Consider the following 41,410-nt stretch of genomic DNA (forward strand, 5'->3'; position numbering starts at 1 on the left):
TGTTAACCTTAAGTTTTGTGCTTTTAGAATATTTATAATTCTCCAAAGTATTTGTATCAAAATTACTTTTAGAGACAAATACATTTTTTTCTTTATCCCAAAGGCTATTAACAATAATGGAGGTGTCTATTTCTTTTTTAGATTTTATGGTCAGGAAAGCATGGAAATTTTCCTTATCCCAAATATTAAGCTTTTCAGAATTATTAAAAATATCCTGACTTAATTTTTTAATATCAGAAGAACTTAATTTTTTTCTTAAACCTGCATATTTTTTTCTGAGATCAGACTTCTTCATTATTTACCAATGTTAAGCGATTGTTAGGAGTTTAAAGATATGTTTAAATATTTAAAAATCACGATGATAAATATCTTTTAGCTGTAACTTTGTCTATATCCAAAAATAATGGCTTTATGTTGTTTAATGGTAATTTATAGAAAATAGGCTTATTAGCTAATAACACTTTGCGCTCTTTGCATGTTTTTTCTTTGCGCCTTTGCGTGAAATATTTAAAACTAACTCAATATGAAGGTGAAATTAAAACTATTAGACCGTTATTTAACTCTTTGGATATTCTTCGCCATGGCTATTGGTATTGCTTTGGGAGTAATATTCCCAAATATTTCTAAGATAAGTGAATCTATGTCTATAGGAACAACAAATATACCATTAGCTATAGGACTTATTTTGATGATGTATCCGCCATTAGCGAAAGTAAATTACTCTTTACTGCCAACTGTTTTCAAGGACAAAAAGGCAATGTCGCTTTCTCTTTTAATGAATTGGATTGTCGGGCCATTATTAATGTTTTTTCTGGCTATTATATTTCTAAGAGATGAACCGGGCTATATGATTGGTGTTATACTGATAGGTTTAGCACGATGCATAGCTATGGTTTTGGTATGGAACGACCTTGGCGGAGGGAGCAAGGAATACGGTGCTGCTTTGGTTGCCCTGAACAGTATTTTCCAGATATTCACCTACAGCTTCCTGGCATGGTTATTTATCACGGTTCTGCCAAAATATTTCGGCTTAGAATCGTATGAAATTGATATTTCGATAGCCGATATTGCCAAAAGTGTATTAATATATTTAGGTATCCCATTTTTAGCAGGTTTTTTAAGCAGAATTATTCTGGTAAGATCTAAAGGCGAAAAATGGTATACACAAAAATTTATTCCAAAAATATCACCAATAACTTTGATCGCCCTGTTAGCAACAATTATTTTGATGTTTAGCCTCAAAGGTGAACTGATAGTTGAAATTCCTTTCGATGTATTAAAAGTTGCTACGCCACTGATAATTTATTTTGTATTAATGTTTTTTATAAGTTTTTTTGCAGCGCAAAAATTAGGTATAGATTATAAGCGTAATGCATCAATAGCATTTACTGCTACAGGAAACAATTTTGAGCTTGCAATAGCTGTTTCTATTGCAGTATTCGGAATAAGTTCGCAGCAGGCTTTTGCAGGGGTAATAGGCCCTTTGGTTGAAGTTCCTGTACTTATAGGACTTGTTAATGTGGCTCTTTGGTTGAAGAAGAAATATTATAATATAGTATAAATAATGATTATGAAGATACTGGTATTATGTACAGGTAATTCCTGTAGAAGTCAGATGGGAGAAGGATTTTTTAAATCTTTCGATGAAAAGTTGGAAGTTGTATCTGCGGGAACAGAGCCAAGTGGTGAAGTACATCCTTTGGCTGTGAAGGTAATGCAGGAAGTTGGTTTAGATATAACAGAAGGATATCCAAAAAATGTAGATGTATTCCTCAAAGAAGAATTCGATTATGTAATTACTGTTTGTAGTGGAGCTCAGGAAGCCTGCCCGACGTTTACAGGTAAAGTTAAACAAACTGTTCACATAGGTTTCGATGATCCGGCTGAAGCCACCGGAAGTGATGAATTTGTATTATCTGAATTCAGAAGAATCAGAGATGAGATAAAAAGAGACTTTTATAAATTCTATTCAGGTCTTGATATGTAAAAAAAAATGAGGTTGACTTAACAGTCAACCTCATTTTTTTTATTCCACCGTTACCGATTTAGCCAAATTACGTGGCTGGTCAACGTTGCAACCCCGCATTATTGCAATGTGATATGACAATAATTGCAGAGGTATTGTAGACATTATAGTTGAAAATTCCTCAGCAGATTCCGGAATTTCAATAACATAATCGGCAATACTTTTAATAACCTCATCGCCTTCGGTAACAATAGCGATAATTTTTCCCTTACGGGATTTTATTTCCTGAATATTGGAAACAATTTTTTCGTAATGACCTTTTTTCGTAGCAATTACTACTACCGGCATTTGCTCATCGATCAATGCGATAGGTCCGTGTTTCATCTCTGCTGCTGGATAACCCTCAGCATGGATATAGGATATCTCTTTAAGTTTTAAAGCACCTTCAAGGGCCGAAGGGAAGTTGTATCCCCTTCCTAAGTACAAGAAGTTTGGCGAATCTTTGTAAACCCCGGCAATTTGTCGAATCTGAGCATCACTTTTTAAAGAATCTTCAACTTTAGCGGGTATCATTTCCAACTCCTGAAGTAAATTATGATATCTGCTTTCTGAAATAGATCCGTTTTCCTTACCCAGCTTCATTGCCATCATAGCCAACACAGCTACCTGAGTAGTAAATGCCTTGGTAGATGCTACTCCTATTTCGGGTCCTGCGTGTGTATATGTACCTGCATCAGATTCTCTGGCAATTGTAGAACCAACAACATTACAAATTCCGTAAACAAAAGCTCCTTTCGACTTAGCCATTTTAATAGCAGCTAAAGTGTCGGCTGTTTCTCCTGATTGGGAAACTGCTATAACTATATCTTTTTCGGTGATTATTGGATTGCGATATCTGAATTCTGATCCGTATTCTACTTCTACCGGTATTCTGGCCAAGTCTTCAAATAAGTACTCTCCAACCAAACCTGCATGCCACGAAGTTCCGCAACCAACCATAATGATACGGTTTGCATTTTGAAATTTCTCCAAATTATCACTTATCCCTGAAAGGTAAATATTTCCTTCTTCAGCAAGTAAATGTCCTCTGAGAGTATCGGTAATTGCATTAGGTTGTTCGTAAATCTCTTTGATCATAAAATGATCGAACCCTCCTTTTTCGATCTGCTCGATATCTAACTGCAATTCCTGAATATAATGATCAACTAAGGAATCATCTTTTATACTTCTAACTTTTATATCGCGACCTCTTCTGATTACTGCCATTTCATCATCTTCGAGGTAAACAGCGTTCTTTGTAAATTCTATAAAAGGTGATGCATCGGAGGCAATAAAAAATTCAGAATTATCTTTTCCTATTCCAATAGCCAACGGACTTCCAAGCTTGGCAACTACGATTTCCTCAGGTCTGTTTTTGTCAAAAACTGCAATTGCATAAGCACCCACTACCTGTGTTAAAGCCTTACTTACAGCTTTCCCTAAGGATACGTTTTCTACTTTCTTTACATTTTCAATAAGATTTACAAGTACTTCGGTATCAGTATCACTGTGAAATACAAAACCCCTATCGATCAATGCTTTTTTTATTGAAGCATAATTTTCAATAATTCCGTTGTGAATTAAAACTAAATCACCTGAATTTGAGGTATGAGGATGAGAATTTACATCGTTAGGTTCTCCGTGAGTCGCCCATCTGGTATGACCTAAACCAATAACACCATTTGTGTTAAAGTCTTTAGCTTTTTCTTCCAGATCAACTACTTTTCCCTGTTTTTTTACAAGAGTAATCTCCTCATTGTTATATAGAGTTACTCCTGCACTGTCGTATCCACGATATTCCAATCGCTTCAATCCTTTAATTATAATAGGATAAGCCTGGCGTTCGCCAATATATCCAACAATTCCACACATATAATAATTGTTTTGGGTTCGCTTTAAATAAAATCACAGGGTCTGCACTCCCTATGATTTTAGCGAATTGTTACTATGATTACTCTTCTATTTCACTGTTCTTTTTGCTATACTTAATTTCTAATCTCAAATTTTTCACATCAGGATTATTACCGTCTACTATATTAGAATTTAATTTAACACGAGAAGTACTTTCTGTTCCTGAAACAGATATAAGTCTGATCGGGTAATTATACGGATACACCTGACTATCAACACCTTCAACAGTTTGTTCTGTTTTTCCATTCAATAATTCGTGAATAAGACCCGTTATTCTAAACTTGTAGTATCTGTTATCTCCACCAAACATATATGGATCTTCTCTCATCGATCCGCCAAATGCAAGCTGATCTCTGTACTCGTCAATTATTCTCCAATCTCCTCCGTCAATTGAATCTCTGTTAAATATATACAGTTTATAAGGTACTGAAACTGCAGACTCCTTATTTTCTGTAACTCTAAAAGTTAAAGATGCTTCATTAATAACCCAATTAGAGTCTCTTAAAGCCTGTAATTGTTCTTCGTCCGAGAAAAGCTTTATATTTCCTTCAAGCCCCGACATTCCCTGTAAATATATTGCATCTGACCCTTCTAAGGTATCTCCGGCCAACTGTGCCAATAGAGTAGATCCCGGATCGGTGATTGTTGACCTGTCAAATTCATATTTATTTACTCTTGCATAGTTACTTCCAAAATACAAACTGAATCGTTGCTGAGGTAGAGCTTCCCCTTCATCATCAAGATCTTCATTAGTATAGAATATTTCTATCGAAGTACCACTGAGCAAATTGAATGAAAATATTGCGCCATCAGTACTTGTAGTATTAAAAACCAAACCATTCATATAACTGATAAAGTTTGAATTATTATCTAGTACCGAACTCCCCTGCATATCTATAATCTTAGATTGGAAGTAATCCTTATCCAAATGAGCTCTAAAAGCTGCAGGTAAGGTTGTTACTATAGTAGAATCAACATTTCCTTCATCGTCATACAAATACGATAATAAAGATATTTCATTAAAATTAGCTATAAAATTTTGATCCTCATATAATGGTGAACCTACAGTCGGTAAATCAACATTCGAGTAATAAGTAGTATCGGGATGCATAAATTTATTCATCTCTGAAATCTGAATATGCATAGGCATCAATGCATCACCGTAAACTGAATCTGTAACGTAATTTATAAAGCTTACTATAGAATCATTTCCATCAGAATCTTTTACTGTTTTTGTATCTTCCTTGCCAAGATAAGGCATAGTCAAAATTACAGAATCGATTTTAGGATTTGTTCCAAAATCAGGATTCGTACTACCTAAACCAAGCTGTGCTCCAAAAGAAGATATTGTGGTTCCAAAGACGTTATCCTTATAAGCTCCCAATAAATTAAGAGATGACCTGCTGCTAACTACTTTTTCATTTTGAGAAGTAAAAGCTAACAATTTTGTTCCTCGAAAAATACCGGTTTCAAACTTTTCTCCTTCCAGAAAATCAGATCCGATATCGTTTACATCCTTCTTACATGCAATTGTAATTACAAACAAAATTGAAAAAATAGCCAGTCCTTTGGCTATTTTTATTATTGATTTTTGACTCATTCGCGTATTAAAAAATTATCATAGCAGTTTACTATCTTAATTATTATCGATAATAAACTACATAAGCTATATGGTTAGAACCTATTTAGTTTTCTTCTAAAACTTCGTTATGATAGAAATTATTGTAAGGTTCTGCAAAAACATCTACATCATGGAAAGGTAACACCGGTAAATCAGACTTTTCCATAAAGTCATTTATATCTTCCGATAATACATCGCCTGCTCTAACAATACCATCAGAAAAACTCATAGCCAGTTTAGTAAGATTGTCTAAACTTGGAGTTTCTATTAAGTTTAATCTATCATCAGATATACCGTCAAACTTAATTTTATCTATCAGTTTGCTGTTCAACTCAGCGCTAAAACCATAATTGAAAGCCGATGTAACTATTTTACTGTCTGCAAAAGTAGGATCATCGGAATAAATAGTTTTTACGTACATAGGAAGTAAACTTGCCATCCATCCGCTAACATGAATTACATCGGGTGACCAGTTCAATTTTTTAACAGTCTCCAATACTCCTTTTGCAAAAAATATTGCTCTCTCATCATTATCCTCAAACAATTTACCTTTTTCATCGGCAACAATTGCTTTCCTTTTAAAATATTCTTCGTTATCAATAAAATATACCTGAAGACGCTCTTTTGGAATAGAGGCAACTTTTATTATCAATGGTTGATCCATATCGTTAACCACCAAATTCATCCCTGATAAACGAATAACTTCATGTAATTGATGCCTACGCTCGTTGATAGCTCCATAACGAGGCATGAATATTCTAACTTCATTATTCAATTCATTCATCTTCTTTGGCGCTTCCAAAGACATTGTAGATATTTGATTTTCAGGAAGATAAGGTGTTACTTCTGACGATACGTATAGTATTCTTCTTTTTTTCATATATGAAAAATGAAATTAATTCGTATAATTTAGCACGCAAAAGTACAAAAAGTATCCTATTTATAATAGTATTAGTATTAGCTTTGCCAAATTAAACCAACGTAATATGCATATTTTCAATTCAAAAACAGATATAAATAATTATCTGTTAACCCAAAAAACAAATAAATCATCTATTGGTTTTGTTCCAACCATGGGAGCGTTACATAAGGGTCATATTTCGTTGGTTGAAAATTCAAAAAAAGATAACGACATTACTGTTGTTAGCATTTTTGTAAACCCTACCCAGTTTAACAATCCTGAAGATTTAAAAAAATATCCTGTCAATACCGGTGAGGATCTAAAATTACTGGAAGATTTTAGTGTTGAAGTGGTTTTTCTTCCTAGTGTAGAAGAAATTTACGGAAATGATATATCATCTGAGAAATATGACTTTGGCACCTTAGACAAGGTAATGGAAGGCGAACACAGAAAAGGACATTTTGATGGTGTTGCAACAATAGTTAAATTACTTTTTGATACTGTAATTCCTGATAATGCATACTTTGGAGAAAAAGATTTTCAGCAATTACAGATTATCAGGAAAATGGTAGAAATAAAAAATCTTCCCGTAAATATTGTAGCTTGTCCTATTGTAAGAGAAGATGACGGTTTGGCAATGAGTTCAAGAAATGTACGACTTACTCCTGAACACCGAAAGGATGCTCCTTTCATTTATAAATCATTAAAAAAGGCATCTGATCTTTCAAAAAATAAATCAGTAGATGAAATTTATGAATTTATAAATGAATCATTCGCCAATAATGATTTATTTGATTTGGAATATTTTGAAATAAGAAATGAAAAAACACTCGGTAAAACGTCTGATTTCCAGTTACATAACAATTTCAGAGCGTTCATTGCCGTTTTTGCGCAGAATATCAGATTAATTGATAATATAAAACTATTTTAATTACTTTTGCTCCGACAAAAATACCTTTTTGGTATGATGTAAAGTAAATAAAAGACTTTTAAACGTTTTTTAATTACACCTAAAATAAAACATAACTAAATTTATCTATCTGAAATGAACGTTGAGGTTGTAAAATCTAAAATTCATAGAGTTACTGTTACCGGGGCTGACCTTAATTATATAGGAAGTATCACGATCGATGAAGATTTAATGGATGCTGCTAATATTATTGAAGGTGAGAAAGTTCATATTGTTAATATTAACAATGGTGAAAGACTTGTTACTTACACAATTAGAGGTGAAAGAGGAAGTGGTGAAATAAACCTGAATGGTCCTGCTGCACGTAAAGTTGCAAAAGGCGACATCATTATTATCATATCTTATGCAGGTATGGATTTTGAAGAAGCTAAGAATTTTAAACCATGGTTAGTTTTCCCTAACGAAGAGGACAATAGCCTATAACTTTAGATATTAAATTGTTTCTATTTTAGAAAAACAGTTTAATACAGATATTTTATAAAGAATATTACGAACAGGAATTTATCTCAATTTTTATTGATAATTCCTGTTTGTCTGTATAATACAGATTATATTCGCAAAAACGTTACATCAACCCGATATATAAAAAATACTTTGGATGAATAAGAAACTAATAAGTACAATAAAGTATTCTCTTTTCTTCCTGATTGGGATAGCACTGATTTATCTTGTATTCAAAGATGCGGATCCCAAACAAATGCTCACCGACTTACAAGAAGCAGATTACAAATGGATTATACTTTCATTTGTAATGGGTTATGCAGCTTATATTTCACGCGGATACAGATGGCTTCAGCTAATTGAGGCTATGGGTTACAAGGCCAAAGCAATTAATGCTATTAATTCAGTTTCTATTACATATTTTACAAACCTGGCTTTACCAAGAGCAGGAGAAGTAGCCAGAGCAACTTCTTTAAATCAGTCGGAAGGAATTCCTGTAGACAAACTTTTAGGAACCATTGTTATAGAAAGAATAATTGACATGATTTTATTGTTGTCTTTAATTTTTTTAACAGTAATAGTAAGATATGAAGATCTTATAAATTTTTTCAATACAGCTATAAGTCAAAAAAGTGGTAGTTCAGGCGAAGATTCTTCATTTTTATTATACTTTGCCATTACAATAGTTATACTAATTGTAGTAGCTGTTGTACTTAGAAACAGTATAAAAAAAACAACTTTATACGATAAAATCAGATCTTTCTTATTAGGTATTAAAGAGGGAATAGGAACCATAAAACATATGAAAAATAAAGGTATGTTTATTGCTCATACATTATTTATATGGTTTATGTATTATATGATGGTATATGTTGTATTTTTTGCAATGCCCGAAACGAGTAATCTTACTATATCCGATGGATTATTTATTATGGCAGTTGGTGCCTTAGGTATGGTAGCTCCTGTTCCCGGAGGTTTAGGGGCTTATCACGGTGCGGTAATGATAGGATTAAGCTTATTGGGTATATCAACAGATACCGGTAGAAGTTTTGCAATAATTGTGCATTCAACTCAAACTATGGTTGCTTTAATTTCGGGACCAATAGCTATTATTATGACTTCAATTGTAAAACAAAAAAGATTAAATCAAAATAATTTAATTAAAAATTAGTGAAATTATTTTATTTGAAATTGTTGCAATTATGTAATTTTAATAAAAATATAAAAACCAAATATAACCTTATAATATATAAACAATGGATTTTATTTCAAATCACTCTAATTGGGCTTTAATTACTTTAATACTGCTTCTAATTACTATTATTAATGCAGTAATAGGTATTCTTATGAAAAGGGATTTTGGTTTTATAGATAAAAAATTATCGCTTTATTCACTTATTGCAGTATATATACAAATAATCTTAGGATTAGTATCTTATATGATTTCTAAAATTACTCAAAGTGCGATGCAGGATTTTGGTTCTGCTATGAAAGATACAACACTTAGATTATTTGCTGTGGAACATCCTTTGATGATGATAATTGGTTCTTTATTAATTACAATAGGATTTATTAAAGCGAAAAAAGCTACGGCAGATACAACTAAATTTAATAAAATACTTGTCTTTTATATTTTAGGATTTATCTTGATATTATCAAGAATTCCATGGAGCGAATGGGCACAACATTAATGTTGAATACTTCTACTTAGCTCAGGACAAGTTGGTGAATTGTGAATGTTGAATTAATAATTTTTGATTATTAAAGGTGATTGAATTAAACGAAATAGTATACGAAAAGGCTGTGTTGATTGGAATTATCACTAATCAGCAAAACGATGAGCGTTCGAAAGAATATCTCGATGAACTTGAATTTCTTGCGACTACTGCGGGTGCAAAAGTTTATGGTAGAATAACACAAAAACTTCAGGTACCAAATCCAAAAACCTTTTTGGGATCCGGAAAAATGGACGAACTAAAAAAGTTTATTGAAGAAAACGAAATTGATATTGCAATTTTCGATGATGAGTTATCTCCGGCACAATTGCGAAATATTGAGAAAATAATTGAAGTAAAAATTCTGGACAGAACTAATCTTATTTTGGATATTTTTGCTCAGAGAGCTCAAACATCTTACGCCAGAACACAGGTAGAACTTGCACAATATCAATATTTATTACCCCGATTAACAAAGATGTGGACCCACCTTTCGAAACAAAAAGGGGGAATTGGTATGAAAGGACCGGGTGAAACCGAAATAGAAACCGACCGTCGTATTGTTCGAGACCGTATTACACTGCTAAAAAAGAAGTTGAAAACTATCGACAAACAAATGGAAGTGCAACGAAAAAACCGTGGTAAAATGGTTAGAGTTGCTCTGGTAGGGTATACAAATGTTGGTAAATCAACTGTGATGAACATGTTGAGTAAATCTGATGTTTTTGCAGAAAATAAACTGTTTGCCACTTTAGATACTACTGTTCGTAAAGTTGTAATAGAAAATTTACCATTTTTACTAACCGATACTGTTGGATTTATCCGCAAACTGCCAACTCAACTGGTTGAATCTTTTAAATCGACTCTTGATGAGGTTAGAGAAGCAGATATGCTCATGCACATAGTTGATATATCGCACAAAAACTTCGAAGAACATATAGAGTCGGTTAATAAAACTTTAGCTGAAATAAAAAGTAATGATAAACCAACAATACTTATTTTCAACAAAATTGATAACTACACATACGTTGAAAAAAAGGAAGATGATTTAACAGAGCATACAAAAGAAAATTACACTCTGGAAGAGTGGAAAAAAACCTGGATGGCCAAAATGGGCAATAAGGTTATTTTTATTTCTGCTACCGAAAAAGAGAATGTTGATAATCTTAAAAAACTGATGTACAACGAAATTAGAAAAGTACATATTACACGTTTTCCGTATAACGACTTTTTGTATCAAAATTACGAGGTAGAAGACGAATAGCCTTTTACTGTTAAATATTTATTAGCCACAGATTAATTTAATCCTCTAATCTGTGGCTTTATCAAATTCTATAAAAACTGTTTCTTCAATTCTACAGTCCAATTCTTTACCCTTTCATCTGTCAAATCACTTTGATTATCTTCATCAATAGCCATTCCAATAAATTTACCGTCAATCACAGCTTCTGAATCTTCAAATTCATATCCTTCACACGAAGTTTTACCGATTACATCTGCATTTTTTTCAACTAATTTATTATAAAGCTCGGCAAGGCCATTCAAAAAAGTATCACCGTGTGAATCCTGATCCCCAAGACCAAATAAAGCAACTTTCTTTCTGCTGAAATCTATATTATCAAACTCTTCAACAAAAGTCTCAAAATCATCCTGCATTTCACCGGATCCCCAGGTAGAAGTTCCTAAAATAATATTTGAAAAATCTTTAAGATCATCTAGATTAACATCAGTTACGTTAAAAACCTTTGCTATTTCGGCTCCAAATTCACCTTGTATTTTTGTCGCTACTTCTTCTGTATTTCCGGTGGTTGATCCGTATAATATAACTATGTTTTCCATTATTCTATATTTATTAATAAAAGAGAAGTTAAAGACTAATCAGACTATGCAGAGATTAAAACTAAACTCCTCTTTAAAAAAATTAGATCTTTTTCTTCATCAGATAAAAGTCAACTTTATCTTCGTAGGCTTCATTGCTAATTCTCTCATTCATTTCATCCAAATTTGCAGGAGGAGGAACTATTACCTTATCACCTTTTTTCCAGTTTAAAGGAAGCGCTACTTTATGCTCATCAGAAAGTTGTAAACCTTCAAGAACTCTAAGAATTTCATCCATATTTCTTCCAACATTAAGAGGGTAGTACATTATTAATCTGATTTTCTTTGACGGATCAATAAAGAAAACAGCTCTTACTGCTGCCGTTTCATGTTCATTTGGCTGAAGCATTCCATATTTTTTGGAAACTTTCATATCCAGATCGGCAATAATCGGAAAATCGAAATACACTCCTGTTTTCTCTTTTACATTATTAACCCAGGCCAAATGAGAATGTATACTGTCAATACTCAATCCGATAAGTTCGGTATTTAGTGCATCAAATTCACTCTTACGCTGAGCAAAACCAGTCATTTCAGTAGTACAAACAGGTGTAAAATCAGCCGGATGCGAAAACATTACAACCCATTTATCAGTTGCGTAATCATGAAATTCAATATCTCCCTTTGTTGTTTTTGCTTTAAAATTCGGAGCTTTATCTCCAATCCGAGGCATGCTATATTTTTTTCCCATAATAATAAATTTTATATGTTTATCGATTTTGTTGATACAAATTTACTTAGACAATCGTTATGTATTATCGATTTACTATATTTACTATATATTGTATTATAATTAAAATTTATTTAGTTAAAAAATACAATAGATAAAAACTAACTATACTTTCTAATATGTCAACTCTGAAAAAAAAGTTATTCGAAGTGGTATTTGAAGCAGATACAAAATCGGGTAAGGTTTTTGATATTGTTTTACTGATAGCCATTATATTAAGCTTAGTACTGATTATGTTATCCAGTGTTAAGGAAATAGAATATAATTATCACGAAATTCTGCTTTACTCTGAATGGATATTAACAATAATATTTACTGTAGAATATATTTTAAGATTATTAATTTCGCCTAAACCTATAAGTTATGCCAAAAGTTTTTTTGGTGTAATAGATTTATTATCAATAATGCCTACTTATATTGGAATATTTTTATCAGGAGGACACGCATTTATGGTATTAAGATCACTGCGGCTTCTGCGAATGTTCAGGATATTCAAACTGAGCAGATATATTCACGGAGGATCAATAATTATAAAAGCTCTGAGAGCTTCACTGCCAAAAATTAGCGTATTCCTTTTTGGTGTAATAATGATAGTTATTATAGTCGGATCGTTTATGTATATGATAGAAGGTGAAGAAAATGGCTTTACATCTATTCCACGTGGTATTTACTGGGCTATTGTAACGCTTACAACAGTAGGATACGGCGATATATCACCCCAAACAGATTTAGGACAGTTTATATCGAGTATGGTAATGATAATTGGTTATTCAATAATAGCGGTACCAACAGGAATTATTACCAGCGAGATTTCAACACACAAAAAAGATGATCATTATTCTACACAGGTTTGTCCGTCATGTATGAGTGAAGATCACGATTCTAACGCTATTTATTGTAAAAAATGCGGAAATAAACTGTAATTAACAACTGACGCAACAGTTTAAAAACAACTATTAACACCATTGTTAATAACTATGCTAATTAACTGAAAATAAACACCCCATTTTTTAACATAAAAAAATGAGAGTATGTTAAAAACTTGTAAAGAGATTGTGAAAATTAAATTTGCATTTTTCAAACAAAAAATTGCTTGTAATTATATTTCAGAAATCCAATTTGAAAACTCACTTTTTTATAATAAACAATCTACAAGTTATCAACAGTAATTAACAATTACGATTAATACTTTTTATTAATTAATAACTATTAAAACCGATATTAACAGCTCTGTTAATAAGTATAAAAAACTATTGATTTTCTGCTCTTTAAATTTAACAATAGCTTATTTTAGTGTTAATAGTATTTAATAATTGAAAAATACAAACTACTTTTATAAAAGTTTTACTCGGTATCAACAGCACATTATAATCATTATATTTATTTAATTAATAAAAGAATAATATATATATAATATGAAGTATTCCTTTTTGCTACTCTTCAATTTCCTATTTGTTTCTTCTATATTTTCACAGGTAGATTCTATCACTAAATTTTATTACAAAGACGGTACTCTTTCCAGTGAAGGTTATTTACGTAACGGTAAACCCGACGGATATTGGAAAACTTATTACCAAAACGGAAAATTGAAGTCAGAAGGTAACAGAAACTTTTACCAGTTAGACGGGTTGTGGAAATTTTATGATACAAAAGGATTTATTTCTCAGGAGATAAATTATAAAGACGGAATACGCGAAGGTGAAGAAAAATTTTATAAACAGGGAGTTTTATTTGAAAGTGTAGACTTTGTAAAAAATATTAAAGAAGGTAAATCGTATAGGTATTATCCCGATGGAAAGATTAACTATGAAGTGAATTATGTGAATAACGAAATTTTCGGAAAAGGATATGAATTCGATACCATCGGTAATATTATTACAATTGAATCGTATAGCAGCGGAGTATTGAGCAGAACACAGAGGATAAACAGAAGTGACGTTAAAAACGATAAACACGGCCTCTGGGTTTGGTTTGATGACGATAGGAGGGTAACACTCCAGGGAACATATAAACACGGCTTAAAACACGGTTATTTCAAAACGTATGATAAAAAGGGAAATCTTGTAAAAACTACAAAATATATCAATGGTGAAATTCAGGAAGATGCTATTGAAACCGCAAAATTAGAAGTGAAAAGAACTTATTATTCCGATAAAAAGTTAAAAAGCTATAAAAGTTACAGAAATGGTGTTCCGGATGGTGTTCATCAGGAATTTGACGCTAGTGGTAAAACGAATTCAACAGTTTTATACAAACTGGGAATAGTTGTAGCCAAAGGCGGTTTACTCGATGAAAAAGGTAAACGTCAGGGGGTTTGGACAGAGTTCTTTATGAGTGGTGAAAAGAAGTCTGAAGGAAAATTTGTAGACGGAAAAAAGGATGGGATTTGGAAGTTTTTCTTCGAAGACGGTGAAGTTGAACAGCTTGGCAGTTATAAAAGCGGAAAAGCAATAGGAGAGTGGACCTGGTATTATGATGATGGAAATATATTGCGACTTGAAGGATTTATTAACGGAAAAGAAGAAGGAGAATCAGTAGAGTACGACAGGTCTGGAAATATTGTGGCTAAAGGTGAATATATAGAAGGGCAAAAAGAAGGTGAGTGGTTTTATATAACTGATAAATACAGGCATGAAGGAGGATATGAAGAGGGGATGAAAACAGGTAACTGGAAACAAATTCATATTACCAATGATAAAATAGTATCTGAAACATATTTTTATGAAGGACTTAGAGACGGAGATGTAAAATATTACTACGATAACGGTATCATAAAAGTGGAAGGTAACTTTGAATCGGGATTAAAACAGGGAGATTGGAATTATTATAACGAGCAGGGTGCAAAAACTTTAACAGTTAAATATTCTGCAGGAGTGGATGTTAAGTATGATAATATTGAGACTGTTGAGTTGTAAGTGTAGATAAATATGCTCGTTGTGTATTTACTAATGTTACTGGTTGCTCGTTGCTGGTTAAAAACTAAATTAAGAATAAACCTGTAACAAGTAATATTAATTATTTGTGCAACTATTATTATTTCAATTAGTTATTAATTTAATATGTACAACCAGTACAAATATATAAACTTATATAGGTGAATTTTCTCATAAAATTTTTTTAGGTCATAAAATCATATAGGTATAAATTTGTCGACTGTTATAAAAAACAAACAAACCGGTTAATTTTTATTATCATTTTATGGAAATTTTAAAAGAACTTATCACTACAGACTATTTCGTACTTTTTTTAATAATCGGTCTGGGGATAACAATTGGTAAGATTAAATATAAAGGAATATATTTTGATCTGTCAGCTGTTATTTTTGTTGCAATATTTTTTGGGTTTTTGTACAATAGTTATGGTATAGAATTTAATTTACCTCCAATTATTCAAAGCATTGGATTAGTATTGTTTATTTATACAATAGGTATGCAGGCAGGACCTTCGTTTTTCAACGCTTTTCGCGAACAGGGAATTAAATTGATTGCTCTTGCCGGAATTACTGTAATAAGCGGAGCACTTGTGGCTATATCAATTTCATTCATCTATGATATTGATATGGCAATGATGACCGGTTTATTAACCGGAGCACTTACTTCAACACCGGGTTTAGCAGCGGCGATAGAAGCTTCACATTCGTCGTTAGCATCAATTGGTTATGGTATAGCATATCCTTTTGGAGTACTTGGAGTAATACTGTTTATGAAACTCAGTCCTAAAATATTTAAGATTGATATATCTGCAGAAGAAGAAAGTTTTAAGAAAAGTTCAGAATCTAATACACCTCCTATTTCAAATAGAAATTTCATTGTTTCAAACGAAAATGTAAACGGAAAAACTATACGGGAACTCAATATCAGATTTATGACTAAGGCTAATATTTCAAGAATAATGAAGCCTGATGAAGAATCTGTAAATCCAACTCCTGAAACAGTATTACAAACTGGCGATATGATTAAAGCTGTAGGTACTGAAGATGCTTTAAAAAGGGTAGAGGTATTAATTGGACACAGAACCGAAAATAAAATTCCGCGTAGTGGTTTGTACGAAATAAAATGGTACGTAGTCAGTAATAAAGATGTTGTTAATAAATCAATATCTGTATTAAATCTTCTTGAAAACTACAATGCAACAATAACCAGAATAAGAAGGTCTAGTATTGATTTATCGCCACGTCCGAGTACTAAAATACGTTATGGTGATAAAATTCTAATTTCGAGTACTAAAGGAAATGTTTCTGCTATTACTGATTTGATGGGTGATAGTTTGAAGAGAGTAGGGGAAACAAGTTTTTTACCTGTTGCTTTTGGTATTGTTTTGGGAGTTTTTATTGGTGGAATAACTTTTCCTTTAGGGGGATTACATTTTAAATTAGGTTTGACCGGAGGAGTTTTACTAACTTCTCTTTTACTGAGCTGGAAAGGAAAAACCGGTCCTATAATTTGGAATTTATCCGGTCCGGCAAATCAAATATTACGTCAATTTGGATTATTGATGTTCTTAACACCTGTAGGTTTAAAAGCTGGAGAAAACCTTATTTCGGCTATAGACCAAAATGGTATGATATTATTTGTTTACGGTGCACTTATTACTATTATTCCTATGATAATTTCAATTATTTTTGGCAAATATTTACTAAAATTGAATTTTCTATCTATTTTAGGAGCTTTATCGGGCGGAATGACCTCAACACCCGGATTAAGTGCTACAGACTCTTTAACAGAATCTGATGCACCTCAAATTGCCTATGCAGCAGTATATCCTTTTGCGTTGGTGTTGATAATTGTGGTTGCCGAAATAATGGGAATATTGTAAAAGTATTATCATTAGTTTTATACTGAGAAATGATTAAAAGAGAATAAGATTCTAAAGATTATAAAATGTCAATAAACGAACTTCTTACTGAAGAGTATTTCATTTTATTTGTAATAATGGCAATTGGAATTGCTATTGGAAAAATTAAAATAAAAGGAATAGGTCTGGATTTATCGGCGGTTATTTTTGTTGCAATGACTGTAGGATGGATTTATCATTTTTTTGGTATCAGCTTTCAATTTTCTGAAGTGATAAATCGCTTTGGATTAGTACTGTTTATTTATACGATAGGTATGCAGGCAGGACCTTCATTTTTCGAGTCATTCAAATCGTATGGTTATAAAATATTTTTATTGGTAAGTATAATATTAGTTTCGGCAGCTTTAATTTCATATTTTCTCGTCTCTCTGCTTGATATAGATAAAAATCTTGCCGTGGGATTATTTACCGGGGCTATTACCAGTGCGTCAGGATTAGCTGCAGCAAGCGAAGTATCTTCATCACCTCTTGTAACAATAGGTTACGGTATTGCCTTTCCGGTAGGAATAGTAACTATTTTAGTATTTGTAAAGTTCAGTAACAGAATATTTAAAATAGATATTAGTGCTGAGGAAAATAAAATTGAAAGTGAAAAAAAATCTAAAGTTTCTTCTATTTTAAACCGACATTTTGAAGTTTCTAACGATAATATTAATAATAAATCCTTAAAACAGATCGATGTAAGAAAATTTACAAATTGTTCTGTTGCAAGGATTATGCGTGCCGATGGCGAACTTGTTATACCAACAGATAAAGTTACTTTACATTGTGGTGATATTATTAAAGCGGTTGGTAAAACAGAAGATCTTGAGAAAGTGGAAATACTTATCGGGAAAGTTACCGATCGAAAAATACCGAGTTACAAAAATTTTGAATCAAAATGGTACGTCGTAACTAATAAAAATGTTGTTTCTAAGACTCTAAGAGAATTGAATTTGATGTCTAATTACAACTCTACCGTAACAAGAATAAGAAGGTCAGGTTTAGATATATCACCAAATGCCGATATTAAAATCCGTTATGGTGATAAAATTATGGTATCATCGCCTAAAGGAAACTCCAGAGCCTTTAAAAAGATGTTTGGAGATAAAATTAAACAGTTGTCGGAAACAAGTTTTTTACCTGTTGCACTTGGTATAGTACTGGGAGTATTACTTGGAAGTATTTCTTTTCCATTATTCGGACTGGATATAAGTTTAGGTTTAACGGGTGGAGTACTTATTGTTTCTATATTGACCAGTTACAAGGGGAAAACGGGTCCGATTATTTGGAATTTAACAGGTCCGGCAAATCATCTGTTAAGGCATTTGGGGCTGTTACTTTTCCTTATTCCAATAGGTTTGGAAATTGGAAGTCAAATATCTGATACAATTGATTCTTTTGGATATAAATTATTTGCAGTAAGCTTTTTTATAACCTTAGTTCCTATGGTTCTTGCAGTAGCTGTAGCCAAATATATTTTTAATATGAATTTTCTGGTTATTTTAGGAGCTTTATCAGGAGGGATGAACTCTACACCCGGACTTACAGTAGCTGAAACAGTTACAGACAGTGAGGCTCCACAAATTGCATATGCTGCGGTATATCCTTTTGGATTGGTTTTGATAATTGTTATAGCACAGTTAATGGGGATGTTGATATAGAAATATCAATTACTAAGTTTAAACAGAAAACTTCCTTTTTCAATATCAATGTTAGATTTTAGTAGATCGTAGACAGATCTAATATATTCTCTTTCGAAATTACTAATACTTGAATTTCGTGTATTTATTTTTATACTGTCTTTTTCTTTATCGAAAGAAACTTCAATAACTTTTGAGTTTTTTTCCTCTAATTCTATTTTGTGAATTCCGGAATCAACTTTAGAGTTTATAACATGATTGGCTATGAATATACCTATTATCAAAATTGTTATAAATGATAGCAGTGCAATTATTACCCTTTTCATTACTTTAATTTTTATCTAACTATCTGTATGACGTATTAAAACTCAAAATGTTACAAAAAACTTAAAGAATCTTAAAAAAATATTAAAGGTCAAAGAGCGATAAACTATTTAGCACCCTTTAACCCTTTTTTATTTAATATTTAAAAACTAAACTTGGCTCCTATATTCCAAACCTGATAATCATAAGGATTGTCAACATCGAAGAATGGTGACAGCTCATATTTTCCAACTACACTAAATGCACCATATCCTATTTCGGCCTGCAGACCATAGCTAAACGGATTCACATAGTATTTGTTTCTATTAGTTATTAGGTTTTTATCACCATCGGCATCTTTAAATTTTACCGTTTGCCAGGTATACCATCTTACACCTCCATAAGCTCCAATACCTATTTTAAAACCTGTGTCCATACGGTGTTTACTAAAATCTAACTGAAGCATTACGGGTGCTGTCATATACAGATTTCTTATTCTTGATACTTCCAGGTTTCTTCCAAAAGGATCTTCAACATACATTGGTTGATCATTTACTTTTTCTAATATATAATCTCCTTTTACACGGTAATTACTCCACTGTAAACCCAGTCCGTATTTTATATGCAATGGACTGTTTTCTTTGAACATTCTTGTTTTTCCGTTAAAAGAAAATCCAAAATACATCGAAGGCCACATATCAAAATCGGGATATTCAGCGGCTGTACCTTCAATATGTTTATAGTCTTCTAATCCATCCCATCCAAAATCAATATCGAATTTAAATCTCGTTCTTTTTTTATGGTGTTTATATTTTTTGTGTTTAGATTTATCACTAAACGAAATAACGATATTATCTTCATCGTCCGAAATACGAATACCGTAAAAATCATCATCATCATCGTATTTTCCTTCTTCCAGTTCTTCCGAAAGATTATGAAGTTTCTCGGCTTTCAGTTCCAGAATAATTGCCTGACGTTCCAGATCACTATAGTTTTTATCCAGAAGTTCCTGATTTTCTTCTATTATTTCTTCTATCTCCTCGAGTTCTTTTTCATGTACCTGAAGCATAATATTGGCCTGTTCTTCAATATTTTTACCGGCTTCATTTATCTTTTTTGAAGCTTCTTCGGCAGCTCTTTGTTTTTCTTCGATAGCCTGCTCACCGGTTATTTCGCCTTTGGCTTCTTTTTCCTCAATAAGTTTGAGTTCCTGTTTAAGTTTTTCGGTTTCTTCGCGTATAACTTTGTCACTTTCTTCTTTTGCCTGTTTCATTGCCTTTTTTAGTTCTTCGGCAGTAACAGTGTCATCAATCATTATTTTACGCTTGTCTAATTCACTTTCGTTAATTACTTCCTGCGCATTTATCAATCCCCCAAATATCAGGGCAACAGATAGTATTATGAATTTTAGCTTTAATAGGTATTTCATAGTATTGATATTTTAAATATGATTATTTCTTAATAATTTTAATTAGGTCGTTTTTAGTTACAGGCAGGTTATTTTCTGTAATAAAATTACTGGTTTCTTTTTCTATTTTATTTAATAATTTTCCTGTGTATAATTCTGCCAGTCCTTTTTCGTTCTCATTTTCGGCCATTGACAATAATTGTTCCGGGCTGATATTTACCTCAATTTTTATCCATTGTTTAGAAGTTTGTATGAAGTTTGATTCTTTTGTTTTGTTTATTTTGGTGATCGAAGGTGATGCGAGTTGAGACGATGCACGCATCGTTTTTACGCGGTTTATACCCTGTGAATTTAATGCAATAACACTTTTTGTATTTAATATTTTTGATTTTTGAGATGATGCCAGTTGAGACGATGCGTGCATCGTCTTTACCTGATTTATACCTTGTGAATTCTTAGTAATAACACTTTTTGTATTTATTATTTTTGATTTTTGAGATGATATAGGAGACGATGTGCGCATTGTCTTTACTGTACTTATAGTTTCTGTTGCTTTGTAAGGACTTAGAGTAGTATTATTGTTAACATCCACATTACTGCTAATAGGGTACAGAAGCGCTATTATAATGGCAAACCCAGCCGCAAGCTTAAAATAAAATATTTTATTTGAGTTTCTTTTTCCATTGCTGAGTTGTACATCTATTTTATTCCACAAATCAGAGGAAGGTTTAATAGAGTTATTCCTAAGTTTTTCCTTAAACAGTTTATCTATATTATCCATGACTCAGGTTTATTTTTTTTATATTGAAATACTTACAATTACAGATTCGTCAGATACTGATTCTAATTTTTTCACTTCTTTTTTTAATATACTACGCGCTTTAAAAAGTTGTGATTTAGAGGTACTTTCCGTTATATTTAACATCTCTGCAATTTCGCTGTGTTTGTATTCTTCGATCGCATACAGATTAAATATAGTTCTATATCCGTCCGGTAATTTATTAATCAGATTCATAAGTTTGTCGGCACTTATATTTTCTGATGATTCTCCAATTTCTGTCTCATCATCCATTAACTGAATATTGTCAGTTGAGAGATGTATACTTTTATTTTTTCTCAAATATGAAATACTTTCATTAACAATTATTCGTCTCATCCATCCCTCGAAACTTCCTTTATTATTGAATTTATTCAGATTGGAATATATTTTCATAAAGCTTTCCATCAATACATCTTCTGCAATTTGATAATCGCTGATATATCTGAGACAAACAGCAAGAAAAATTCCCGCATATTTATCGAAAAGGTATTTTTGAGCCTGTGGTATGGCAGCAATACAGTCTTCGATAAGTTTGTCTTCGTTTTTATATTTATCCAGTCGAAAAAGTTTCAATTTTGGCCTGTTTTAATAGTAAGACGATTTAAGTTATAAAAAGTTGCCTGAGTTTTATAAAATATATAACTGGTTATTAATCATTTGTGGTACATAAGTTGTTAAATAATAGATTATATGTTATATATTGTAAACGATTTATAAAAAAATTAAACTACTTATTATGAAGAATTTAATCACTGTTATATTATTGTTTTTGTCTGTTTCTGCATTTGCCCAGGACAAAATAATTAAAAAAACCGGTGACGTTATTAACTGTAAAGTTACCGAATTAGGTGCTGATGAGGTTAAATATTATTATTCAGGAAATGAAAAACTGATATTCGGTATTGATAATGCCAAGGTAGAAAAGGTTGAATTTGCTACCGGTGAGGTTGTTGTTATAAAGAGTGATACTTTCATGGATGAGGAGTATTATGCAAATCAGAGTAAGCATGCATTTAAAATAGGATTTTTGGAACCAATATTTGGTCATACCTCATTTACTTACGAGCAGTATATCAAACCAGGAAGATCGTGGGAAACTTCGTTGGGAATTATTGGTTTAGGTTTAGATAATTATGATTTAAACGCCAGAGGTGCTTATGGAAAAGTTGCTTATAAAATGATGAGAAAACCCGATTATTATATGACGCGTATGCATTATTCTCATATATTGAAAGGTGCTTATGTTGCTCCGGAACTGGCTATGAGAATTATGTCGTATGACGGTGGTGGATATTATAATTATAATACCGGTTATTATGAAGATGGTGACAGAGAATCAAACTTTGGAATAGCCCTGACTTTAAAATTTGGAAAGCAGTGGGTAATAGATGACGGGTTATTGATTGATCTTTATGCCGGTGTTGGATACGGAATAGGAGGTGATGATAATGAAGGACCAATGCCATTTGGGTTTATTGCCGGTCCGTCGGAAGTGCCAATAGCATTTACAAGCGGATTGAGAATTGGATGGGTATGGTAGCTTTGGCTCCGCTCAGGAACCACAGCTCTGGGATAACCGCTAAATGACCGTAGTTCAGTGTTCATCACTATTAAAAGAATATAAAATTAAATATTATGATAAAGCAAGCTTCAATCGGGAGGCTTGCTTTTTTTTGTGGCCGCGGGTGCAGTGGCAGCTTTTTGGATTTGTTTGTATTGAACCTGTGCCAAAAAGAGCGACATAAGAAGCTCCTTTTTGGTATTAGAGTGAAAACAAACAAATACAAAAACTATAACGGAACACGCCTGCCTGACTGCATCACGCAGGCAGGCGAAATGCCACCCTAATAAAAAATACTAATATCTAACAGCTATTTCTTAACTTTGCAGCCTGAAAAATAAATGTATAGCATGGATAAATCTGCCATAAATGAAAATGAGGAGAAGAAATCTCTGAATTTTATTGAACAATTGGTTGAAAAAGAGATAAAAGAAGGGAAGCACGATGGAAAAATCTTAACGAGATTTCCACCGGAGCCTAACGGATATTTGCATATAGGTCACGCAAAAGCTATTTGTGTGAGTTTTGGAATTGCCGAAAAATACAATGGTAAAACCAATCTTAGATTCGACGATACTAACCCTGCAAAGGAGGATGCAGAGTACGTTGAGGCTATAAAAGAAGATATTAAGTGGCTCGGATTTGAGTGGGAAGGTGAGGCAAAATTCACTTCCGATTATTTCGATCAGCTTTATAGCTGGGCACAAGAATTAATAAAGAAGGGAAAAGCTTATATAGATTCGCAAAGCTCGGAGGAAATGGCAAAGCAAAAAGGTACGCCAACAACTCCGGGTAGTGCAAGTCCGTACCGTGAGCGTAGTGTTGAGGAAAATCTTGACTTGTTTGAGAGGATGAAAAACGGTGAGTTTGAAGAAGGAACTCATGTTTTACGTGCAAAAATAGATATGGCACACCCGAATATGCACATGCGCGATCCATTGATGTACCGTATTATAAATGCACCGCATCACAGAACGGGAGATAAATGGCATATCTACCCGATGTACGATTGGGCCCACGGAGAGTCTGATTATATTGAAGGAATTACAAACTCGCTTTGTTCATTGGAATTCGAGATTCACCGTCCGTTGTATGAGTGGTTTGTAGATCATATTAAGATAGATGAATACCAACCTTTACAATCGGAATTTGCGCGTTTAAATCTTAACTACACTGTTATGAGTAAGCGTAAATTATTGCAGTTGGTTGAAGAAAAATTAGTTTCGGGATGGGATGATCCGCGTATGCCTACACTTTCGGGTTTGCGCCGCAGGGGTTATACACCTAAGTCGATTCGCGATTTTGCCGATACAATTGGTGTTGCCAAGAGAAATAATATTATAGACGTTGCCGTATTGGAAAATGCAGTTCGTAACGATCTTAATAAAACTGCTCCGCGTGTGATGGCAGTTTTGGATCCTATAAAAGTTATTATAGATAATTATCCCGAAGGAGAAACAGAATGGTTAGATGCCGAAAATTCTCAGGAAGACGAGAGTTTGGGATACAGAAAAGTTCCTTTTTCGAGAGAGATTTATATAGAAAGAGAAGATTTCAGGGAGCAAGCCAATAAGAAATTCTTCAGACTGAAATTAGGAGGCAAGGAAGTTCGTTTGAAAAACGCTTACATTATAAAAGGTGAAAGTGTTGAGAAAGATGCTGACGGAAATATTACTGTTATTCACGCATCTTACGATCCAAAATCCAGATCGGGTAGTGGTACCGAAGAATCAATGCGTAAGGTTAAAGGTACTTTGCATTGGGTTTCGGCTGAGCACGCTTTAGATGCTGAGGTTCGTTTGTACGACCGTTTGTTTATGGATGAAAATCCTGACGGACACAAAGACAAGGATTTTAAAGAATTCTTAAATCCCGATTCGTTAGAAGTTATTACCGCTAAGGTTGAGCCTTACCTAAAGGATGCCAAAGTACAGGACAGAATGCAGTTTCAGCGCAAAGGATATTTTGTGGTTGACAATGATTCTACAGCCGATAAGTTGGTGTTTAACCGTACTGTTGGTCTTAGAGATTCCTGGGCTAAGAAAGGGAAATAATTTTGAATGATAAATGAATAATGTTGAATTATGAATTCACATTATTAAAAATATTATAATCAATAATCCGTGTATCCATGGCAAAGTAATATGCCAATGATGCACGGATTTTTTATTTTTATTCGTAAATTTATATGGTCCAATATATACCTCAAAACAGTACTTATATTTAACGATAAGTCCGCTTACACATCTGATAATATCCTTTCTAAAAATTATCTTGACTATAGATATTGTTTAATGTTAATAGTTGCGATATGAAAAAGTTATACTATTTATTATTGACACTTCTATTTACAATATTTTCATTTAATATTTTCGGACAGGGATGGACTCAAATAGGAGGAGATATTGATGGAGAAGCTGAAGGAGATATGAGTGGTTCTTCAATTAGTTTAAATGCAGACGGAACTATTGTTGCAATCGGGACACAGTATAACGATGGTAATGGTACAGATGCCGGACATGTAAGAATTTACCAAAATGTAGATGGAGATTGGGTACAGATGGGAGAAGATATCGATGGTGAGGAAGGTGACAACAGTGGAATATCAGTAAGTTTAAGTGCAGATGGTTCAGTAGTAATTATCGGATCACCCCGAAACGATGTAAATGGTTCTGATTCGGGAAAAGTGAGGATTTATGAGAATAAGGAAGGTAGTTGGATTAATATTGGTGAAATTGATGGAGAAGCCACAGGTGATTGTATTGGATTTTCTGTAGATATAAGTTCTGATGGCTCAATTATAGCATTAGGATCTCACGAAAATGATAGTGGAGGACCAAATTATGGTAGGGTTAGAGTTTTCAAGAACAATGAAGGTACTTGGGAGCAGTTTGGCGATGATATTTTAGGTAATAGTTATAATGAACAGTTTGGAAGAGAAGTAAGATTGAGTAGTGATGGTTATGTAGTTGCAATTAAAAGCGGAACAATAAGTGTTTTAAGAATATATAAAAATGTAGATGGTGTTTGGACTCAGATAGGAGATGATTTAGAACAAGCTCACAGCGATATACGTATAAATAACGATGGTTCTGTTATTGCATTTAGTGATAAAGGTTGGTTTGGTAAAGTTAGGGTTTTTGAGAACAAAAATGGCTCATGGATCCAGAAGGGAGAAGATATAGGTGGTTGGTTTACCAGTACCGGATTTGGAGAAAGAATATGTTTAAGTAGTAGTGGTGATTTAATTGTAATACCAGCAATAGGTGATAACTACGGTACAGGATTAGTAAGGATTTATGAGTTTATTGATAATGCATGGGCTCAGGTAGGAGATGATATTAAAGGTGAGGCTGCATCTGATAATTTTGGTTATTCGGTGAGTATAAGTTCAGATGAATCAGTGCTAGCAGTAAGTGCCTCGAGAAATGATGGAAATGGAACAGATGCTGGGAATGTAAGAATATTTAAAAAGGGAACACTTGCTTTAGATGATATTTCCGCTTCAAAAATAAAATTATATCCAAATCCGTCACAGGGAATATTTACAATAGAAAATGCCAAAGGATGTGTGATATTGATAAGTGATGTTAGCGGGAAGCTTATTTATAAGTCTGAAATCACAAGTAATCCTGAAAGAATAGTTGTAAAATCTAAATTTAAAAAGGGTTTGTATTTTATCAGACTTGAATCGGAAACAATTAACTATACAAGAAGGTTAGTTATTGATTAATAATTATTTCACATTTGTTTTTATTATCGGTCATCACGAATTTTATACGTTAGCCCGAATTAGTTTTAGTATGTAGTTTTTTTATTAACTTTATTGTAAATCAATATCTTATATGGGATGAAAAAGTATTTAACAATATTAGTTATAGCAATTGGATTATTAATTTCATGTGGAACATCAGAAATGGTAATTCCTGAAGGTACTCCTCCCGAGGTTGCCCAGGTAATGAAGACATATCATATAAAACAGGACAGTGCCGTAAAATTATTGGACGCACTTGAAAGTCAAAGCGGGTTATCGGATGTAAAGATGAGCGATATTTCTTCCGTTCAGGAAAGAATAATACAAGGTCGCAGGGTTCTTGCAGTTAAAGCCGGGTTTAAGGATTTTTATGTGAATTTGGATTGAGTTGGTTGTCAAAGTCTAAAGTCTAAAGTGTTTTTCGAAGATGCACTTTCATCTTTTATCTTTCATCTTTTCACTTTCCTACCTGACTGTGTCACGCAGGCAGGTATCTTTTATCTTGTGTCTTTTATCTTTTATCTTTCATCTTGTGTCTTTCACCTTGTGTCTTTATCACCTGTACAAATCCCAATGAAAGAACACTTAGTCCCACGCCTACATAGAAAGGCAATTGCCAGTTGCTCATCCAAAGAACACCACCCACAAATGGAATTACTACTGCTGCAACGTGATTTATAGCGAAGCCTACTGCATTAGAAGGTGCAATATCTTTTGGATCGGCAATTTTTTGCAGGTATGTTTTTAATCCGAAACTAAAGTTAAAGAAAATGTGATCTAGTATGTAGAGTAGTGCCACTCCCCATTTCCAGTCCCATTGTGTGTAGGCATAGAAAATAAATATTAAGGCGATATATTCGAAACTCAAAACTTTTCGTTCGCCAAAGATATTTATGGATTTCGCAATAAGTGGATTGGCAAAATAGCCAATTATATTATTTACAACAAACAGAGCTGCTATTTCGCCCACCGAAAAATTATAGCGTTCTACGAGAAGGAATACTGCAAAAACTACAAAAATCTGTCGTCGGGAACCGCTTAAAAAGTTTAGAACATAATATAGCCAGTATTTTTTTCGCAAAAAGAATTTCTTGTGTTGTTCGTGAGTTTCATCTACTTCGGGGGGATTAAGTAATAAGTAGATACTTCCTGAAACTGTTATAATACCAATCAATAGAAAGTTCATTTCTATAGGTAATATATATGAAAGTCCTACAATTGCAGAACCAACAGCAATATTTGTCAATGACATTACTGCCCGCAGTTTTCCAAAAACAATAGACGAATCAATTTTGTTGAAATTTTGAAGTATCAATGACGAGCTTGTTGTTTCGAAATAGTGGAACCCTACCGACATAACAAAAGTTGTAATAAGTAAACCCTCAAAAGAAGGTAAAAGTCCCGTAAAAAGCACTCCTATACCCATTGTTAGTAAACTCAATGCCGACAGTCTTTGTTCTTTAATGAAAATAAGCAGGTAGATAACCAAAAAAGACAGAAAACCAGGAATTTCTCTAATTGACTGAATAGCCCCGACTTCGATACCTGTAATTCCAACTTCATCAACGGCAAAGTTATTGAATAGTGTTCTCCATCCCTGAAATCCTATAGCTACAAATATCCATGCAATAATGAGGTAGCGGTATACTTGCTTTTCTTTGTAGTCGGTCATTTTGTGTTTATTGCTTCGTTAAATATTTTGGTTATTTCAATTGACTTAGTCAATTGTGTTTATTTGTTAGGGTAGTTGTAAATGTAGGTTATTTAAAACAATCACGGGGTGACTTGAAGTCACCCCGTGAATAATACTTTCTTAATCTAATGTCTAAATACTTTACCTCACAATCTCATCAACACCTTTCTGTAATCTCGCAAGTGTTTCGGCTTTTCCAACCCATTCGATAATTGTAAACAGATCAGGACCTTTACCGGCACCAACCATACAAAGTCTTAAGGAGTTCATAACCTGACCCATATTCCATTCTTTTTCTTCTACAAGAGCCATTACAGCATCATGGGCAGAATCGCGGTTGAATGTGTCAAGGTTATCGAGAACTGTTCTTATATCGGCTATATTTTGATTCATTTCACCTTTCCAGCGTTTCTTGATAACTTTAGCATCGTATTCTGTTGGTGCTTCGAAAAAGAATGAAGACTGTTCCCAAAGATCAGAAACAAATGTTGCGCGTTCTTTTACTAGTCCTACAACATCTTTTACAAATAATCCTTCTTCAACAATTCCTTTTGCCTGTAATTCTTTCTGGAAGAGTTCTGCTATTTCTTCATCAGTTTTTAATTTCATCCATTGCTGGTTGAACCACTTTGCTTTTTCCGGATCGAAACGTGAACCCGATTTACCAACTTTTTCAAGAGAGAAATCATTTACTAATTCTTCCAGAGTATAAATTTCTTTTTCCGTTCCCGGGTTCCATCCAAGCAATGCAAGCATATTTACAAAAGCCTCCGGAAAATATCCTTCTTCTCTGTATCCCATCGATGTAGATTCTTCTGTTTTCCATTCAAGAGGAAAAACAGGGAAGCCCATTTTGTCACCGTCACGTTTACTCAATTTTCCTTTTCCTGTTGGTTTCAAGAGGAGTGGGAGGTGTGCAAATTCTGGTATTTCCCACCCAAAAGCTTTATAAAGCATCACGTGTAATGCCATTGAAGGTAACCACTCTTCACCACGTATAACATGAGAGATTTCCATCAGATGGTCATCTACAATATTTGCCAGATGATATGTTGGCATTCCATCAGATTTGAATAAAATTTTATCGTCTAATGCCGAAGTATTAACTTTCATATCGCCACGGATAATATCTTTTAATTCCAGAATTTCGTTTTCCGGCATTTTGAAACGGATAACATATTGCTCTCCTTCTTCAATTTTTTTATTTACTTCATCCTGGCTTAGGGCCAGAGAATTATTCAGATTTCCTCTGACTTCGGCATTATATGTGAATACCTTTTTCTCTGCTTCGTATTGGTTTCGAAGTGCATCAAGTTCTTCCGAAGTATCGAAAGCGTAATATGCATTCCCCGAATTTATTAATTCTAAGGCGTAATTTTTGTAAAGCTCTTTTCTTTCCGACTGGCGGTATGGTCCATAATCACCACCAACACTCTGTCCTTCATCAGGAGAAATACCACACCATTTCAATGATTCAACAATGTAGTCTTCGGCTCCTGCAACAAATCTGTTTTGATCGGTATCTTCAACTCTTAAAATAAAATCACCACCGTGTTTTTTTGCAAACAAATAGTTATATAAAGCTGTACGAACTCCACCCATGTGTAGAGGTCCGGTTGGACTTGGAGCAAAACGAACTCTTACTTTTTTTCCCATTACGAAATATTATTATCTTTTATCTATCTACTTTTCTATATTGATTAAAACTTTACGACCTTTGATTAATTATATAAGGAGGAGTTTTAAAAAATTGTCTGCAAAGATAATACATTTAATTAAGTGTATCTCAGAAGATAGTTTTGATATTTATTCTGAGTTTAGAAGGCTACTATCAATGAATCCAATAAAAAGGAAAATACAAAACTTCATTCGAAAGCTTTATTTATACAAAGCTCTTGAGAACTTTATTGTTTTTATACTATTCTTCGGAGCTTATTTTCTATTATATCTTCTGGTTGAATCTGTATTTTATTTTGACAGCAGCATACGAACTATTCTATTTTATTTAAGTCTCGGAGTTGGTATTATCTGGCTTGCCTACAAAGTTATTTTTCCATTTGTTCAAAGTTTTATCCCGAAATTTCAAATTACTAAAGAGTATGCCTCTGTTCTTATTGGTGAATCTGATTCTGAAATTAATGACCGGCTTCTAAATTTATTACAACTGGAGAAGTTGGGTAATGGTGATTTGATAATAGAGAGTATTAATCAACTGGAAAAAGATTTGTTTCGTTTTAATTTTTTGAAAGCTATAAATCTTAAAAATCTAATTTTGTTTTCAAAGCTTACTTTGGTTCCTCTTTTGTTTTTTGTTCTGCTTTCGTTAATAAACTTTGATTCTATTATTGCGAATCCTACCGAACGGGTACTATCGTTTAATGAGAAGTTTAATAAACCATTGGATTTTAATATTACCATTTTAAACGACAGTTTGAGAGGAGTAGAGGGAGAGGAGTTTGATTTTATCTTTAAATCAAATAGTGCTGAACAAATATTTCTTTACGAAGGTGTTGATGTATTTGAATTGTCTGCTATCAATGAAATTTATTCTCATAAATTTAATAATCCTATATCCGATTTATCATTCAAAATTGGAACTAGTTTTGATCGATCTTATTCATTTGTTTTAAATATAATTAAACGACCAAAAATTAAATATTTAAAACTGGAATCCTTTCCGCCAAAATATACCGGACTTAATAAAATTGTCTCTACAAATCTTGCTGAGGTTTTTGTTCCTGTTGGCAGTAAAGTGGATTGGCTACTTGATGTATATAGTGATGAAACAGCCCGTTTTGCCTCTGGTGATTATATTCAAAAATTTGTTAAAGAAGATGGAATAATGAAGTTTTCATCTACAGCAGATTCTTCTTTTTATTATTCGGTGATGATTTCTAATGAGGAATTAATTAATTATATCAAACTAGGGTATACCATAAGCGTTATTGATGATCAATATCCAAAATTAAAAGTCGATATTTCAGATGATGATAAGTTTAATTTAGGTGTTTATAATTTTAGATTTTCCTCTAGCGACGATTATGGTATTAGCCGAGTTGGATATAATATTATTGATGAAGGAAAAATTATAGATACGCGATCACATTATATTAATAAACAAAAAAATCTAGATAAACAATTTAGCGTAAATACCAGAGATCTTAATTACAGTGGTGATGTTTATATTAAATTTTTTGTAAAAGATAATGATGGATATAATGGAGTAAAGACAAGTTATTCTTTACCATTTTTTATTAAACTTTATTCTGCAGAAGAACTTTCAGTTAATGAGAAAACTATAGAGGATTCTCTACTGCATTCGTACTCCGATAAACTTGACCGGAAAATAGTTTCCGACCAGATTGAGAAAGAATTCGAGCGGTTGGATAAAAATGATTTAAACGACAATAAACGTTTAGAGCAACTAAAGAAAGAAGTAGAGAAAAGTCTGGAAGAGAAAATAACCCTGTCAAAACAATTAAATTCTATTAGTGATAAGGAATTGTTGGAGGAGATAGAAAGGGCAATTATTGCACAGCAGGAACTTCTTAAAGAAATTGAAGATGCTTTGAAGGGATTGGAGAATACAAAAAAACATGATGAGCTTGATTCTAAAAATCAGTTTCAGGAAAGTAAAACATTAAATTTTTTACGTAAAGTAGCAGCTGCAGAGTTGTTAAAGAAGTTGAGTTCTGAAGCAGCAAAATTAAATGATCTGCTTAAGGATATTTCATCTGAAACCGATAATAAATATAAGAGTGATGTAAATGAATCTTTAAATATTTTAAATGATAATCTTGAAAAATATTCTAAGCTAAAAGGAGATGAATTATTGAAAAAACAGCTTGAAAAAGATATTGAAAACATTGAAGAGGAAAATGCTAAGGAGAGTGGTTCGGATGTTGATTCAATGCAGGAGTCTTCAGAAAATATTTTAAATAAATTACAATCAGAACTGTCTACATGTGCCGCTTCCGGTAGTCAAATTTCGATTGATCTTAAAGAGCTTGAATATCTGTTTTACGAGTATTTATCGCTGTCGTATTCTGAAGAAAATTTAATCATCGATTTTGATATTAGTGAAGGACCTGATCAGGTTTCTCAGTACAGTCTGTTAAATACTCTTTCGCATCTTAACTCGCGGTTATATAATTTTGCTCTAGATAATGAAAGCTTTAGCAGAGCTAGTTTTGATTTAATATATCCTCTACAGGGTTATTACGAAAAAATCAATGAAGCTTATTATATGAATAACGAGAGCAAATTAAATCAACGTCAAAGGGAGTTACTCAGAGATATTAATATTGTTACGGATTTATTGAGTGATATTCAGGAGCAAATGTTAAATGCCCAGGCAAGTGCCGGGTCTTCCGGTGATGGTAATAAACGTGAAAATGGTACTCCACAGGATTTAATTGATGAGCAACAAAAATTGAATTCTGAAACTCCGGGAGAAAACGGAGAACAGTTATCTGATGAAGAAATCTCTGATATTATTCAGAAGCAGGAAGATATTAAAAATAAGTTGAGAGAGTTGAGTGGTGAAAATAATTCTGAGTTTGAAGAGGAAGTAAAAGAGTTGAAAAAAGCTTTATTGAAACACGCCGGCACAAAACAAATTAAGAACAGACAGGAAAAACTTAAGAAGCTTTTGAAAGACTTTAAAGGTGAAGCAAAAGAGGAAGAAGAGAAGAGGAAAAGTAAATCTGCTAATCAACATAGTGGTGATTATAGTATTGAAAGCATTAAGCAGGACAGTATTTTTTATCAGGATGAAATATTACAAAGGGAAGTACTTGATTACAATGAATTTTATAATAATAAAATTGAGGAGAGCAAATGATAGAGTTTAATTATGAAATGGATTTTGAGTTGGAAGACGAAGTTTCTACTCAGAAATGGATATCTGATTGTATCGAAAATTTCGAAAAAGAGGAGGGGGAGATACAATATATTTTTTGCGATGATAAGTATCTGCATAAGATAAATGTTGAATTTTTGGATCACGATACTTTAACAGATATTATAAGTTTTGACTACACTATGGGTGACTTGATTTCCGGTGATATTTTTATTAGTATCGAGAGAGTGATCGAGAACGCCAAAGATTTGAATATTGACTTTAAAGATGAGTTAGACAGAGTTGTCATACATGGGATATTGCATTATATCGGGTTTAAAGACAAGACAGAGAATGATAAAAAGGTAATGCGCTCTAAAGAAGATTATTGTTTATCTTTGCGCGCTTAAAATACAGGATATAAGTGTTTTAAATAAAGCATTGTTTCACGTGGAACTTTTATCACACTGTTTCAATGTTTAGATATAAGAAATTAATGTTTCACGTGGAACAAGATAATTTAAGATGAGTGTTTTTTCAGATATATATGATGTAATTGTTGTTGGTGGAGGTCATGCCGGAGCAGAGGCTGCTGCTGCAGCTGCTAATCTCGGATCGAAGACTTTGTTGGTTACTTTGAATCTTGAAACCATAGGACAGATGTCTTGTAATCCTGCTATGGGCGGTGTTGCAAAAGGACAAATTGTTAGAGAGATTGATGCCTTGGGTGGTTATTCCGGTATTATAACCGATCATACAATGATTCAGTTTAGGATGTTGAATACGTCTAAGGGACCTGCTATGTGGAGCCCAAGAGCACAGTCGGACAGGATAGCATTTGCCAGAAAATGGAGGTTGACCTTAGAGCATATAGATAATTTAGATTTGTTTGCCGATATGGTAACCGGTCTTTTGATTGAAGGTGATAAGGTGGTTGGTGTAAAGACACAGCTTGGAATTGAGATTAAATCAAAGTCGGTTGTGTTGACTAATGGTACTTTTTTAAATGGAATTATTCATATTGGAACAAAACAATTTGGAGGAGGTAGAGCTGGAGAAAGTGCTGCGTTTGGCATCACAGAACAATTGGTTGATTTAGGGTTTGAAGCGGGTAGAATGAAAACAGGAACACCTCCGCGTGTTGATTCCAGATCTTTGGATTTTTCTAAAATGACAGAGCAGCCCGGTGATGATAATCCCGGTAAATTTTCGTTTACTGATACTCCCGGATTAGAGAATCAGTTGAGTTGTTTTACTACATATACAAATCCGATTGTTCACGATACTTTACGAATTGGCTTTGAAGATTCGCCTATGTTTGCCGGAAGAATTCAGGGAGTTGGTCCCAGGTATTGTCCTTCTATAGAAGATAAGATAGATCGTTTTTCGGCTAAAGACAGACATCAGATATTTGTTGAACCTGAAGGCAGGGGAACTATTGAAATGTATGTAAATGGTTTTTCAACTTCATTGCCCGAAGATGTTCAGATGATGGCTATGAAAAGGATGGAAGGTTTTGAAAAAGTGAAGATGCTTCGTCCCGGTTATGCAATTGAATACGATTATTTTCCTCCAACGCAATTAACTAATACGCTTGAAACAAAGAATGTGAAGAATTTGTTTTTTGCAGGACAAATTAATGGAACTACCGGATATGAAGAAGCAGGTGGACAGGGATTGATTGCCGGTGTAAATGCGCATAATAAAGTTCACGATTTAGGTGAGTTTGTGTTGAGTAGGAGTGAGGCTTATATTGGAGTTTTAATTGATGATTTGGTTACTAAGGGAACTGAAGAGCCATATCGTATGTTTACTTCGAGAGCTGAGTACAGAACTTTGTTGCGTCAGGATAATGCAGATGAGAGATTAACCCCACGCGGATTTGAAATAGGGTTGGCTACGCAAGAGCGAATGAATAAACTTGATAAAAAGAGATCTGACGTTGATAGTTTTGTTGAGTTTTTAAATAAGACAAGTGTAAAAGCGGAGGATATTAATCCTGTGTTAGAAGCAAAAGGAACAGCTGCAGTAAAGCAGTCTGATAAGTTTATTAAGTCAGTTTCGCGACCACAAATTGATTTGAAGGATACTTTTGAAATTCCAAAGATGAAAAAGTTTTTGGATGATAATAAGTTTGATCCGGAGGTTTTGGAACAGGTTGAAATTAAAGTAAAGTATCAGGGTTATATCGATAAGGAAAAACTTAATGCCGACAAATTAAATCGTCTTGAGAACATTAAGATACCGCATAATTTTGATTACGATAAATTGAAGTCATTGTCTTTTGAGGCGCGCCAAAAATTGAACAAGATTAGACCTAAGACTATATCTCAGGCCTCCAGGATATCCGGTGTTTCTCCGTCTGATATTTCTGTTTTATTGGTTTATATGGGAAGGTAACTTCGGCTCCGCTCAGTCACCGTTTGTTCGACTCAGTCATTGTTAGTTTAGTTGTCGGTTCTCTTTTTGATGCCAGCAGCTTCGCCCTGTTGTATATTTTACTGTTGGTTTATACGGTTTTAGAGAGTTTGCTGAAGTTGAAGTTTCACGTGGAACAATGAAATAATAATAAAGCCAGCAACCAGTCCTTCGACAAATTCAGGAATCGGAGGAAATAAATTTTATACCAGAATATGAAATTAGTATCAGATAAAGAATTCAAGAAAAAGATATTTACTAAAGACGAATTAAAAAATGTAGAGTTTGATTCCTGTAGTTTTTATAATTGTGATTTTTCGGAGCAGAACTTTTATAATACAGAGTTCGTAGAATGTGTTTTTGATGAATGTAATTTTTCTTCGGTTGTGATTTCTGAGGTGGCCTTTAAGGATGTTGAATTTAAAAATTCGAAATTGATAGGAGTTGATTTTAGTACTTGTAATAATTTCATGTTGTCCTTTTCTTTTCAAAATTGCATTTTAAATTATTCACAATTTTCCGCTTTGAAAATTAAGAATACAGTTTTTGAAGATTGTCATATTAAGGAAGTGGATTTTACGGAATGTGATTTGCAGTCATCAAAATTTAATAATTGTGATTTGGAAGGGGCAGTTTTTGTAAAAACAAATCTCGAAAAAGCCGATTTTAGGACTGCAAATAACTTCACAATTAATCCTGAAATTAATAGGATGAAAAAAGCAAAATTCTCAATTTTGGGGGCTAATTCATTATTGAGTAAGTATGGGTTGGATATTAGAAGTTAGAAGTGAAAAATTATAAATCATAAATCCAAAAAATGCCAACAATTAGTAAAATTATAATTGCAATAGCAATAGTTTATATAACAGCTGTATTAATAATAATCGACTTTTCTGATTTATCATGGCAAACAAACAGTGATAACTACTGGAAGCTTATAGCCGGATTTGTTTTTATTGCAATTCAGTTTATGTACAAGAAAAAGAGAGAAGACTGATTTTATTCTATTTTCGTAATATCACATTTTCAGCAACCATCCAATTAAATGTTAATATGACCACATCACCTATTTCAGGAAATAATCTCAAAGATCTAATGGTTTGTAAAGATCATTTGGTGACCAAAAATGACTTTTCGCTATTGATTGATGAAGAAACAGAACTATTGGTTACAAATCCGCAGCCTTCTCAGGATGAAATAGGGAGATATTACGAATCTGACGAATACAATTCTCATTCAGATGAAGAGCGTTCGTTTTTCGATAAGGTTTACAATTTTGTTAAATCAGTCAACCTGAAAAGTAAATATTCTATTATCGATAATAATTTCGACGGTGTAGGAGAGGTTCTGGATATTGGATGTGGGGCAGGAGACTTTTTAAATTTTTGCAAAACAAAAGGATGGAGTGTTAGTGGTGTAGAGCCTACAAAAAAAGCCCGTGAAATTTCGGAAAAGAAACTCGGAATTAAAATCAACGGGGATTCTTCGTTGGAAAGTTTTGAAGATAATTCGTTCGATGTTGTAACAATGTGGCATGTGCTTGAACACCGTTACGATATTATGGAAACAGTTGCTCATTTAAAAAGAATTGTAAAACCGGGTGGATTAATTATTATAGCGCTTCCTAATTACAAAAGTTACGATGCGAAATATTATAAGCAATTTTGGGCTGCTTATGATGTGCCTCGTCACCTTTTTCATTTTTCCAGAAAAACTATTGATATTATTCTTCAAAAAAATGAATTAAAACTTTCGAAAATTTATCCTATGTGGTTCGATGCATTTTATGTTAGTTTAATTTCCGAAAAAAACAGAAGTGGTAAAATGAATCCTCTTAGAGCAATTTTCGTCGGATTATTATCAAATTTGAAAGCAGTCTTCTCAAAAGAAGCCTCTTCGTTGATTTATCTGTCTAAAATCAATTAAATTTCCATTTTAAGACGATTTAAGAGTGTTTTTCTGTTATTGGCATGTACTGTGTCGAAAAATCTGTAAAACGGACAGACGAGGGATGAAAATTTAGGCTTTTTTTCCTATTTAACCACAATAACTTCCAATAATGGTGTTGTGTTTCCAATTTTTGGAATAATTATTTTATCCTTAATTTATTTCATATTTTTCATTATTTATAATAGTTCTTAATAATATGATTATCATCATGGTTTTTAAAATATTCTAACATTTACTTTGCATTGTTTTTATTTATACTATTTAAGAATAATGTTTAATGTTTAGAAAATTACTTTTTGCTTTTTTATTTATTAGTCTATCTAATTTAGCATTTACAGAAAACACATCTATCGAAGGTCATATTTCCTCAACCGGAGAACGATTGCCATACGTATCTGTTGTTATTAAGTCACTCAATTTAGGGGTTAGTACCGATATCGACGGCAGATACCACATGGAGGTAGAACCCGGAAATTATTCGGTTGTAGCATCTTTTATGGGCTATAAATCATCTACAAAGAACATAGAGATAAATAAAGGTCAACATTTACATCTTGATTTTGATTTGAGACCTGATGTTTTTGGATTAGATCAGGTAGTTGTTACTTCTACACGGAACGAAGTTTCAAGAAAGGAATCGCCTATAACAGTAAATGTATTAAGTGATAGAATATTCGAAATAACACAGGCTTCAACTATGTCGCAGGGTCTTAGTTTTACACCTGGTTTAAGAGTTGATTTGAATTGTCAGAACTGTGGTTTACCTGATGTAAAAATGAATGGTCTGGCGGGAGCTTATTCGCAGATATTGATAGATGGCAGACCTTTGTATTCGGCTTTAAGCGGGGTTTACGGTCTGGAGCAGATTCCGGCTAATATGATAGAGCGCATTGAAGTTGTAAAAGGTGGAGGGTCGGCTTTATATGGAGCTAACGCCATTGCCGGAACGATAAATGTTATCACAAAAGATCCGATAGAAAACACTTTTTCGGTAGGAATAAACTCTTCTTTTATAGGTTTACAGACACTTGATAATAATGTGACTTTCAATTCTTCTACAGTTTCTGAAGATTATAATTCGGGTGTATCTTTCTTTGGTAATTACAGAAACAGGGACGTGTTTGATGCAAATGACGATGGTTTTTCGGAGTTGTCGAAAATTAAATCCTATTCTTTTGGGACTAAGGCATTTTACAAACCCAATAATCTGAGCAGATTTGGAATGGAGATACATTTTATAAACGATTTCAGACGTGGAGGAAATATGTTTGATAAAATGCCTCATCAAACCGATGTTACCGAACAAACAGCTCACGATATTTTAAGTGGTCAGCTATCGTACGAAGCTTATAACAGTAGTATGCGGGATAAATTTTCTACTTACCTGTCGTTTCAAACAACGAAGCGCGATAGTTATTACGGTAGTGGAGGGAATTCAGATGATCCTGCCGATCAGCTTTTAGCGGCAAATTATTACGGTAATTCTGATGATTTGACTTTTGCAGGTGGTATGCAATATTCGCATTCCTTCGAAAGTTCTACGCTTACCACCGGAGTGGAAGCAAAGCACAATAATGTTATAGACCGTATGCCTGGTTACAACAGAGTAATAGATCAGACGGTCGATAACTACGGAATTTATCTTCAGTATGAATTTCAACCTTTGAAAAAAACAACGGTACTACTTGGAGGACGTTACGATTACATGCCTATAACAGGATTGTATGATTATAATGTAATCTCTGATGTAAATAGTTTAAATATGAAAGTTTTTACTCCACGTGGATCGCTTATGTACGATATTAGTTCGAATGATCAGATAAGATTTACTTATGCGCAGGGATTCAGACCACCTCAGGCTTTCGACGAGGATTTACATATAGAAACTATTGGCGGATCAGCAAAAATTGTTAGAATCAACCCTGAATTACAAGCCGAGAAATCGACTAGTTTTACGCTTGGATACGAGAAAAACATGTATTTCGGAAGCTCAACTGTCGATTTTACTGCCGATGCATTTTATACAAAATTAAGTAATCCTTTCATAAATGTTCCTGTTTTCGATGATACAACGCTACCCGAAAATATTGTTTTGGTTGAGAAAAGAAACGGAGACGGTGCTTCGGTAATGGGGGCTAATCTTGAATTAAATACCTATGTATCAGAAAAGATCAATTTTCAGTTAGGAGCAACTTTCCAGAAGTCGGAGTATGAAGTTGAAGAGGTTGTAATAGAGAGCGGAGACGATATTGATAACCCGATTATCGTTACTACAAAAGAGATGCTTAAATCGCCGGATGCATATGGATATCTGACATTACAATATCTACCTACAGATAAATTTTCGGCCAATGTAACAGGTATTTATACCGGATCAATGCTTGTAGCCAATCAAACTTCATTAGAAATAAGAGAAACACCTCAGTTTATTGAACTAGGTTTAAAACTCAGCTACGATATTGTGATAAACAACAGCTTAAAAATGGAATTAAGCGGAGGTATAAATAATATATTAAATGCCTATCAAAACGATTTCGAATCGGGAGCAAACCGTGATTCGGGATATATTTACGGTCCGTCGCAACCCCGTACAATTTACGCTGGAGTAAAGGTCGGGATGTTCTAAATAGACTATACTATTTATTACGCAATAGCCTTTAGGATTTAATGCCTGAAGGCTATTGTATGTAAATTTACTTATCTTCGGCGACCGAAAAGTAAAGTATAATGAAGAATTTTAGTTTAAAGAATCTCGGTCCCGGACTATTGTACGCAGGCGCAGCTGTTGGTGTTTCGCATCTGGTACAATCTACAAGAGCAGGTGCAAACTTTGGTTTGTGGATGGTATTAATTGTGTTGCTAACTAATGCTATAAAATACCCCTTTTTCGAATTTGCGAGTCGTTATACAGCTGTAAAAAAGAAGTCTGTTTTAGAAGCCTATAAAGAAATTGGAGATTGGGCATTGTGGTTGTTTCTCACTCTTACTGCTCTTACCATGTTTGCAATTCAGGCAGCCATAGTAACTGTTACTTCCGGTTTGGCAAAGGAGATTTTTGGATTAGATATCCCGATTAGTTTTATTTCTGTTTTCTTGCTGATTATTGTTGGCGCAATATTAGTTATCGGTAAATATTCTCTGCTCGATAAAATGATGAAAGTGATTATTATTTCGCTTGCTATAACAAGTTTAGTTGCAGCTTTTTTATCGGTAGAGCAAAATTGGGGCAGGGCAGATCAGTTTCTATTTGAAATGGATTTAACTCAGCCTGCACATCTGTTCTTTTTTATCGCCCTGATTGGCTGGATGCCCGCGCCGATCGATATCACTGTGTGGCAATCGGTATGGACCAGGGAACGTCAGAAAATAGATAAAGGATTTAGTTTAAATAATGCTCTTTTCGATTTTAAGGTTGGTTACTGGGGTACAGCACTTTTAGCTGTATTTTTTGTTATTCTTGGAAGTATGACACTTTTTAACTCCGGAATAGAACTATCGTCAAGCGGAGGGGTTTTTGCTAATCAGTTATTGGGAATTTACACCGATAGTATAGGGCAATGGGCTTATCCAATTATTGCTGTTGCTGCATTTACAACTATGTTGAGTACGAATTTAAGTGTAATGGATGCATATCCGAGAGTATTGGGTGAAACTCTTCAGTTATTAGGATTTACTAAGCAAAAGATAAAATACTTTTGGTGGATCGTAATGATTGTTATTGGAACAACAATCGTTATTATTTTCTTTATGAAAAACATGAAGCAAATGGTTGATTTAGCTACTACATTGTCGTTTTTAACGGCTCCTGTCTTGGCCTACTTAAATTTAAAGATTGTCAGAAGTAAAAGCTTCCCTGTGAAATACAAACCTAAACGAACTATGTTTGTATTATCGCTAATAGGTATTTCGATTATGATAGCTCTATCACTTGTTTACTTGTACACTAAATTTTAAGCACATTATTTACTTATAGAGTGTATGCTTTGTTTAAGGCTCTGGTTTAGTGTGTAATAAA

At 33.3% G+C, this 41,410-nt stretch carries 35 protein-coding genes; 23 read left to right on the forward strand and 12 right to left on the reverse strand.

The genetic code is table 11. From position 1 onward, the window contains the following. The coding region (locus tag ABFR62_02165; protein ID MEN8137213.1) for a 5-formyltetrahydrofolate cyclo-ligase at nucleotides 1-295 on the reverse strand (295 nt) is incomplete at its 3' end. 228 nt (nucleotides 296-523) lie between these two features. Here ABFR62_02165 and arsB point away from each other — a divergent pair. Further along, complete coding sequence (arsB, locus tag ABFR62_02170; protein ID MEN8137214.1) at nucleotides 524-1,561, forward strand: ACR3 family arsenite efflux transporter; 1,038 nt, start codon at nucleotides 524-526, stop codon at nucleotides 1,559-1,561. A gap of 9 nt (nucleotides 1,562-1,570) precedes the next feature. Then, nucleotides 1,571-1,987: an arsenate reductase ArsC gene (locus ABFR62_02175; protein MEN8137215.1), complete on the forward strand. Its 417-nt coding sequence runs from the start codon at nucleotides 1,571-1,573 to the stop codon at nucleotides 1,985-1,987. Between the two features lie 39 nt (nucleotides 1,988-2,026). On the opposite strand, the gene glmS is transcribed toward ABFR62_02175, so the two are convergent. The 3 genes from glmS to ABFR62_02190 all read right to left on the reverse strand — a co-directional run bounded on the left by glmS (nucleotide 2,027) and on the right by ABFR62_02190 (nucleotide 6,417). Next, complete coding sequence (glmS, locus tag ABFR62_02180; GenBank protein MEN8137216.1) at nucleotides 2,027-3,877, reverse strand: glutamine--fructose-6-phosphate transaminase (isomerizing); 1,851 nt, start codon at nucleotides 3,875-3,877, stop codon at nucleotides 2,027-2,029. A gap of 79 nt (nucleotides 3,878-3,956) precedes the next feature. Then, complete coding sequence (locus ABFR62_02185; GenBank protein MEN8137217.1) at nucleotides 3,957-5,516, reverse strand: DUF4270 domain-containing protein; 1,560 nt, start codon at nucleotides 5,514-5,516, stop codon at nucleotides 3,957-3,959. Nucleotides 5,517-5,601: 85 nt separating this feature from the next. Further along, complete coding sequence (locus ABFR62_02190) at nucleotides 5,602-6,417, reverse strand: glycogen/starch synthase (GenBank protein ID MEN8137218.1); 816 nt, start codon at nucleotides 6,415-6,417, stop codon at nucleotides 5,602-5,604. A 106-nt stretch (nucleotides 6,418-6,523) separates the two neighbouring features. On the opposite strand from ABFR62_02190, the gene panC reads away from it, so the two are divergent. The 5 genes from panC (at nucleotide 6,524) to hflX (ending at nucleotide 10,828) form a co-directional block, all read left to right on the forward strand. After that, nucleotides 6,524-7,369: a pantoate--beta-alanine ligase gene (gene panC / locus ABFR62_02195; protein MEN8137219.1), complete on the forward strand. Its 846-nt coding sequence runs from the start codon at nucleotides 6,524-6,526 to the stop codon at nucleotides 7,367-7,369. A 114-nt stretch (nucleotides 7,370-7,483) separates the two neighbouring features. Further along, nucleotides 7,484-7,831, forward strand: a complete 348-nt coding sequence (panD, locus tag ABFR62_02200) for an aspartate 1-decarboxylase (GenBank protein MEN8137220.1) — start codon at nucleotides 7,484-7,486, stop codon at nucleotides 7,829-7,831. Nucleotides 7,832-8,006: 175 nt separating this feature from the next. Further along, a complete protein-coding gene (locus tag ABFR62_02205) occupies nucleotides 8,007-9,020 on the forward strand; it encodes a lysylphosphatidylglycerol synthase transmembrane domain-containing protein (protein MEN8137221.1) in 1,014 nt (337 codons plus the stop codon). A gap of 85 nt (nucleotides 9,021-9,105) precedes the next feature. Beyond that, complete coding sequence (locus ABFR62_02210) at nucleotides 9,106-9,540, forward strand: hypothetical protein (GenBank protein ID MEN8137222.1); 435 nt, start codon at nucleotides 9,106-9,108, stop codon at nucleotides 9,538-9,540. A gap of 76 nt (nucleotides 9,541-9,616) precedes the next feature. After that, the gene (hflX, locus tag ABFR62_02215; GenBank protein ID MEN8137223.1) at nucleotides 9,617-10,828 is read left to right on the forward strand and encodes a GTPase HflX; all 1,212 of its coding nucleotides are present in this window, start codon (nucleotides 9,617-9,619) and stop codon (nucleotides 10,826-10,828) included. Between the two features lie 68 nt (nucleotides 10,829-10,896). Here the strand turns inward: hflX and ABFR62_02220 are convergent, their stop codons facing one another. Together ABFR62_02220 and ABFR62_02225 are read right to left on the reverse strand one after the other, a co-directional pair. After that, the gene (locus tag ABFR62_02220; GenBank protein ID MEN8137224.1) at nucleotides 10,897-11,403 is read right to left on the reverse strand and encodes a flavodoxin; all 507 of its coding nucleotides are present in this window, start codon (nucleotides 11,401-11,403) and stop codon (nucleotides 10,897-10,899) included. Between the two features lie 82 nt (nucleotides 11,404-11,485). Next, nucleotides 11,486-12,133, reverse strand: coding sequence for a peroxiredoxin (locus ABFR62_02225; protein ID MEN8137225.1), 648 nt, complete (start codon nucleotides 12,131-12,133; stop codon nucleotides 11,486-11,488). 158 nt (nucleotides 12,134-12,291) lie between these two features. Between ABFR62_02225 and ABFR62_02230 the strand changes: the two genes are divergently transcribed. From ABFR62_02230 to ABFR62_02245, 4 genes are all read left to right on the forward strand, one after another. After that, nucleotides 12,292-13,095 (forward strand): ion transporter, encoded by an 804-nt coding sequence (locus ABFR62_02230; GenBank protein MEN8137226.1) that lies wholly within the window; start codon nucleotides 12,292-12,294, stop codon nucleotides 13,093-13,095. A gap of 492 nt (nucleotides 13,096-13,587) precedes the next feature. After that, a complete protein-coding gene (locus tag ABFR62_02235; GenBank protein ID MEN8137227.1) occupies nucleotides 13,588-15,087 on the forward strand; it encodes a hypothetical protein in 1,500 nt (499 codons plus the stop codon). Nucleotides 15,088-15,370: 283 nt separating this feature from the next. Then, entirely contained in the window at nucleotides 15,371-16,987 is a 1,617-nt protein-coding gene (locus tag ABFR62_02240; GenBank protein MEN8137228.1) for an aspartate:alanine exchanger family transporter, read from the forward strand. A 65-nt stretch (nucleotides 16,988-17,052) separates the two neighbouring features. Next, nucleotides 17,053-18,669: a TrkA C-terminal domain-containing protein gene (locus ABFR62_02245; protein MEN8137229.1), complete on the forward strand. Its 1,617-nt coding sequence runs from the start codon at nucleotides 17,053-17,055 to the stop codon at nucleotides 18,667-18,669. A gap of 5 nt (nucleotides 18,670-18,674) precedes the next feature. On the opposite strand, the gene ABFR62_02250 is transcribed toward ABFR62_02245, so the two are convergent. From ABFR62_02250 to ABFR62_02265, 4 genes are all read right to left on the reverse strand, one after another. Then, entirely contained in the window at nucleotides 18,675-18,974 is a 300-nt protein-coding gene (locus ABFR62_02250) for a hypothetical protein (GenBank protein MEN8137230.1), read from the reverse strand. A gap of 140 nt (nucleotides 18,975-19,114) precedes the next feature. Next, entirely contained in the window at nucleotides 19,115-20,380 is a 1,266-nt protein-coding gene (locus ABFR62_02255) for an outer membrane beta-barrel protein (protein ID MEN8137231.1), read from the reverse strand. A 22-nt stretch (nucleotides 20,381-20,402) separates the two neighbouring features. Beyond that, complete coding sequence (locus ABFR62_02260) at nucleotides 20,403-21,140, reverse strand: hypothetical protein (GenBank protein MEN8137232.1); 738 nt, start codon at nucleotides 21,138-21,140, stop codon at nucleotides 20,403-20,405. Between the two features lie 18 nt (nucleotides 21,141-21,158). After that, a complete protein-coding gene (locus ABFR62_02265) occupies nucleotides 21,159-21,752 on the reverse strand; it encodes an RNA polymerase sigma factor (protein MEN8137233.1) in 594 nt (197 codons plus the stop codon). Nucleotides 21,753-21,915: 163 nt separating this feature from the next. Here ABFR62_02265 and ABFR62_02270 point away from each other — a divergent pair, with 163 nt between their 5' ends. The 4 genes from ABFR62_02270 (at nucleotide 21,916) to ABFR62_02285 (ending at nucleotide 26,881) form a co-directional block, all read left to right on the forward strand. After that, nucleotides 21,916-22,719: a hypothetical protein gene (locus ABFR62_02270; protein MEN8137234.1), complete on the forward strand. Its 804-nt coding sequence runs from the start codon at nucleotides 21,916-21,918 to the stop codon at nucleotides 22,717-22,719. Nucleotides 22,720-23,090: 371 nt separating this feature from the next. Then, the gene (locus tag ABFR62_02275; GenBank protein MEN8137235.1) at nucleotides 23,091-24,794 is read left to right on the forward strand and encodes a glutamine--tRNA ligase/YqeY domain fusion protein; all 1,704 of its coding nucleotides are present in this window, start codon (nucleotides 23,091-23,093) and stop codon (nucleotides 24,792-24,794) included. A 257-nt stretch (nucleotides 24,795-25,051) separates the two neighbouring features. Beyond that, nucleotides 25,052-26,473 (forward strand): T9SS type A sorting domain-containing protein, encoded by a 1,422-nt coding sequence (locus tag ABFR62_02280; protein ID MEN8137236.1) that lies wholly within the window; start codon nucleotides 25,052-25,054, stop codon nucleotides 26,471-26,473. 117 nt (nucleotides 26,474-26,590) lie between these two features. Next, a complete protein-coding gene (locus tag ABFR62_02285) occupies nucleotides 26,591-26,881 on the forward strand; it encodes a hypothetical protein (GenBank protein ID MEN8137237.1) in 291 nt (96 codons plus the stop codon). Nucleotides 26,882-27,005: 124 nt separating this feature from the next. On the opposite strand, the gene ABFR62_02290 is transcribed toward ABFR62_02285, so the two are convergent. Both ABFR62_02290 and gltX read right to left on the reverse strand, forming a co-directional pair. Beyond that, entirely contained in the window at nucleotides 27,006-28,166 is a 1,161-nt protein-coding gene (locus tag ABFR62_02290; GenBank protein MEN8137238.1) for an MFS transporter, read from the reverse strand. Nucleotides 28,167-28,328: 162 nt separating this feature from the next. Then, entirely contained in the window at nucleotides 28,329-29,843 is a 1,515-nt protein-coding gene (gltX, locus tag ABFR62_02295; protein MEN8137239.1) for a glutamate--tRNA ligase, read from the reverse strand. Between the two features lie 178 nt (nucleotides 29,844-30,021). Here gltX and ABFR62_02300 point away from each other — a divergent pair, with 178 nt between their 5' ends. The 8 genes from ABFR62_02300 (at nucleotide 30,022) to ABFR62_02335 (ending at nucleotide 41,349) form a co-directional block, all read left to right on the forward strand. After that, the gene (locus ABFR62_02300) at nucleotides 30,022-33,030 is read left to right on the forward strand and encodes a hypothetical protein (protein ID MEN8137240.1); all 3,009 of its coding nucleotides are present in this window, start codon (nucleotides 30,022-30,024) and stop codon (nucleotides 33,028-33,030) included. Further along, nucleotides 33,027-33,437: an rRNA maturation RNase YbeY gene (ybeY, locus tag ABFR62_02305; GenBank protein MEN8137241.1), complete on the forward strand. Its 411-nt coding sequence runs from the start codon at nucleotides 33,027-33,029 to the stop codon at nucleotides 33,435-33,437. Before ABFR62_02300 ends, ybeY begins: the two co-directional genes overlap by 4 nt. Nucleotides 33,438-33,552: 115 nt before the next feature. Next, nucleotides 33,553-35,427, forward strand: coding sequence for a tRNA uridine-5-carboxymethylaminomethyl(34) synthesis enzyme MnmG (gene mnmG / locus ABFR62_02310; GenBank protein ID MEN8137242.1), 1,875 nt, complete (start codon nucleotides 33,553-33,555; stop codon nucleotides 35,425-35,427). A gap of 233 nt (nucleotides 35,428-35,660) precedes the next feature. Next, nucleotides 35,661-36,230, forward strand: a complete 570-nt coding sequence (locus ABFR62_02315; protein ID MEN8137243.1) for a pentapeptide repeat-containing protein — start codon at nucleotides 35,661-35,663, stop codon at nucleotides 36,228-36,230. Nucleotides 36,231-36,262: 32 nt separating this feature from the next. Then, nucleotides 36,263-36,442 (forward strand): hypothetical protein, encoded by a 180-nt coding sequence (locus ABFR62_02320; GenBank protein MEN8137244.1) that lies wholly within the window; start codon nucleotides 36,263-36,265, stop codon nucleotides 36,440-36,442. A 56-nt stretch (nucleotides 36,443-36,498) separates the two neighbouring features. Then, nucleotides 36,499-37,371: a class I SAM-dependent methyltransferase gene (locus ABFR62_02325; GenBank protein ID MEN8137245.1), complete on the forward strand. Its 873-nt coding sequence runs from the start codon at nucleotides 36,499-36,501 to the stop codon at nucleotides 37,369-37,371. Between the two features lie 301 nt (nucleotides 37,372-37,672). Further along, nucleotides 37,673-40,021, forward strand: coding sequence for a TonB-dependent receptor (locus tag ABFR62_02330; protein MEN8137246.1), 2,349 nt, complete (start codon nucleotides 37,673-37,675; stop codon nucleotides 40,019-40,021). Between the two features lie 101 nt (nucleotides 40,022-40,122). After that, the gene (locus ABFR62_02335) at nucleotides 40,123-41,349 is read left to right on the forward strand and encodes a divalent metal cation transporter (protein ID MEN8137247.1); all 1,227 of its coding nucleotides are present in this window, start codon (nucleotides 40,123-40,125) and stop codon (nucleotides 41,347-41,349) included. The last annotated feature ends 61 nt before the right edge of the window (nucleotides 41,350-41,410 follow it).

This window comes from Bacteroidota bacterium (assembly GCA_039714315.1).
Classification (GTDB): Bacteria; Bacteroidota; Bacteroidia; order Flavobacteriales; family JADGDT01; genus JADGDT01.

Bases quoted from the DNA above. Each gene is read 5' to 3' on its own strand.
- ybeY (MEN8137241.1), top strand. From the start codon at position 33,027: ATGATAGAGTTTAATTATGAAATGGATTTTGAGTTGGAAGACGAAGTT.
- ABFR62_02285 (MEN8137237.1), top strand. From the start codon at position 26,591: ATGAAAAAGTATTTAACAATATTAGTTATAGCAATTGGATTATTAATT.
- glmS (MEN8137216.1), bottom strand. From the start codon at position 3,877: ATGTGTGGAATTGTTGGATATATTGGCGAACGCCAGGCTTATCCTATT.
- ABFR62_02245 (MEN8137229.1), top strand. From the start codon at position 17,053: ATGTCAATAAACGAACTTCTTACTGAAGAGTATTTCATTTTATTTGTA.
- panC (MEN8137219.1), top strand. From the start codon at position 6,524: ATGCATATTTTCAATTCAAAAACAGATATAAATAATTATCTGTTAACC.
- ABFR62_02230 (MEN8137226.1), top strand. From the start codon at position 12,292: ATGTCAACTCTGAAAAAAAAGTTATTCGAAGTGGTATTTGAAGCAGAT.
- ABFR62_02320 (MEN8137244.1), top strand. From the start codon at position 36,263: ATGCCAACAATTAGTAAAATTATAATTGCAATAGCAATAGTTTATATA.
- ABFR62_02300 (MEN8137240.1), top strand. From the start codon at position 30,022: ATGAATCCAATAAAAAGGAAAATACAAAACTTCATTCGAAAGCTTTAT.
- ABFR62_02260 (MEN8137232.1), bottom strand. From the start codon at position 21,140: ATGGATAATATAGATAAACTGTTTAAGGAAAAACTTAGGAATAACTCT.
- mnmG (MEN8137242.1), top strand. From the start codon at position 33,553: ATGAGTGTTTTTTCAGATATATATGATGTAATTGTTGTTGGTGGAGGT.
- ABFR62_02275 (MEN8137235.1), top strand. From the start codon at position 23,091: ATGGATAAATCTGCCATAAATGAAAATGAGGAGAAGAAATCTCTGAAT.
- ABFR62_02235 (MEN8137227.1), top strand. From the start codon at position 13,588: ATGAAGTATTCCTTTTTGCTACTCTTCAATTTCCTATTTGTTTCTTCT.
- ABFR62_02315 (MEN8137243.1), top strand. From the start codon at position 35,661: ATGAAATTAGTATCAGATAAAGAATTCAAGAAAAAGATATTTACTAAA.
- ABFR62_02185 (MEN8137217.1), bottom strand. From the start codon at position 5,516: ATGAGTCAAAAATCAATAATAAAAATAGCCAAAGGACTGGCTATTTTT.
- arsB (MEN8137214.1), top strand. From the start codon at position 524: ATGAAGGTGAAATTAAAACTATTAGACCGTTATTTAACTCTTTGGATA.
- ABFR62_02210 (MEN8137222.1), top strand. From the start codon at position 9,106: ATGGATTTTATTTCAAATCACTCTAATTGGGCTTTAATTACTTTAATA.
- ABFR62_02325 (MEN8137245.1), top strand. From the start codon at position 36,499: ATGACCACATCACCTATTTCAGGAAATAATCTCAAAGATCTAATGGTT.
- ABFR62_02335 (MEN8137247.1), top strand. From the start codon at position 40,123: ATGAAGAATTTTAGTTTAAAGAATCTCGGTCCCGGACTATTGTACGCA.
- ABFR62_02225 (MEN8137225.1), bottom strand. From the start codon at position 12,133: ATGGGAAAAAAATATAGCATGCCTCGGATTGGAGATAAAGCTCCGAAT.
- ABFR62_02270 (MEN8137234.1), top strand. From the start codon at position 21,916: ATGAAGAATTTAATCACTGTTATATTATTGTTTTTGTCTGTTTCTGCA.
- ABFR62_02330 (MEN8137246.1), top strand. From the start codon at position 37,673: ATGTTTAGAAAATTACTTTTTGCTTTTTTATTTATTAGTCTATCTAAT.
- ABFR62_02290 (MEN8137238.1), bottom strand. From the start codon at position 28,166: ATGACCGACTACAAAGAAAAGCAAGTATACCGCTACCTCATTATTGCA.
- ABFR62_02240 (MEN8137228.1), top strand. From the start codon at position 15,371: ATGGAAATTTTAAAAGAACTTATCACTACAGACTATTTCGTACTTTTT.
- ABFR62_02255 (MEN8137231.1), bottom strand. From the start codon at position 20,380: ATGAAATACCTATTAAAGCTAAAATTCATAATACTATCTGTTGCCCTG.
- ABFR62_02220 (MEN8137224.1), bottom strand. From the start codon at position 11,403: ATGGAAAACATAGTTATATTATACGGATCAACCACCGGAAATACAGAA.
- ABFR62_02280 (MEN8137236.1), top strand. From the start codon at position 25,052: ATGAAAAAGTTATACTATTTATTATTGACACTTCTATTTACAATATTT.
- gltX (MEN8137239.1), bottom strand. From the start codon at position 29,843: ATGGGAAAAAAAGTAAGAGTTCGTTTTGCTCCAAGTCCAACCGGACCT.
- panD (MEN8137220.1), top strand. From the start codon at position 7,484: ATGAACGTTGAGGTTGTAAAATCTAAAATTCATAGAGTTACTGTTACC.
- ABFR62_02205 (MEN8137221.1), top strand. From the start codon at position 8,007: ATGAATAAGAAACTAATAAGTACAATAAAGTATTCTCTTTTCTTCCTG.
- ABFR62_02250 (MEN8137230.1), bottom strand. From the start codon at position 18,974: ATGAAAAGGGTAATAATTGCACTGCTATCATTTATAACAATTTTGATA.
- ABFR62_02190 (MEN8137218.1), bottom strand. From the start codon at position 6,417: ATGAAAAAAAGAAGAATACTATACGTATCGTCAGAAGTAACACCTTAT.
- ABFR62_02175 (MEN8137215.1), top strand. From the start codon at position 1,571: ATGAAGATACTGGTATTATGTACAGGTAATTCCTGTAGAAGTCAGATG.